The sequence below is a fragment of the Acidovorax sp. MR-S7 genome (genome assembly GCF_000400995.2).
Classification (GTDB): domain Bacteria; phylum Pseudomonadota; class Gammaproteobacteria; order Burkholderiales; family Burkholderiaceae_C; genus MR-S7.
Map to the genome: position 1 here is coordinate 1 of NZ_DF238937.1, position 56833 is coordinate 56833.

The following is a 56833-nucleotide window of genomic DNA, read 5'->3' on the forward strand; positions in this document are numbered from 1 at the left end:
CGCCCAGGCTCATTTGCTTCATGTCGGCAATGTCTCACATCACGCGGGTGGCGGCAGGGTTGTGCAGACCTTCCTTAGGTCGTGAGTAAGGCAATTGCTTCGGATAAGGGAGAAAGAATTGGGAGATGGCTGCGCTTTTTCATCGGTGGAGTGCTGAACACCGGATTGAGTTATGCAGTTTATTTGTTGCTTCGTACGATTTTTGCGTATCAGACCGCGTATGCGATAGCTTATATCGTAGGCATTGTATTTGGTTATCTTTTCAATGCCAGGCTTGTTTTTAATGTTGAGTGGTCCTGGAAGGGGTTTTGGGCCTATCCGCTTGTCTACTTTTTGCAGTATATTGGTTCAGCCGTGTTGTTGGGATTATTTATCGAGCGCCTCGCTGTCAGCGAAGTGATCGCGCCGATGGTGGTGAGTGCGGTGATGGTACCGGTGACTTATGCAATGAGTCGCTGGGTTTTGTCTTGGACCCGTCATCGTGGCTGATGTCAGTGTTCATTGGATGAACTTGCGCCACTATCCGCTGATGTAATGACCCAGCAGAACCTGCACAGGTCATGCCGTACAGCGCGGTATTGATCGCCGCTGCGGTCAAGCGCCAACTAGCTTGCGGCTAAGAGCTGAATTGTTTAAAGCGGACTCTTTGGTGTATTGGGGCGGTTATGGTTGGGCTTGTTTTTTGTTTTTTTGATCCTGCCTGTTGAGGATTTCTCATTTCGCCATGCACAGCAGCGTCGTGGCTGCCATGTATTTCAGTACGCTGAACCAAGAGTTGAAGATGCGTGACTTTCCCTCGGCGCGCGGGTTCATCGACACAGGCACTTCTTGAATGGTCAGTCCAGCCCGGCGTATCAACAACAGGGCGCCCAGATCCTGGTAATCGAGCAGTGTGGCTTCGCGGGAAGCCAGCACGGTCATGGCGTCTCGGTTATAGAGTCGGAAGCCGGAGGTCAGATCGCGCAGGTCGAATCCTGCCAGTTGGCGAAACCATTGCCAGGCAATTTGGCGCAATCGGCTGGCGCGTTCGGGGTAGGCGCCAACAATCAAGTCGGCTTCATGGCGCGACTGGAGCAGTGTGGGAATTTCACTTACCTCATGCTGGCCGTCGGCGTCCATGGTGATGACGGCCTGGTAGCCATGGCGCAGGGCATGGCGGATGCCTGCTTGCATTCCACCCCATGCACCCATGGGGAGCACTGGGTTGAGCACCTGCGCTCCGGCAGCGCGCGCAATGGCACCGGTTTCATCTGTGCTCTGGTCGTTGATGACCAACACGTTGTCCCAGCCAGCGGTTTTCAGGTGTTGGAGCACCGCGCCGATGGCGGCGGCTTCATTGCGCGCGGGGATGACGATCAGCACGTCGCGTCTGTGTGCTGATCGGTGACCTGTTTCCGGTGCTGCCAGGGCATATTGCGCGAAAACGCCGTTTTCGCAAGCGGTGATGGAAAAATGCTGTCTAAAAGCCTGCTGCCCAGCTTGACCCCATTGGGTGCGCAATGCGGGATTGTTTCCCGCATGCTCGATGGCAGCCTGCCAGCCGGGTATGTCTTCCACTGGCACCTGCAGGCCGGCGCCTGCCGTGGCAACTACCCAGGGCATGCCCGAGCCCGGCAGTGCCGACACGATGCACGGCCGTGCGTGTTGCATGGCTTCCAGTAGAACCAGGCCGAAGGATTCGGTGCGCTCGCGCGAAGCCATGCAGAACACGTCGCAGGTGCGGAGCAAGGCGTCTTTCTGGGAGTCATCGACCAGCAGGCGCACATTCGGGGGCTGGCCGGTGGGGGTGTGGGCTTCGATCAGCGCCTGAAGTTCGCTGCGCAGTTCTCCGTCTCCCACGATCAGCAACTCCACGTTCTTCAGCCCGGAGACGGCTTGGATCAGTGTCTCGAAGCCTTTGAAATATGCCAGCCTGCCGATGGATAGCAGGCGCAGCGTGCCGTTGCGCCAGGGAAGAGAGGCGGTTGGGCTGTTCTGGGCGGGGAGGGATAGTCCAAGGGGGACGACGGCGCATTTCTCTCGCCACGGTGCCAGGGGTTCGCTGGCTTCCAGATAGGGCGGGGAGGTGACGATGACGCGTTGCGCCCGCTTGAGCACGGCCTGCTCGAATGGCCGGTAGAGCCGATAGGCCAGTGCCAGGGTCGGGCGGATGGTCGATAGCACCACGTCGGCGTGCCAATGCACCACCCACGGCACCGCGCGCGCCTCGGCCAGGGTCAGTGCCCAGAGCGCGGAGTTGTTAGGCATGTGCAGGTGCAGCACGTCGGGCCTGTAGTGAGCGATGGCGCGCGCCAGCGCGGAGCGGAAGCCCACGGCGATGGGGGCGTAGACGAGTTGCGTCTGCACCGGCACGCGCACCAGCCAGGGCGGGTCATCCGCTTGCGGTGTGCCGTGCACCAGGGCCGAGGCGTCGATGCCCGCCTGGCGCTGGGCGCCGATCAGGTCGGCCAGGAACACTTCCATGCCGCCCCGGTAGGGCGGGTAGAACTTGCCGATGTGTAGAACGCGAAGAGCCACGGCTGCCTGCTACTGCTTCTGGGCCGCGAAGGTTTCACGCATGCGGGTGTATTGCGGGTTCTGGGGATGGATCTTGATCGCCTGGTCCAGGTCGCGCAGGCTGGCGGCTTGCTGGCCCAACTGGCGGTAGGCGAGGGCCCGGCCGTAAAGGGCCTGGGCGTCGGCGGGGTTGTGGGCGATGAGCTGGTCGAAGAGCTTGATGGCGGCTTGCGCATCGTTCTTGCCCACGTAGGCCATCCCCAGGCCGAGGACGAAGCGGGGCTCGCGAGGGTTGAGCCGCCACAGCGCCCGGAAGTCGCGGATGGCTTCGTCATACATTTGTGCGGCCATGGCGATTTCCGCCTGCCGCACGCGCATGAGGAGCAGTTGGTCTTTCGTGGCGTCTGTGCTCTTTTCGGCCAGGCTCAGCGCTGTGCTGTAGCTTTGGTGGGCCGTGGCGAGTTGGCCCAGGGCAGCGAGGGATTCGCCCCGGTGGTAGTGCAGGGCGTGGCTGGTGTAGCCCAGCGCTTGTGCTTGCGAGAACGCCTGGAGCGCCGCGGCGTCCTGGCGTTTCATTTGGAGGATGACACCGGAGTTGAACAGCGCGGTGCCGCCCAGTTCGCCCCGGTCTCCGAAGGTTTTCGCGATGGACAGGTTGCGCTGCGCCTGGTCCAGCATCTGCTGCTGCAGGTAGTAGTTGCCCAGGTTCACATAGGGGCGGCTGCGGCCCACGGCATTGGCCGGGGCTGCTGCGTCGGTTTTTTCTGCGGCGTCTGTCCAGGCGGTGAGTTCGTTGTGCAGCGATAGGTTGCGCTCGAATGCCAGCGTGCCGAGCACCAGGGCAGCCATGGCGCCCAGGGCGTAGATGGTGCGCGGCCGCAGGCCGGTGAGCAGGATGGCCAGCAGGCCGGGCAGCGTGGTGGCCCAGAGGTAGCTGCGGTACAGCACGAAGGGGTCTTGCACCCAGACGGTGGCGAATTCGGTGAAGAACCACAGCAGCGGAAAGAGCACGAGCAGCCCCGCGAGGCTCAGGGGCCCCGTGCGCCGCAGCAACAGCCATGCGGCACCCGCGAACAGGGCGAGATAGCCGATGGCTCCCGCGATGTGCCATGGGGAGGCGAGGCTCAGGGGAAACGCCGGCCGCAGGTCGATGGACAGCCACCCCAGGTACGGAACGATCCACCGCAGGCCATAGGCAAGGAAGAGCGCAGCCTGGTTCAGGACGCTCAAGGGATACATGTGCTGGCTGATGCCCGGCTGCAGCGCTTCCAGTTGCTGGGCATAGGCCAGGGACTGCGCATCGAAGAGGCGGCCCACCAGCCCGCTGTAGAAGTGCAGGAGCACAGCGGCGGCAGCGGCCAGGAGCAGCAGGGCGCCCCCCACCACCGCTGCCACATTCTTCCAGCCCGGGCGCCGGACGTAGATGTAGAGCGGAACGGCGATGGCGGCCGTCATGACGGCGTGCTCCTTGGACAGCACCGCCAGCGCGTAGCAAAGCACGGCCGCCAGGTACCAGAGCCAGCGCTGGGTGGCCAGCGCCCGCACCCACGCCAAACAGGCGAGCAGCGCGAACAGGGTTGCCATGAGGATGGACCGCTGGATGAGGTAGCCCACGGCATACACGGCGACCGGGTGGAGCGCGAACAGTGCGGTGCCCACCCGCACGGCGGCGATGCGGGACGCGGCAAAGTGTTCCTGCGCCTCGATGCTCTCCGGGAAGCGGGTGTGCACCAGCAGGGTCTTGAGCAGCGCATACATGGCTGCCACGGCGCCCAGGTGCAGCGCCACATTGACCAGGCGCTGCTTCCAGTAGCCCGGCCCGGCCAATTGCTCGACCCAGACGAAGCTGCCGTAGGACACCATGCGCTGCTTGAACTCCAGCAGGTTGCCGTAGGTGTTGAAAATGACCCGGTTCTTGAGCAATGACGTGTCGTCGAACAGAAGATCGTTCTGCAGGCCGGGCAGGTAGACGCCCAGCACGGCCAGGATGAGCATCAGGGCAAACACGTAAGAAAAGTACCTGGCCCGTTTTTCTTTATTTGGCATGGAGGTCATTGCGATGCGTTGGCTCCCTCGGTGTGAGGCGGGACCGGTCAAGAGGGATGTGACAGTGTAAACACCCCCTTTTTTGGAATGGTCCGAGGCGCTCAGGCGGGCGCCGTGAGGCCCAGGAAATGATCGAGCAGATGAAAGTGATCTTCGAAGAACGACGTTTCCATGCCCGCCAGGTGGTCCACCGGCACCCATTGCGCCTGCGCGGCGTCGTCGTCCGCACGCACGGCAGGCAAGCGCGCGTCGCCCAGGTCGAAATAGTGCGCGTGGGTGATCGTACGCCCACGCTGGCTGCGGTCTGGGTGGTCGAAGACGGTCACGGCGCGCAGCGCAGCGCGCAGAGTGGCTTCAGGCACGGCGCAGTGGGTTTCCTCGGCCAGTTCGCGCAGACAGGACTGCCAGAGGGTTTCGCGCGGTTCGATGAAGCCGCCGGGCACGGCCAGCAGGCCCTTGCCGGGGGCGTGGGCGCGGCGGATGAGCAGCACGTGATCCCGGCAGCGCAGCACCGCGTCCACGGTGACGAAGATGGGCGGGTAGGGCGCGTCGGCCCATGCCTGGCGGTAGTCGCGCAGCATGCGCCATTCCTGTTGCAGCGCGGCGTAGTGGGGCGTGCGCGCGAACTGCTCGAGCAGGCGGTGCGTGGCAGGGGGAATGTCCGCGGCCAGCGGCGCGAGCGCCGCGGCCACGGTGTCCGGCGTGGCGCCGAAGTAGGCATCGCGCAGGGTGGTGGCGTCCATGCCGCCCTGGCGCTCCATGCGGATGAGTTCCCAGTCGGGAAAGGCGTCCAGGTAGCTGCTGGTGGCGTCCTTGAAGTGGCCCACGAGGGCGATGCGCTCCTGCGGCCCGGCCAGCCGTGCGACGGCCTCGCGCACGGCGTGCGCCCAGATGGGCTCGTCGTAGTAGTCGCGCACGGGCAGCACGTTGAGGCGCGCGGCGTCTTCCAAGGGCAGGCTGCCGCGCAGCATGGCCTCGCGCTCTTGCCAGGTGAAGGGGTTCTTGGGCGTGCGCGCTTGGTAGGCTGAGCCGACGATGACGATGGCCCGTTGCGCGCGCGCCAGCGCCTCGCGCAGCAGGGCCACATGGCCGGCGTGGACGGGCTCGAACCGGCCGATGAGGATGGCGGTGTCGTACATGATTCAAAAAAGAGAGCTGCTTACGCTTGCTGGATAAGCGCTAGAGGCTGATTTGGCTTGAGTTGGCCAATTGTGCGCCCTGCGCGCGCATGGCGTCGAGAAAGGCTGTGTGCTGCGTCTCGAAGCCTGCCACGGGGCTCATGCAATCGGTCAGCAGCACGAGGCGGCTGGCATTCCAGCCGGGCGCGATGCGCGGCAGGTGCTGCACGATGTGTTCTGTGGTGGCGCGCACGCAGTGGCTGCTGGCCTCGCCGGCGATGAGCAGCAGGCCGGCGCGGCCCAGGTCTTCCAGCAGGCGGGTATTCAGGGCCGTGGCGGGGTCGGCCGGGTTGGGCACCTCGGCCTGCACGGCGCTGTAGTGCTCCGTCCACGGGTTCATGCCCTTGAACACGTGATGCACGGCGCGCAGTTGCCGTGCCTGCCATGCGCCGCAGGCCGCGAGCACGTCGGCGTGCACGCCGTGGCCCCAGCTGCCGATTTCGCAGTGCACGGGCCACACCATGAGCGTGTAGCGGCCCTGCGTTTCCAGCGCGTCCAGGTAGGCCAGCACGCGCGGCAGCGCCTGGGCGTCGCGCGGAGCGAAGGCGCCGGCGCGGACCTCGGCTGCGGTGATGGGCGTGAACGGCGGCACATCGCTGCCGTCGCCGCGCTGCCAGAACGGCGGATGGGCGATGTCGTAGCGCTGGTGCGAGTCCAGCGTGACGGTGATCTTCCCGATGCGCCCGCCCTGCATGCGGAGGAGCGCGGCCAGGCGCTGCATGTCCGCATGCGCGCCCGGCACGGGCAGCGTGGGCGCTGCGGCGCCCTCAGCGGGCAGGTCGCAGAAGTCGTTCTGGGGATCGATGGCGAGCAGGTGGACGGACATGGCGCGGAAGCGGTCGTGCAGAGCCCGCAGTGTAGGCAACTGCGCGGCCGCGCCCGGCCGCCGCCGTCATTTGAGCGCCTTGCGCGCAGCGCCGATGCCCAGCAGCGCCAGCACTAGGAACACGACGGCCAGCACCAGGAACAGCACGAACAGGACCTTGGCGATGGCGGCCGAGCCCGCGGCCACGCCGGTGAAGCCCAGCGCCCCGGCGATGAGCGAAATGATGGCGAAGATGATGGCGTACTTCAGCATGGCAGTTCCCTTTCGTTACGGGAGCAACGATAGGGAGCCGGGCACCATCCGGCCGTCGGTGTGGCGGCCAGGGCGATGTAGGAGCGGGGCGTGTGCTTACCGCCCGGCCGCTGCACGCAGCGCTTGGGCTTTGTGGCTTCGGCCCGGCCCTGCGGGCCTTCACTTCGCTGCGCGAAATGAGCCTGCGCCGCAAGGCTGCCGAATCCGCTGGCGCGGATTGCCGGGCTTTACAGCCCGGCCGCTGCACGCAGCGCGGCAGCCTTGTCCGTCCTCTCCCAGGTGAACTCGGGCTCCTCGCGGCCGAAGTGGCCGTAGGCGGCGGTCTTCTGGTAGATCGGGCGCAGCAGGTCGAGCATCTGGATGATGCCCTTGGGCCGCAGGTCGAAGTGCTCCAGCACCAATTGCGCGATCTGCTCGTCGGGGATCACGCCCGTGCCCTCGGTGTAGACCGTGACGTTCATCGGCCGCGCCACGCCGATGGCGTAGGCCACCTGGATCTGGCACTGGCGTGCCAGGCCTGCGGCCACGATGTTCTTGGCCACGTAGCGCGCAGCGTAGGCGGCGCTGCGGTCCACCTTCGTCGGATCCTTGCCGCTGAACGCGCCGCCGCCGTGCGGGCAGGCGCCGCCGTAGGTGTCCACGATGATCTTGCGGCCCGTCAGGCCGCAGTCGCCCTGCGGGCCGCCGATGACGAAGCGGCCCGTGGGGTTGATGAGGTACTTGGTGTCCTGCAGCCACTCCTTGGGCAGCACGGGCTTGATGATCTCCTCGATGATGGCCTCGGTGAAGCTGGCCTTCATCTTGGTGGGTGTCTCGCTCTGGTCGGGGTGGTGCTGGGTGGAGAGCACCACGGTGTCGATGCTGTGCGGCTTGCCGTCCACGTAGCGCATCGTCACCTGGCTCTTGGCGTCGGGCCGCAGGAAGGGCAGGCGGCCGTCCTTGCGCAGCTGTGCCTGGCGCTCGACTAGGCGGTGCGCGTAGTAGATGGGCGCGGGCATCAGCTCGGGCGTCTCGTCGCAGGCGTAGCCGAACATCAGGCCCTGGTCGCCCGCGCCGGTGTTCAGGTGGTCGTCGCTCGCGTGGTCCACGCCCTGGGCGATGTCGTTGCTCTGCTTGTCGTAGGCCACCAGCACCGCGCAGCCCTTGTAATCGATGCCGTAGTCGGTGTTGTCGTAGCCGATGCGCTTGATGGTGTCGCGCGCCACCTGGATGTAGTCCACGTGGGCGTTGGTGGTGATCTCGCCGGCCAGCACGACCAGGCCGGTGTTGGTCAGCGTCTCGGCAGCCACGCGCGAGCGGGGGTCCTGCTCGAAGATCGCGTCGAGGATCGCATCCGAGATCTGGTCGGCCACCTTGTCGGGGTGGCCCTCGGAAACCGATTCGGAGGTGAAGAGGAAATCGTTCGCCATTTGAATAAACTCCTGTGTTCAGCACTTTTGGGCGTTGCCCGCAGTCCTTGAGGAGCCTGTGGCGAACGCTTTAGCAGTTGTGTTTAACGTCGCCCTGCAAGTTGCTCAGTTAACTCGGCGACGTCCGCCATTTTAATGCCATCTGTCTTCCGCTTCCTTTCCGCACTGCCGCTCCGGCTGCTGCACGCCATCGGCGCGCTGCTGGGGTGGGTGGCGTTCGGCGCCTCGGCCACGTACCGGCGGCGCTTTCTGGAGAACGCCGCGCGCGCAGGCTACCGGCTGCGCGAAGTGCGCTCGGCCGTGGGCCACGCGGGCCGCATGGTGGCCGAAGCGCCGCGCCTGTGGCTCGCGCCGGCGCTGCCGCCGTGCGAGGTGCGCGGTGCCGAATGCGTGGAGCGCGCGTGGGAGGCGGGGCGGGGCATCGTCTTCCTCACGCCGCACATCGGCTGCTTCGAGATGTCGGTGCAAGAGGGGGCGCGGCGCTGGGCGCCCGAGCACGGCCCCTTCACCATCCTCTACCGCCCCGCGCGCCAGCCCTGGCTGGCCCGCGTGATGCAGACGGCGCGCAACCGCCCCGGCATCCACGCGGTGCCGACCACGCTGCAGGGCGTGCGCCAGATGCTCAAGGCGCTGCGCGCGGGCCGCGCCGTGGGCCTGCTGCCCGACCAGGTGCCGCCGCAGGGGCAGGGCCTGTGGTCGCCGTTCTTCGGCCGCGACGCCTACACCATGACGCTGGCCGCGCGCCTTGTGCAGCAGACGGGCGCCGCCGTGATCCTTGCGCGCTGCGAGCGCCTGCCCAGCGGGCGTGGCTACGTGCTGCATCTGGAGGATCTGCCCGAGCCCCTGGCCCCTACACTCGACGCCGCCGTGCGGCAGATCAACCAAGCCATGGAACACCTCATCCGCCAAAGCCCCGGGCAGTACCTCTGGGGCTACGCCCGTTACAAGCAGCCGCGCGCCGAGGCGCACACGGTGGAGACGGGCGCGTGACGTCGCGGCTGGCATCACGTGTGGGCATCGCGCTGCTGAATCTGCTGGGCCGCCTGCCGCTGCCCGCGCTGCGCGCACTGGGCGCCTTCATCGGCCGGGTGCTGTTCGTGCTGGCCGCGCCGCGGCGCAAGGTGGCGCTGCGCAACCTGGCGCTGTGCTTTCCCGACGTGCCCGAAGCGCAGCGCCGCGCCTGGGCGCGCGAGTCGTTCGAGGTGTTCTGCCAGACCTTCCTCGACCGGGGCTGGCTCTGGTCCGCGCCTGAATCGGTGGTGCGCAGCCGCGTGCAGCTCACTGGCGCGGTGCACGAGCTAGAGGGCGACACGCCCACCATCGTCTTCGCGCCGCACTTCTACAGCATGGACGCGGGCGGGCTGGCGCTGCCTTTGAGCACCACGCGCGAATTCACCTCGATCTTCGCCACCAACCCCGACCCGGTGCTGGACGCCTGGTTCATGGGCGGGCGCCAGCGCTTCGGCAACGTGCGCATGCTCAACCGCGCCGACGGGGTCAAGCCCATCGTCTCGTGCCTGCGCAAGGGCGGGCTGCTGTACCTGCTGCCCGACATGGACTATGGGCCCACCGACTCGGTCTTCGTGCCCTTCTTCGCCGTGCCCGATGCGGCCACCATTCCCTCGCTCTCGCGCTTCGCGCGCCTGGGCCGCGCCAAGGTCGTCGCGCTCTACAGCCGCATGACACCCGAGGGCTACGTGGCCGAACTCACGCCCGCGTGGGAACACTTCCCCACCGACGACCACGTGGCCGACACCGCGCGCATGAACCGCGAGCTGGAGGCGGCCATCCGCACCATGCCCGCGCAGTACTACTGGGTGCACCGGCGCTTCAAGACGCGGCCCGAGGGGCAGCCGCCGCTTTATTGAAGAAAAACGGTGCCAGCGCTTGTCCAGCAAGCGCAACCAGCTATCAGAAATGAATCATTCCGCGAGGAAGGCGGCCAGCTCGCACTGCACCAGCGCTGGCTGCTCGTGCACGATCCAGTGCGTGGCACCTTCCACGCGGCGCACCTGCAGGCGCGGCACCCATTGCTCCAGACCGTCGAGCAAACCGGGCAGCAGGGCGGGGTCGTCCATGCCCCAGAGCACGCGCGTGGGCGCCTGCACGGCCAGCATCTCCGGCGGCAGCTGCAGGGCGTGGATGCCCTCGTCGCCCGCAGCCGGCGGCCTGAGCGGGCTGGCGCGGTAGTAGTGGCAGGGGCCGGCCAGGCCCGCGCTCCAGAGCGCCTGGTATCGCGCGCGCAACTCGGGCGTGAGCCAGCCGGGCGCATTGCCGTCGGCGCGGCGGAAGAAGTTGAACAGGCGGCGAAAGCCGTCCTCGGCCAGCAGCGCCTCGGCATCGGGACGGCGCAGGAAGTGCATGTAGGCGCTGGCGCGCTGCTGGGCGGCGCTGGTTTGCAGCTCGCGCAGGAACGTGCCCGCGTGCGGCGCGTTGAGCACCATCAGCCGCTCCAGCAGCGCCGGGTGCTGGTTGGCGAGGCTCCACGCCAGCGCGCCGCCCCAGTCGTGCGCCACCACGGCCGAGGCGCGCCCGCCCTCGGCGGCGATCAGCGCGGCCAGGTCTTGCACCAGCAGCCGGGGGCGGTAGTCGGCTTGTGCAGCGGGTGCGCTCGACGGCGCGTAGCCGCGCAGGAACGGCGCTACGCAGCGGTAGCCGCCATGGGCCGGATCGGCGAAGCGGGCCAGCAGCGCGTCCCAGACGAAAGCGCCCTCGGGAAATCCGTGCAGGAACAGCAGCAGCGGGCGGCCCGGCGCACCTGCCACGCGGCAGTGCAGGGTGATGCCGTGCGGCAGGGCATGCGCGGTTTCTTGTACGGGGGCGTGCGTCATGTGCTATTTCTTTCGTAGCTGCTTGCGCTTGACGGGTAAGCGCTGGAGGCTTATTTCATTCAAATTGTCGAAAAATGCCTGTGCCGCAGGCGACAGCGGCCGGCCGCGCCGGCGCACCACGCCCACGCTGCGCGCGATGCGCGGGGCCACCAGCGGCACGCCGACGAGGGAGGTGCCTGCGGCCAGCGCCAATTGCGGCACCGCGCCCACGCCCACGCCCGCCTCGGCCAGGCTCAGCACGGCGGGCACGTGCTGCGCTTCGCAGTGCCAGCGCGGGCGGGCGCCGCTGCCGGCCAGGCCCTGCTCGATCAGCAGCCGGTTGCCGCTGCCCGGCGCCAGCGCGATGCAATCGTGCGCGGCCAGTTCGGCCCAGCTGACTTCCGGGCGTTGCGCCAGCGGGTGGTCGCGGCGGCAGGCGAGCACGAAGGGCTCGTCCACCAGCGGGTCGAAGTCCAGGTCGGGCTCCTGCGTGCCCAGGTAGCTGATGCCGAAGTCGGCCTCCGCGCGCGCTACCGACATCAGGATTTCCGGCGCCGGCTGGTCCAGCACGCGCAGGCGGATGCGCGGAAAGCGCTGCTGGAAACCGCGCGCGGCCCGTGCCACGAAGTTGTCCACGGCCGAGGGGATGCAGGCCACGGTGACCAGGCCGTGGATGCGCTCGGCCAGGTCGGCCATGCCCAGCAACGCGCCCCCCAGCTCGGCCAGCACGTGCCGCGCGCGCGGCAGGAAGGCGCGGCCCATGGCGTTCAGCTCCACCTTGCGCGTGCTGCGCTCCAGCAGGCGAAAGCCCAGCGCCTGCTCCAGCTTGTCCACGCGACGCGACAGGGCGGGTTGCGACAGGTGCAGCGCCTCGGCGGCGGCGCGGAAGCTGGCGAGGTCGGCCACGGCGACGAAGGCGCGCAGGTCGGAAAGGTCGAAATTCATGCGCAAAGCAAATCAATCCAACAGATCTTTGCAATTTACAGCCAAGCGCGTTGCCGCGACGATGCGCGGCATTCGATTGCTACGGAGATTGCGCATGTTCATCCCCCGCTGGAAGGCCACCCTGGCCGGCCTCGCCCTCGTTCCGCTGGCCGCCGTGGCCCAGGCCCCCTGGCCCGCGCGCGCCATCACGCTCATCGTGCCCTTCGCCGCGGGCGGCGGCACCGACAGCATCGCGCGCGACATCGCCAAGAACATGGCCGAGCGGCTGGGCCAGCCCGTGGTGGTGGACAACCGTGGCGGCGCGGGCGGCGCCATCGGCGCCCAGGCCGTGGCCAAGGCCGCGCCGGACGGCTATACGCTGCTGTTCGCCACATCGACCTTCGCCACCAACGCGGCCGTGGAGCCCAAGCTGCCCTACGACCCGGTGAAGGACTTCGCGCCCGTGGCCATGATCGGTCGCGGCCCGCTGCTGGTCGTCACCAGCAAGCAGCTCGGCGTGGGCAGCGTGGCCCAGCTCGTGGCGGCGGCCAAGGCTAGGCCCGAGGGGCTGAACTTCTGCTCCGCCGGCAACGGCAGCATCAACCACCTGGCGGGCGAGATGTTCCGCCAGAAGACGGGCCTTGCGATGACGCACGTGCCCTTCAAGGGCAGCGCCCCGGCCACGGTGGAGCTGCTGTCCGGGCGCGTGGACCTGTTCTTCGCCACCGTGCCCACGATCCAGAGCCACCTGAAGGACAACCAGCTCGGCCTGCTGGCCGTGACCAGCGCCAAGCGCTCGCGCCTGTTCCCCGACCTGCCCACGCTGGCCGAGGCCGGCGTGCCGGGCTACGACGTGACCACTTGGTGGGGCGTGCTGGCGCCCGCCAAGACGCCCGCGCCCATCGTCGAGGCACTGAACCGCGCCGTGAACGAATCGGCCGCCGCCGAACCGGTCAAGGGCCGGCTGCAGCACGAGGGCGCCGACCCGGTGCGCCTGACGCCCGCCGCGTTCGGCGAGGAGTTGCGCAAGGAGCTGGCGCTGTGGCGCAACGTAGCCGCCGCGCCGGGCATGCAACTGAAATGAAACGACAACCCCCTGAGACGCTTCGCGTCTTCCCCCTTCTCTCTACGCGCTGCGCGCTAAGGGAAGGGGGACGCAGCCAGCGCGGCGGGGCGGCCCTTGCGCGGCTGCCTGCGCATGGGGTGCGCCAGTTTCATGCCGTGTGGGTGGCGCGCAGCGCCGTGGAAAACTGAAGGAGACACGCTATGCAACACACCTTGTCCCGCCGCAGCTTCGTGGGCGCTTCCACCGCGCTGGCCCTGGCCGGCTGGGCCCGTGCCCAGGACGGCTACCCGAACAAGCCCCTCACCGTCATCGTGCCCTACGCGCCGGGCGGGCAGGGCGACGTGTTCGCGCGCCTCGTCGGCGAGCCGCTGGCGCGCGCGCTCGGCCAGCCCGTGGTGGTGGACAACCGCCCCGGTGCCAGCGGCGCGCTGGGCACCCGGCTGGCTGCGCGCGCGCCGGCCGACGGCTACACGCTGCTCATGGGGCAGACGGGTGAGATCGCCATCAACGGCGCCGCCATGAAGAACCCGGGCTACGACGCGCTCAAGGATCTGCGCGCCGTGGCCCTGGTGGGCGATGCGCCGCTGGTGCTGGCCGTGCCCGCCGCCTCGCCGTTCAGAACCCTGGCCGATCTGGTGCAGGCTGCGCGCGAGCGGCCGGGCAGCGTGGCCTACGCCTCGTCGGGCACGGCCACGCCGGGCCACCTGGCCGCCGCCGAACTGGCCGCGCGCACCGGCACGCAGATGACGCACGTCCCCTACAAGGGCGCGGGCCAGGCCATCACCGACCTGATCGGCGCGCAGGTGCAGTTCTTCTTCGCCAGCGCTTCGTCCATCGTCGGGCACGTGAAGGGCGGCAAGGTGCGGGCACTGGCCGTCTCCAAGCCCGCACGCATTGCCGCGCTGCCTGGCGTGCCCGCGGTGTCGGACACGCTGCCGGGCTTCGCCTTCAGCCTCTGGGGCGGCTACTTCGCCCCGCGCGGCACGCCCGATGCGGTGGTCGAACGGCTGGCGGGCGAGATCGGCCGCATCACCGGCCAAGGGCCGCTGCGCGATCGCCTGGAGGCGGAGGGCAGCGCGGTGGAGCCCGGCACGCCCAAGAGCTTCGACGCCTTCGTGCGTGCCGAGGTCGACAAATATGCGCGGCTGGTCAAGGCCGCGGGCGCCACACTCGAAGGCTGAGCCTTTCAACGAACGGAAAACTTCTCATGAAAATCGTCGTACTCCCCGGGGATGGCATCGGCCCCGAAACCATGGCCGCCACGGTAGAAGTGCTGCAGGCCGCATCCCAGCGCTTCGGCCTGGATCTGCAGCTCGATCACGACGTAGCCGGGCACGAAAGCCTGCGCCGCCACGGCACCACCGTCACCCCCGCGCTGCTGGCCAAGGTGAAGGCGGCCGACGGGCTGATGCTCGGCCCCATGTCCACCTACGACTACACGGACGAGATCAATCCGTCCAGGTTCTTCCGCAAGGAGCTGGACCTGTACGCCAACATCCGCCCCGCGCGCACCTGGCCCGGCGTGCCGCACAAGGTGGACGCGTTCGACCTCGTGGTGGTGCGCGAGAACACCGAGGGCTTCTATGCCGACCGCAACATCGCCTCCGGCGGCAGCGAGATGCTCATCACGCCCGACGTGGCGGTGTCGCTGCGGCGCATCACGCGCGGCTGCTGCGAGCGCATCGCGCGCTCGGCTTTCGAACTGGCGATGACGCGCAAGCGCCACGTGAGCATCGTGCACAAGGCCAACGTGCTCAAGCTGGGCGACGGCATGTTCATCGAGGAATGCCAGCGCGTGGCGCGCGACTTCCCCGAAGTGCAGGTGGACGAGTTCATCGTCGACGCCATGATGGCCCACGTGGTGCGCGCGCCGCAGCGCTTCGACGTGATCGTCACCACCAACATGTTCGGCGACATCCTCTCGGACCTGACGGCCGAGCTCTCGGGCAGCCTGGGCCTGGGCGGCTCGGTCAACGCCGGACGCGACCACGCCATGGGCCAGGCCGCGCACGGCTCGGCGCCCGACATCGCGGGGCAGGACATCGCCAATCCGTTCTCGCTGATCCTCTCGGCCGGGCAACTGCTGGGCTGGCACGGCCAGCGCCACGGCCTGCCGGCCTTCCTGGCGGCGGCTGAGGCCATCGAGCGCACCGCCGCCGCCGCCGTGGAGGCGGGCGAGGCCACGCGCGACGCGGGCGGCCGCCTGGGTACGGCCGCCACCGGGCGCGCCTTCGCGCAGCGCCTGCAGGGGGCGTGATGGTCGCCGGCGCGTGCGACTGCCACACGCACGTTTTCGGCCCGCGCGCCGACTACCCCATGGTGGACGCGCGCCACTACACGCCCGGGCCCGCGCCGCTGGCTGCGCTGCGCGCGCACCTCGCGGGCCTGGGGCTGGAGCGCGTAGTGCTGGTGCAGCCCAGCGTCTACGGCACCGACAACCGCTGCTTGCTCGACGCGCTGGCGGCGCTGGATGGCGCGGGGCGCAGCATCGCCGTGCTGGAGGATGGCGTAGACGCCGCTGCGCTGCGCGAGCTGCATGCGCGCGGGATGCGCGGCGTGCGGATCAATCTGGAAAGCGCGGGGCTGCGCGACATCGCGGGCACACGCGCCCTGCTGCAGGCCTGGAGCGCGCGCGTGGCCGACCTTGGCTGGCATGTGCAGCTCTATGCCGCCCAGCCCGTGGTGCTGGCGCTGGCCGAGGATCTTGCACGGCTGCCGTCGCCCGTGGTGCTCGACCACTTCGCGCTGGCCGATGCGCTGCCCGGTGCGGATGCGTTGACGGATCTGCTGCGCACGGGGCGCGTCCACGTGAAGCTCTCGGCGCCGTATCGCCTGGCATCGCCCTCCCTGGCCGATGCCTGGGCACGCCATTTAACCGACGCGGCGCCCGGCGCGCTGCTGTGGGCGAGCGACTGGCCGCACACGGCGCGCGACCCGGGCCGCGCGGCGCACGAGGTCAGTGCCTACCGTGTGGTGCCGGCGGATGCGCTGCGCGAGCAGATCGCGCGCTGGCTGCCCGGCGTGGAACTGCGCCGCCGCGTGCTGGCGGACAACCCCGCGCGGCTATACGGGTTCTGAACCGGGTTCGGCATCCGGCGCGGCGGCGGGTTCCATCGCAGGGTGGGACCACTGCCACAGCAGCTGCACCACCTCGTCCACGCCCTGTCTCTTGAGCGCGGAGAACATCCGCACCTCGCCGCCGCCGGCCTGCAGCCGCGTGATCGACAGCGCCTTGGCCTGCTCGGCGCGCGTGAGCTTGTCGGCCTTGGTGAGCAGTACCAGGAACTTCAGCCCCGCCTCCACGCGCGGGCGCACGGCGTCGAGCAGCGCCTCGTCCAGCTCCGTCAGCCCCAGGCGCGGGTCGCACAGCAGCACGATGGCCGTGAGGCTCTCGCGGCTGATGAGGTAGTTGAGCATCACGCGCTGCCAGCGCTGCTTGTCGTCGCGCGACACGGCGGCGTAGCCGTAGCCGGGCAGGTCAGCCAGCACCGCGTCCATCACGCCCTGGCGGCCCAGCGCGAACAGGTTGATGTGCTGGGTGCGGCCGGGCTTCTTGGAGGCAAAGGCGAGCTGGCGCTGCTGCGTGAGCGTGTTGATGCAGGTGGACTTGCCCGCGTTGGAGCGGCCGACGAAGGCGATCTCCGGCACGGTGATCTCGGGCAGGTGGTGCAGTTGGGCGGCGGTGGTCAGAAAGCGCGCGGTGTGCATCCATCCCAGTGCGGCCTTGGCATCGGGCAATTCGGGCAGGCCGGGCGCCGGTGCGTGCGGTGTGGTTGACATAGATCGGGTTTTCAGGGGATGGAGCGAAACAGGGTGCATTGTAGAATCGCGGGGTTTTGCCGCTCGTTACACAAGAACCCCCGATATGAAGTTGCTCGCCTCCTTGCTGATGTCTGCCGCGCTGGCAGCTCCCGCTTTTCCGGCCCTTGCAGCGGGCGAAACGCCGAAGGCCGCCAAGCCCGACCTCGCCAAGGGCGAGGCCAGCTACGCTGCCGTGTGCGTGGCCTGCCACGCGGCCGACGGCAACTCAACCATCGCCGCCAATCCCAAGCTGGCGCAGCAGCACCCCGAATATCTGGTCAAGCAGCTGCAGGAGTTCAAGTCCGGCAAGCGCGCCGACCCTGTGATGCAGGGCATGGCCGCGATCCTGTCGGAAGACGACATGCGCAACGTGTCCTGGTGGCTGGCCTCCCAGAAGGCCAAGGACGGCTTCTCCAAGGACAAGGACCTCGTCGCCCTGGGCGAGCGCATCTACCGCGGCGGTATCCAGGACCGCAACATCGCCGCCTGCGCGGGCTGCCACAGCCCCAACGGCGCCGGTATCCCGGCGCAGTACCCGCGCCTGTCCGGCCAGCATGCCGACTACACGGTCAAGCAGCTGGCGGACTTCCGCGACGGCAAGCGCGGCAACAACGCGCAGATGCGCGACGTGGCGGCCAAGCTCAACGACCGCGAGGTCCGGGCCGTGGCCGACTACATCGCCGGCCTGCGTTGATTCACGTCAAATTCCCCGGGGTGCGCAGGTGCGCCTCCGGAACCTACCGCCGATAATCACACCCAAGACGGGCGGGCGCATCTGAACGGATGGCCCGCCCTTTTCTCTTTCGGGCTCTGCCGTCTTCCATGTCTGATCTTCCTTCCAGCAGCGGCGCCCGGCGCCCGTACGCCACGCGGTCGCTGACCGAGCTGCTGGCGTCCATGCGCTTCGCGATCGCGCTGCTCACGGTGATCTGCATCGCCTCGGTGATCGGCACGGTGCTCAAGCAGCACGAGCCCGCCGCCAACTACGTGAACCAGTTCGGGCCGTTCTGGGCCGAGCTGTTCCTGGCGCTCAAGCTCAACGCGGTCTACAGCGCGTGGTGGTTCCTGCTGATCCTGGCGTTCCTGGTGGTGAGCACCTCGCTGTGCATCGCGCGGCACGCGCCCAAGTACCTGGCGGACATCCGCAACTACAAGGAAAACATCCGCGAAAAGAGCCTGCAGGCCTTCCACCACAAGGCGCAGGCCGACCTGGCGGGCGAGGCGCCCGAGGCTGCCGCGCGCCGCATCGGGCAGATGCTGGCCTCCGTGGGCTGGAAGGTGCGCCTGCAGCAGCGCGAGACGGCCACCGGCGCGGGCTGGATGGTGGCGGCCAAGGCGGGCGCGGCCAACAAGATCGGCTACATCGCCGCGCACAGCGCCATCGTGCTCATCTGTCTGGGCGGGCTGCTCGACGGCGACCTGATCGTGCGCGCGCAGATGTGGTTCGGCGGCAAGACGCCCTACGCGGGCGGCGGGCTGATCTCCGAGGTCAAGCCCGAGCACCGCCTGTCCGAGCGCAACCCAACCTTCCGCGGCAACCTGGTGGTGGCTGAGGGCACGCAGTCGGCTACGGCCATCCTGAGCCAGTCCGACGGCGTGCTGCTGCAGGAGCTGCCGTTCGCGGTGGAGCTCAAGAAATTCATCGTGGAGCACTACTCCACCGGCATGCCCAAGCTGTTCGCCAGCGAGATCGTGATCCACGACAAGGCCACGGGCGAGGTCACGCCCGCGCGCGTGGAGGTGAACCACCCGGCCAGCTACAAAGGCATCGAGATCTACCAGTCCAGCTTCGACGACGGCGGCTCGCACGTGCGCCTGCGCGCGCGGCCCATGGTGCCGGGCGCGCGGGAGTTTGAGGTGGAGGGCACGATCGGCGGCGCCACGCAGCTCACGCACACGGGCACGGGCGAGGCGCTCACGCTCGAATACGCGGCGCTGCGCGTGCTCAACGTGGAGAACTTCGGCGACACGGGCGGCACCTCGGGCGCTGACGTGCGCAAGGTGGACTTGCGCCAGTCCATCGAATCGCGCCTGGGTGCGGGCAACAAGACGGTCACCCGGCGCGAGCTGCGCAACGTGGGCCCCAGCGTGACCTACAAGCTGCGCGACGCGGCCGGCCAGGCGCGCGAGTTCCACAACTTCATGCTGCCCGTGGACACGGGCGACGGCCAGCCCATGTACATGCTGGGCGTGCGCGAGACGCCGGCCGAGCCCTTCCGCTACCTGCGTGTGCCGGTGGACCACGAGGGCGGGCTGGACGGCTTCCTGCGCATGCGCCTGGCGCTTGCCGACCCCGCGCAGCGCGAGCAGGCCGTGCGCCGCTATGCGGCCGTGGCGGTGGACGGCGCGCGGCCGGAGCTGGCCGCGCAGCTCGCGCAGTCGGCGCTGCGCGCGCTCACGCTGTATGCGGGCGAGCGCGACGCACAGGGGCGCATGCATGGCGGCCTGCAGGCGATCTCGGACTTCATGGAAACCAACGTGCCCGAGGCCGAGCGCGAGCGCGCGGGCGAGGTGTTGGTGCGCATCCTCAACGGCGCGCTGTTCGAGCTGGCACAGATGACGCGCGAGCAGGCCGGCCTGCCGCCGCTGCCTTCCGACGCGCAGACGCAGGCCTTCATGACGCAGGCCGTGCTGTCGCTGTCGGATGCGCAGCTCTACCCCGCGCCCATGGTCTTCGAGCTGCGCGACTTCGAGCAGGTGCAGGCCAGCGTGTTCCAGGTGGCGCGCGCGCCGGGCAAGAACGTCGTCTACCTCGGCTGCACGCTGCTGATCCTGGGCATCTTCGCCATGCTCTACGTGCGCGAGCGCCGCGTCTGGGTCTGGCTGGCCCCGCAGGATGCGGGCACCCATGCCACGATGGCACTTTCCACCAACCGCAAGACGCTGGACGGCGGGCGCGAGTTCGCGCGCCTGAGCGGCCAGCTCCTCGGCTCCCACCCCCACGGAGGTTCCGCATGAACACCGCCACGCAGACGTTCACGCTCAACGAAGGTTTCCTCGCGCGCCGCAACTGGCTGGACTGGCTGTTCGCCCTGGCCGTACTGGCCGGCGGGCTGTTCGCGCTGCAGCGCTACGGCGCGTGGATGGACGGCTACGAGAAAGGCATCCTGCTCGGCACCATCCCCTGCGCGATCTGGCTGGGCTGGTTCTGGCGGCCGCTGCGCGCGCTGATGTTCGCCGTGGCGGCGTGCTCGCTGCTGGCCATCGCGCTTTACCAGGGCGAGGGCGGCGGCGATCTGGCGCGGGCCGACACGGTGTTCCTGCTGAAATACTTCCTGTCCAGCCAGTCGGCCATCCTGTGGATGAGCATGCTGTTCTTCATGAGCACGGCGTTCTACTGGGTGGGCATGTTCTCGCGCGGCGAGGGCACGGCCATGATGCGCATCGGCTCGCGCGTGGCCTGGGTGGCGGTGGCGCTGGCGCTCATCGGTACCATGGTGCGCTGGTACGAGAGCTACCAGATCGCGCCCGACATCGGCCACATCCCCGTGAGCAACCTCTACGAGGTGTTCGTGATGTTCTGCTGGATGACGGCGGCGTTCTACCTCTACTACGAGGAGCAGTACGCCACACGCGCGCTCGGCGGCTTCGTGATGCTGGTGGTGAGCGCGGCCGTGGGCTTCCTGCTCTGGTACACGGTGGTGCGCGAGGCGCACGAGATCCAGCCGCTGGTGCCCGCGCTCAAGAGCTGGTGGATGAAGCTGCACGTGCCGGCCAACTTCATCGGCTACGGCACCTTCGCGCTGTCGGCCATGGTGGCCTTCGCCTACCTGATCAAGCAGCAGGCCGGCGAGACGCGCTGGTACAAGCTCGCGCCGCTGTGGCTGCTGGGCGTGGTGCTGTGCTTCGAGCCCATCGTCTTCCGCCAGGGCGCCACAGGGAACGGCGGCAGCTACTGGATGGTGTATTTCGGCATCTCTGCGCTCATCGTGGGCGGCATCCTGCTCGCGCGCCGGCGCATCGCCGAGCGCCTGCCGCCGCTGGAGGTGCTGGACGACGTGATGTACAAGGCCATCGCCGTCGGTTTCGCGTTCTTCACCATCGCCACCGTGCTCGGCGCGCTGTGGGCGGCCGAGGCCTGGGGCGGCTACTGGAGCTGGGACCCCAAGGAAACCTGGGCGCTGATCGTCTGGCTCAACTACGCGGCCTGGCTGCACATGCGCCTCATGAAGGGGCTGCGCGGCACCGTCTCCGCCTGGTGGGCGCTGGTGGGGCTGGCGGTGACCACGTTCGCCTTCCTGGGCGTGAACATGTTCCTCTCGGGACTGCACAGCTACGGCACGCTGTAAAAAAAGGAGCTGCCTGCGCTTGATTGGCAAGGATTTGGCGGTGAATACTGCTCAAAGCCGGCTGTTGGCAAGCGCGACCAGCTATCGTTTTTGAAGGCCCATGAGGCCCTGCGCCGTGCAGGGCCGGGCGTCCTGAGGCAGACTCGCCAGACGTCCAGCCATTGGAGGCCCGCCATGCCCGTCCGCATTCGACCCACCGGATTCGACCACCCGCGCGCCAGCGAGATCACGCCGCGCGCCGTGTACGCGCAGCGCCGCGACCTGCTGCGCCTGCTGGCCGGCGGCGCGGCCGGGGCGGCGCTGGCCGCGTGGGCGGGGCGCGAGGCGCTCGCGGCGCAGGCGCTGGCGGGCACGCGCTCGGCCGTACCCGGCGCGGTGACCATGGAAAAGCCCACCGCCTACAAGGACGCGACCACCTACAACAACTTCTACGAATTCGGCACCGACAAGGCCGACCCCGCGCGCAACGCCCACACCCTCAAGACCCGCCCGTGGACGGTGGAGGTGGAAGGCCTGGTCAACAAGCCGCGCCGCTTCGACATCGACGAGCTGCTCAAGCTCTCGCCGATGGAGGAGCGCATCTACCGCCTGCGCTGCGTGGAAGGCTGGTCCATGGTGATCCCGTGGGTGGGCTATTCGCTGGCCGAGCTCATCAAGCGCGTGGAGCCGCAGGGCAGCGCCAAGTACGTGGAGTTCGTCACCCTGGCCGACAAGGCCACCATGCCCTACGTGGGCTCGCGCGTGCTCGACTGGCCCTACACCGAGGGCCTGCGCATGGACGAAGCCCTGCACCCGCTCACGCTGCTCACCTTCGGCATGTACGGCGAGGTGCTGCCCCACCAGAACGGCGCGCCGGTGCGCATCGTCGTGCCGTGGAAATACGGCTTCAAGAGCGCCAAGAGCATCGTGAAGATCCGCTTCGTCGAGAAGGAGCCGGGAACCGCCTGGAACAAGGCCGCGCGGCAGGAATACGGCTTCTATTCCAACGTGAACCCCGACGTGGACCATCCACGCTGGAGCCAGGCCACCGAGCGCCGCATCGGCGAGGACGGCCTGTTCGCCAAGAAGCGCAAGACGCTGCTGTTCAACGGCTACGAGGCCCAGGTGGGCCAGCTCTACGCGGGCATGGACCTGAAGAAGTTCTATTGATGGCTGCCGCGCCCCGCGGCCGCTGGCTGCAGCACCGCGCGGCCAAGCCGCTGCTCTTCACGCTGTGCCTGCTGCCTCTGGCATGGCTGGTGTATGGCGCGGCGACGGATGGCCTGGGCGCCAATCCGGCGGAGGCGCTGATCCGCGCCACGGGCGACTGGACGCTGCGCCTGCTGTGCCTGGCCCTGGCGGTGACGCCGGTGCGCATCGCGCTGGGAGTGCCGGCGCTGGCGCGCATGCGGCGCATGCTGGGGCTGTTCACGTTCTTCTATGCCGCGTTGCACCTGCTGTGCTACGCGTGGTTCGACATGGGGTTCGATGCGGCCGAGATCGCGCGCGACATCGCCAAGCGGCCCTTCATCCTGGTGGGCATGGCGGCCTTCGCGCTGCTGCTGCTGCTCGCCGCCACCTCCTTCAACCGCGCCATCCGCTGGCTGGGGGGGCGGCGCTGGCAGCGCCTGCACCGCGCCGTGTACCTGGTGGCGGTGCTGGCGGTGCTGCACTTCTTCTGGATGCGCGCGGGCAAGAACGACTTCGCCGAGGTGGCGGTCTATGCCGCCGTGCTGGCGGCGCTGCTGCTGGCGCGCGTGGTCCGCTGGCGGCGGACGTGATGCTATGGGTTGAATAGCTGCTCGCGCTTGCAGGATAAGCGCTGCAGCCGGATTTGGCTTGAAGTCAGCCGACCGCCTGCAGGGGCGGGCGCACCTGGCGCGTCACCGGGTCGATGTGCGCCGTGGGCACCTGGTAGGCGCGGTCGTCGAACAGGTCGATGCCGCACATCAGCGAGTCCAGCCAGTCGTAGAAATCGTTGATCGCCTGCTGGCCCATGATGGGCGCGCCGTGCTGCGGCACGAGCATGGCCACGTCGAGCGGGCGCACCATGCGCGTCCACAGGCGCAGGATCTTGTTGGAGACCATGTAGCGGCGGTGGAAGCCTTCCATGCGCGGGATGTGCGGCGCCAGCTCGGTCACCGGCACGCGCGCCTCGGCGCCCGAGGTCATGGACACGCCCAGGTCGCCCGTGAACAGGATGCGGCTGACCGGGTCGTAGAAGTGGAAATTGCCCTCCGAGTGCATGAAGTGCGCGGGCAGCAGCACCAGTTCGTGCCGCCCCAGCGGCAGGTGGCCGCCGCCGTCGGGCACGCCGATGACGCGGCCCTCGGTCTTGCCCAGCTTGGTGAAGTGCGGCGCGAAGCGCTCCCAGATGCGCGAGATGACCAGCGTGGCCTTGGTACTGGTCATCCAGCGGTCCAGCGAGGCGATGATGTCCGGGTCGGCGTGCGAGGCGATCAGGTAGGAGAGCTTGTGCGGCGGGAAATGCTTGGTCATTCCCATGAACAGCTCGTTGAAGGCCAGGTTGCCGCCCGGGTCGATGATGGCGCCGGTGTCCCCGTCCACGATCAGGAACTGGTTGGCCTGCACGGCCTGGCCATCCTCTTCGATGAGGTCCGAGAACATCAGACAGGCGTGGTGCTTGTCTCGGTAGAGTTCGAGAGGTTCCAGGGACATGCAGCGGACTTTCGCAATGAAAGTCGGAATGCTAGTCCCCCCTCTGTGGCTGTTTCTTGATGGCTATCAAGGATTGGCGGGTGGCAGTAGCTTTTCGGCGTGGAAGATGTCGCTCACGCTCTCGCGGCGGCGGATGAGGTGGGCGCGCTCGCCGTCCACCAGCACCTCGGCCGGACGCGGCCGCGTGTTGTAGGTGCTGCCCATGGCGCTGCAGTAGGCGCCGGCGGAGAGCACGGCCAGCAGGTCGCCGGCGCGCACGGCCAGTTCGCGGTCGCGGCCGATCCAGTCGCCGCTCTCGCAGACGGGGCCGACCACGTCGTAGACCTGCGCGGGCTGCCGGGCTGCGGCCTGTGCAGTGGCTTGCAGCGGCACGATGGCGTGGTAGGCCTGGTACATCGCGGGCCGGGGCAGGTCGTTCATCGCCGCATCGACGATGCAGAAGTTCTTCTGCTCGCCGGGCTTGAGGTAGAGCACCTCGGTCAGGCACACGCCCGCGTTGCCCACCAGGGAGCGGCCCGGCTCGATCATGAGCCGCTTGTCGCCGTAGCCGCGCGCATCCACCTTGGCCAGCAGCTTGGCCCACAGCGCGTCGGCGGCGGGCGGCGTGTCGCCGTGGTAGTCGATGCCCAGGCCGCCGCCGAAGTCCAGGTGGTGGATGGGGATGCCCGCCGCCTCGACGGCCTGCACCAGGTCCAGCATGCGGTCCATGGCGTCGAGGTAGGGCGTTTCCTCGGTGATCTGCGAGCCGATGTGGCAGTCGATGCCGATCACGCGCAGGCCCGGCAGCGCGGCGGCGCGCTGGTAGGTGGCCACCACGCGCTCGTGGGCGATGCCGAACTTGTTGCCCTTGAGGCCGGTGGAGATGTAGGGGTGGGTCTTGGCGTCCACGTTCGGGTTCACGCGGATGCTGACGGGCGCGCGCAGGCCCATGGACTGGGCGACTTCGCTGAGCACCTCCAGTTCGGCCTCGCTCTCCACGTTGAAGCAGCCGATGCCGGCCTCCAGCGCCTGGCGCATCTCGGCGCGGGTTTTGCCCACGCCGGAGAAGATGACCTGGGCCGGGTCGCCCCCGGCTGCGAGCACGCGCTGCAGCTCGCCGCCGGAGACGATGTCGAAGCCGCAGCCCTGGCGGGCGAACAGCTGCAGCACGGCCAGCGACGAGTTGGCCTTCATCGCGTAGCAGATCTGCACCTTGCGCCCGGCGAAGCCGCGCTGGTAGGCGGCCAGCGCCTGCAGCATGGCGGCCTGGGAATAGACGTACAGCGGCGTGCCGTGTTCGTGCGCCAGGGTGTCCAGGCGCACGCCTTCGAGGTGCAGGGCGTCGCCCTCGTAGTGGACGTGGGGCTGGCCGGGCAGGGAGGAGGAACTCATGGAGTGGGAGACGATGCGGGGGAGGAGGCCGGCGCCGCGGGTGGGCGCGGGGTGGCAGGGTTCAGGGTTTCGGGCAGGGTGGCGCGCTGCGCAGCCGCGGGGTCCGTCGGCAGGTAGAGCGGGCCGCGCTGCCCGCACCCGGCCAGGGCCGCCGCGCTCACGCTAAGGGCAATCGTCCTGACTAGAATTTGGCGGGCTTTCAACATCCGCAAATTGTAATGACCGACCTCGAATTCATGGACCGTGCCGAGCAGCTGCTGCTGGCGGTGGAGCAGGGCTGCGACCGCATCAACGAGGCAACCGAGGCCGACCTGGACAGCCAGCGCTCCGGCGGCATGGTCACGATCACGTTTCCCAACCGCAGCCAGATCGTCATCAACCTGCAAAAGCCGCTGCACGAAGTCTGGATGGCGGCGCAGTCCGGTGGCTATCACTTCCGCTTCGACGGCCGGCAGTGGATGGACACCAAGGGCGCAGGCGAATTCTTCGCCGGGCTGAGCCGCGATGCCAGCCTGCAGGCGGGGCAGCCGCTGGTGTTTTCGCGCTAAGGGCGCTCTTGAAAAGAGAGCTGCCTGCGCTTGGTGCGAAAGGAATTCAGGGGGTATTTGCCCTGAAAACCTTGCACACCAAGCGCAGGCAGCTTTTATTTTGATAGCGGTCAGTTGCGGAACAGGTCCAGGATCCGGTTGCGTTCCTCGGTGGGCGGCGGCGTGCCGGGCGCCTGGCTGCCAGGCGCACCACCTTCCACGCCCACGCTGGCCACGCCGCCGCTGCGCGCGTATTCCTCGTAGAACCATTCGCCGCTCACGTTCACCAGGCCGGGCGGGACCGTGGGTTCGGCCACCGGTACGCCCTTGAGCGCGCGGTCCATGAAGCTGATCCAGACGGGCAGGCTCAGGCCGCCGCCCGTCTCGCGGCTGCCCAGGTTGCGCGGCGTGTCGTAGCCAATCCAGGTCACGGCTGCCAGCGTGGGCTGGAAGCCGGCGAACCAGGCGTCCACGGCGTCGTTCGTGGTGCCGGTCTTGCCGTAGAGGTCGGGGCGCTTGAGCGTGGCCTGGGCGCGCGCCGCCGTGCCCGAGCGCGTCACCTCCTGCAGCAGGCTGTCCATGACGAAGGCGTTGCGCGTATCGATGACGCGGGGGGTATCGCCGATGGCGGGCGGCTGGACGTCCGACAGGATGCGCCCCTTGTGGTCGGTGATGCGGGTGATGAGGTAGGGGTTGACGCGGTAGCCGCCGTTGGCGAACACGGAATAGGCCGCCACCATCTGCATGGGCGTGACCGAGCCGGCACCCAGCGCCATGGTGAGGTAGGGCGGGTGCTTGTCGGCGTCGAAGCCGAAGCGGGCCACCCAGTCCTGCGCAGTCTTGGGGCCCACCGACTGCAGCACGCGGATGGAGACGACGTTCTTGGAGCGCGCCAGGCCGGTGCGCAGCGTCATGGGGCCGTCGTACTTGCCGTCGTAGTTCTTCGGCTCCCAGGGCTGGCCGCCCGTCACGCCGGCGCTGAAGAACAGCGGCGCATCGTTGACGATGGTGGCGGGCGTGAAGCCCTTTTCCAGCGCGGCGGAATAGATGAACGGCTTGAAGCTCGATCCCGGCTGGCGCCACGCCTGGGTGACGTGGTTGAACTTGTTCTTGTCGAAGTCGAAGCCGCCCACCAGTGCGCGGATGGCGCCGGTACGCGGGTCCACGGCGACGAAGGCGCCCTCCACCTCGGGCAGCTGGGTGATTTCCCAGGTCTTCTTGGGCGTTTGCACCACCCGGATCACCGCGCCGCGGCGCAGCTTGATGTTGGGCGGGGCCTTGTCGCTGAGGCCGGACTGCGCGGGCTTGAGCCCGTCGCCGGTGATCTCGATCAGCTCGCCGTCGGCGCGGGCCGCCACGATCTTCTTGCTACCCGCTTCGAGCACCACCGCGGCGAGCACGTCGCCGTTGTCGGGATGGCCGGCCAGCACGTCGTCGATCACGTCCTCGGCCTGAGCGGGGTCGGTGGGCAGGGCGGCGAAACGCTCGGGGCCGCGGTAGTGCTGGCGGCGCTCGTAGTCCATGATGCCCTTGCGCAGCGCGGTATAAGCGGCCTCTTGCTCACCGGCGTTGAGGGTGGTGTACACGTTCAGGCCGCGTGTGTAGGCCTCGTTGCCGTACTGGGCGAACACCAGCTGGCGGGCCATTTCCGCGACGTACTCGGCGTGGATGCGCGTGCTGTTGGTGGAAGAGCGCAGCTTCAGGTCTTCCTGCTTGGCGTCCGCGGCTTCTTCTGCCGTGATGAAGCCGTTCTCCTGCATGCGCTCGATGATGTAGAGCTGGCGCATGCGGGCGCGCTTGGGGTTGCTGATGGGGTTGTAGGCCGAAGGCGCCTTGGGCAGGCCGGCCAGCATGGCGGCTTCGGCGATCGAGATATTTTTCAGCGGCTTGCCAAAATAGGTTTCTGATGCGGCGGCAAACCCATAGGCGCGATTGCCCAGATAAATCTGGTTCATGTAAATCTCGAGAATCTGGTTTTTGGTCAGCAGATGCTCGAGTTTGAAGGTTAGTAATATTTCGTAAATCTTCCGTGTAAATGTCTTCTCGGAAGAAAGATACACATTGCGCGCCACCTGCATGGTGATGGTGGATGCCCCCTGGCTCTTGACTCGGCCCAAATTGGCGAGCGCGGCGCGCAGCACGCCCTTGTAGTCGACGCCGCCGTGCTGGAAGAAGCGCGCGTCCTCGATCGCCAGGACGGCGTTGGTCATCACCGGCGGAATGTCCTGGATCGGTGTGAGATTGCGCCGTTCCTCGCCGAACTCTCCGAGCAGCGCGCCTTCCGTCGAGTAGACCCGCATCGGCAGCTTGGGCCGGTAGTCGGCCAGCTCGGAGATGTCGGGCAGGTTGGGATAGGCCACGGCCAGCCCGAGCGCAATGAACATCGCCCCCGCCAGCACGCCCGCCGCGGCAAGCCCGACCAGCCAGGCAAGCCCGCGCACCACCCAGCGCAGCCAGCGTGGCGAGGAGGAGGCCGGGGAGGGTTGTTTGTCTTGTGGGGGAGGCATACGGCTCCAATGGAAAGCGAACCCGCCATTATAAAAATCGTCCGCGCCGTCCATCGCTCCGCCACGTTGCCGGCGTCCCCGTCGTTTCACGGTTCCCCCGGGGAAATCGGCTCTCCTGTCCTGGAAAATCGTCTGCTTTTGACAACGCGGCGCATGTAGCCAAAGGGTAAAACTCTTTGCTGGTAAAGGACCTTACTGATAGCATTCATGTGAAGTGTTAAGTTTTGTTGCGCCATATAGATAAGTCACGGGGGGCCATCTTGATCTCAATGGGGTCGTTGTTCAGTCGCCAGTCAGCCCCATTGCTGGGGATCGACATCAGCTCATCCAGCGTCAAGCTTGTCGAGTTGGGGCGCGACAAAGCGGGCACGCTGGTGCTGGAACGGTGCGCGATCGAGCCGCTGGAACGGGGCTGGATCACGGATGGCAACATCGAGAAGTTCGACGAAGTGGCTGAGGCGCTGCGCCGGGTCGTGAAGAAGAGTGGCACGAAGACCAAGAACGTGGCCCTGGCGCTGCCGTCGTCTGCCGTCATCACGAAGCGGATCACTCTGCCCGGAGGCATGACCGAGCAGGAGCTTGAGGTGCAGGTCGAGTCCGAGGCCAACCAGTACATCCCATTCTCTCTGGACGAAGTGAGCCTGGATTTTTGCGTGATCGGCCCCAGCAAGAACGCCCCGGGCGATGTGGAGGTGCTCATTGCCGCCTCGCGTAAGGAAAAGGTCCAGGACCGCCAGGGTTTGGCAGAGGCGGCCGGGCTCAAGCCCATCGTCGTAGATGTCGAGTCGCATGCGGCCCGCCTGGCGGCCGGCCGTCTCATAGAAGCCTTGCCCAACAGCGGCGTGGATGCCGTGGTGGCGCTGTTCGAGGTCGGGGCGCTGACCACCAGCATGCAGGTCCTGCGCAACGACGATGTCCTCTATGACCGTGACCAGGCCTTTGGCGGCGCGCAGCTGACGCAGCTCATCGTCCGCCAGTACGGCTTTTCCCAGGAAGAGGCGGAAAGCAAGAAGCGCAATGGCGATCTCCCGGAAGACTACCAATCGGCCGTGCTGCGTCCCTTCGTGGACAGCATGGCGCAAGAAGTAGCCCGCGCCCTGCAGTTCTTCTTCTCCAGCACGCCCTACAACCGGGTGGACCACATCATGCTGGCGGGTGGCTCGGCTCCCCTGCCTGGGCTGACAGAGGCGGTGACCCAGCACACGGGCTCCGCCTGCAGCGCCATCAATCCTTTCGAAGGAATGGAAATCGGCGGCGCGGTACGGCTCAAGAAGATGGTGCGCGAGGCGCCGTCCTACCTGACGTCGTGCGGGCTGGCGATGCGGAGGTTCCTGCAGTGATTCTCATCAACCTGCTCCCGCACCGGGAAGCCGCGCGCAAGCGCCGGCGGGAAACATTTCAGGCAGTCATGGTGGCTTCGGCCCTCGTGGGCTTGGCCATTGCCGGGGCCATCTACTGGTGGTACCAGATGATGATCGACAACCAGCAGGCGCGGAATAACTTCCTGCGCGGTGAAATCCAAGTCCTGGAGGGCCAGATCAAGGAAATCGCGACCATCGAGGAAGAAATCGCGGCACTGCGCGCGCGCCAGAAGGCGGTGGAGGACCTGCAGTCCGACAGAAATCTGCCCGTCCACATGCTCAACGAGTTGGTCATGCAACTGCCGGACGGCGTATACATCACCAGCCTCAAGCAGGCCGATCAGGTCGTCACCATGCAGGGCATGGCGCAGTCGAACGAGCGCGTTTCCGAGATGCTGAGAAATCTCGCCAGCAACACGCCCTGGTTTTCCAAGCCGGAACTGGTCGAGATCGTTGCGGCCAATGTTGCGCTGACGCCCAAGGATCAGCGCCGGGTGGCGTCGTTCAACCTGCGTTTCCGGCTGGTACGCAGTGCCGAGGCCCAAAAGGCGATGGATGCCGCCAGCGCGGCTGCGGGGAAGTAAGCCATGGCCAGAACTAAAGACAAGGCGCCGAAAGTCGATTTCGCGAAGCTGCAGAGCGATCTGCAGCACCAATTCCAGAATCTGGACCCCAAGGACCCATCCCTGTGGCCGATTTTGCCCCGTACCCTGTTGTGCGTGCTGATCGCTGCGGGCGTAGCTACCTTTCTGTGGTTCTTCAAGCTGTCCGAATTCGAGGATGAGCTGGTGGCGGAGCAGAACACGGAGCAAACGCTACGCAATGATTATCAGCAGAAGCTGATCAAAGCCGTCAGCCTGGACGCGCTCAAAAAGCAGCGTGAGCAAATCCAGCAATATGTGATTCAGCTGGAGAAGCAGTTGCCCAGCAAAGCAGAAATGTCTGCTTTGCTCTCCGATATCAATCAGGCTGGCTTGGGCCGCAGCCTGCAATTCGAATTATTCCGGCCGGGACAAGTGGTTGTTAAAGACTACTATGCGGAACTGCCAATTTCTATTCGTGTGGTAGGTAAATTCCACGATATAGGCGCTTTTGCTTCGGACGTCGCCAATCTGTCCCGCATCGTGACGTTGAATAACGTAGCAATTGCGCCTCCGCAAAAAGACGCCGTGGGCAACTTGACCATGGAGGCGACCGCGCGCACCTTCCGCTACCTGGACCAGGAGGAAATCCAGGCGCAAAAAACCGCCGCCGCAGGGAAGGGCAAGAAATGATGCGTCTACATAGATGGCTCCTTGCCGCGGGCGTGATAGTCCTGGGAGGGTGTGGGCCCAGCGGTGAGGATGAATTGCGCCAATGGATGTCGGACTTGCGCGCCACTACCAAGCCGCGGGTGACGCCGCTGACCGAGCCCAAACAGTTCTTTCCTCAGGACTACACGGCAGAGAATGGGGTAGATCCTTTCAATCCGATGAAGCTGACACAGGCGCTGCGGCGTGAATCGTCTCAGGGGGTGGCCAACGCTTCCTTGATTGCGCCGGAAATGGCGCGGCGCAAGGAGCCTCTAGAAGCCTATCCGCTCGATGCCGTAAAAATGGTCGGCAGCCTGAACAAGACCGGCACACCCACTGCCCTGTTGAGTGTGGACAAGCTTTTGTACCAGGTGCGTGTTGGCAACTACCTTGGACAGAACTACGGGAAAATCGTAGGTATTACAGAAACAAATATGCGGCTGCGGGAGATTGTCCAGGACCCCTCAGGCGACTGGGTGGAGCGCATGACGACACTTGATCTGCAAGAGGGAACAGAGGTGAAGAAATGATTCAAAGGAATACTCGCTTACGTCAGCGTCTGTGGGCTGCAGGCGCTGTACTTCTTGCTTTGCTGAGTACTTCGGCTGCGCATGCCAACGGAGCGATCGAATCTATTTCCGGATTCTTGCAGGGCGGCGCGGAAGTGTTGCGCATTGAACTTTCGGAAGCACCCAAAGACGTTCCAACAGGATTCTCCATTCAGAGCCCTGCTCGCATTGCTCTCGATTTTCCTGGGGTGGTCAACGCCACAGGTCGCTCTTTGATCGATATCAACCAGGGCAACATCAAGTCGGCCAATATCGTTCAGGCGGGAGAGCGCTCGCGGGTGGTGCTCAACCTCAAGCAGCCCGCTCCTTACCGGGCCGAAATACAGGGCAAGACCCTGGTGGTTCTATTGGAGCCTGTCACAGGGGGCGCTATGGTGCCCAGCGCGGCTCCGACGGTCTTCGCTGAAAGCCAGACATCTGACGTTCTGCCCCTGAGAGACCTGGATTTCCGCCGTGGAGCCGATGGTTCCGGTCGCGTTGTCGTCGGTCTGGGCAGCAACCAGGTAGGCGTGGACTTGCAACAGCAAGGCAAGGGATTGGTGGTGGAATTTCTACGCTCATCTCTGCCTGAAGGATTGCGCCGTCGTCTGGATGTCTCCGACTTTGGTACTCCCATACAGATGATCACCGCAACCCAACATGGTGAGCGTGTGCGCATGTCGATCGAACCGGTGGGCGAGTGGGAGCATAGTGCCTACCAGAGCGACAATCAATTCGTGGTTGAAGTGCGCCCGAAAAAGGTTGATCTCAGCAAACTCACCCAGGGGCCGAATTATTCGGGCGAGAAGCTGTCGCTGAACTTCCAGAACATCGAAGTGCGCTCTCTGCTGCAGGTCATCGCTGATTTTACGAATTTCAATATCGTCACATCGGATACGGTGACCGGTGCCTTGACGCTGCGGCTCAAGGATGTGCCGTGGGACCAAGCCCTGCAGATCATCATGGATGCCAAGGGATTGGGCATGCGAAAGTCTGGGACAGTCCTGTGGATCGCACCCAAAGATGAAATCGACGAACGCACCAAGAAAGATTACGAGGCGGCCTTGGCTATCCAGAAGCTGGAGCCTCTGCGTACACAAGCCTACCAATTGAACTATGCCAAGGCTGCAGACATGGTGGTGCAACTCTCTACTACTACTGGCGGGGGTTCATCTGGTGGCAGTGGGCATTCCACGCGCTTTCTCTCTGAACGTGGCAGCGCTATCTCCGAACCACGGACCAACCAACTTTTCGTGACAGACACTCCTGCTAAATTGGAAGAAGTGCGCCAACTGCTGCTGACGTTGGATGTACCGGTGCGGCAAGTCATGATCGAGGCGCGTATCGTCGAGGCACGCGACACGTTTGGCCGTGCATTGGGTGTTCGCTTGGGCGGCGGAGACTTGCGTGCTCAGCGTGGTGGCGACGGTGGCTATAGCATCGGTGGTGGAAACCGCATGGCATGGGGCACCAACTATGGCAACGCTACCAATTCGGGTCTGGTCGGCGGCAGCTTGACTGATGGCAGCTTTGTGAACCTGCCTGCGCAACTGTCGAACGTGGCGGGATCTGGCTCATTCGCCCTGTCCATTTTCAACTCGGCTGCGAACCGTTTCCTTTCGCTGGAGTTGTCCGCGATGGAGGCCGATGGCCAAGGCAAGATCGTTTCCAGTCCGCGCCTCATCACCGCCGACCAGACCAAGGCGCTGATCGAGCAGGGCACGGAATATCCCTATTCGGTCACGGCGCCGAATGGCGCCACGACGATCGCGTTCAAAAAAGCAGTGCTTAAGCTCGAAGTCACGCCTCAGATCACACCAGAAGGCAATATCATCCTTGACCTTGATGTCAACAAGGACAGCCGTGGCGAGATTACTGAACAGGGCGTAGCCATTGATACGAAGCATATCAAGACTCAAGTGCTTGTAGAAAATGGTGGGACTGTGGTAATTGGCGGCATCTTTGAGATAGAAGAAACCAATCAAGAAAACAAAATACCGATGCTGGGTGATGTGCCGGTACTCGGAAACTTGTTCAAGAGCCGTACCAAGGAATCTATGAAGCGAGAGATGCTTGTTTTCATTACGCCCAAGGTCATTACCGATCGCGGGCCTGTGCGTTGAATGTTTGAAGGTGAAAAAATCATGAAGATATCCAGAGCGATGATGGCATCGGCGGCAATGGCTGCAGTTCTTTCCGCGTGCGGCGGTGGCGGTGGCAGTGGAGGTGAATCTCATTCGCCATACAGCATCACGTTGCGTGCTGAAAAAACACAGCTACCCCTTAATGTCAGCAATTATCCGGTGGGACAAGGCGTATATGCACCTTTCTCTACCACGCTGTATGTAGAGGGTAAGGAGGGGGGGCGGCCTATTCCGGGTGGTGAAGACATCTTCGCCTGCAACATGGCTGGTGGACTGGATTCCGGGTCTTTGTATTACCTAGACGGAGATCCGGAGCATGAGACGGAAGTTGATGATGGCAACGGTGGCAAGATCAAGGTGCCTAAGGCTTACCGCAACTTCAAGCTGGACTCCAACTCGGGAGGGAATTCTTTCCACTTCCATGCTAAGAATCAGGCGGGCACTGCGCGCATCACCTGCACTGTGACCGATCCGCGGGACAAGAAGGAGGTCAGCAAGAGCGTGGAGATAGTGGTGGGCGGCACCTCCGGCAAGCCCGCGAGCGTTCGCATGATTACTCCGGCGAATTACATGGGGACAAAGGGGAATGTGAACCTCATTCCAAGCACTGTTGCCATGAATGTGCAGGTTCATGACGACGCCATCCAGCCCGTGTCCAGCAGCTCTGGCGCAAACGTGCAGGTGCGAATCCTTCCAGGAACCGATGCGGCCGTCGGTGCGCGGCTGGTGGCGGGCAGCCTGAGCGGTGGGGTGCTGCAACTGCCTTCGATCGGTGGCGTGGCACAGTTCTCGCTGCTCAGCGGCAACGACACGGGGCCCATCTACCTGGAGTTCACGGCAGACCGCTATGACAACAACGTCGGCAACGGCATCCAGGATCCGATCTCCATCATTGATGTGATGCCGGTGCTGGAAGCGCTCACTGCCGCGCCGGCAGTCGCCGACGTCAATCTGGGCGACGTGACCAACACTATTCCCTACACCCACTTGCTGACGGCCACGGGCGGCCTGCCGCCGCTCACCTGGTCGGTCACAGGGCTGCCCAAGGGGTTGGCTGTCGACGCGAACACGGGTCTGCTCAGCGGCACGCCCGATGACGCCGAAGGCCCTTACCGTGCGACCGTGACGGTGAGGGACAAGAACAAGCGGCAGGCTTCTGGCACCATCACGCTCAATCTGGTTGGGGCAGTGAAGCCGGAAGACTTTGCGATTGGCAATTGCAACCTGAACGAAGTCTGCCCGTTGGGTGTCGTGGGAAGTGGGGCGAACTTCGCTTACGCCTTCACTGCTTCTGTGTCTGGTGTGACATGGTCCTTCGATGCCCTGCCAGATTGGCTCAAAGGAGGGACTGCGGGCACCACGGGCTTTATCTCGGGCACAACGGCTCAGTGCGATGCGGCTGCCGTGCCGCCAGACACGGGTGACGCAGGGACATACCGATTCTTCGTCACGGCGACGAAGGGGGTGACGAGCGTGACGCGGCAAGTGTCGGTCACTGTGACCTGCCCGTAACTCGCGGCAGCCCCCAGCCCCAGGCCCGGAGTACCATAGCGACTCCGGGCCGCCCAGGGGCCAGTCCCCTGAGCTGACAAGCCCTCCCCAGCATGCCTGGGGATTTTTTTTGCCAACCTGGAACACGGTTCGATGAAACAGTCCAACTCCACCCAGCACGTGCGTATCGATCTGGGCGACCGCCGCTACAACATCGACATCGGCTCTCTCTTGCTCGCAGGATTGGCCGAGCACGCGGCGTTGCCCCAGGGCACGGCAGCGCTGATTGTGACCAACAACACGGTGCAGCCGCTTTACGGCAACGCGTTGGCTGTTGCGCTGGCAAAGCGCTACCCCGCCATCCACACCGTGGTGCTGCCCGACGGCGAGGAGTACAAGACCTGGGAAACCCTGCAGTGCATCTTCGATGAATTACTTGGCCAGGCCTGCGACCGCAAGGTGGTGCTGTTCGCCCTGGGCGGCGGCGTGATCGGCGACATGACGGGCTTCGCCGCCGCGTGCTACATGCGCGGCGTGCCGTTCGTGCAGGTGCCAACCACGCTGCTCGCACAGGTGGACTCCAGCGTGGGCGGCAAGACCGCTATCAACCATCCGTTGGGCAAGAACATGATCGGCGCCTTCTACCAGCCGCGGCTGGTGGTGTGCGATCTGGAAACGCTGGGCACGTTGCCCGCACGCGAACTGGCGGCAGGGCTGGCGGAGGTCATCAAATATGGGCCGATCGCCGACATGGAGCTGTTCGCCTGGCTGGAGCAGAACATGGACGGCCTGCTCGCGCGCGAGCGTGGTGCGCTGGCGCATGCGGTGCGACGCAGTTGCGAAATCAAGGCGGCTGTGGTGGGGGCGGATGAGCGCGAGACGGGGCTGCGCGCCATCTTGAACTTCGGCCACACGTTCGGGCATGCGATCGAGGCGGGCATGGGCTATGGCGTATGGCTGCATGGCGAGGGCGTGGCGGCAGGCATGGTGATGGCGGCGGAGCTGTCGCTGCGGTTGGGCATGGTGGATGCGGCCTTCGTGGCACGGCTGCGTGCATTGATCGAGCGTGCAGGCCTGCCCGTGTGTGGGCCGGTGATCGACGCGCAGGACAACGCGGGCCGCTACCTGGAGCTGATGCGGGTGGACAAGAAGGCCGAGGCGGGCGAAATTCGCTTCGTGCTGATCGACGGCCCCGGCAAGGCGGTGATGCGGCCTGCGCCCGATGCGCTGGTGCGCGAGGTGATCGACGCCTGCTGCGCGGCATGATATAAATTCGATAGCTGCTCGCGCTTATCCAGAAAGCGCTAGAGGCCAATTGCATGCCTGAATCCCTGTTGGCTCCCTATGCCTGCCATTCGGCGTATTCGCGGGGGCGCAGGCACCCCGAGCCCACCGCGCCTACGCGCACGGAATTCCAGCGCGACCGCGACCGCATCGTGCATTCCACTGCGTTCCGGCGGCTTGTCTACAAGACGCAGGTGTTCCTCAACCACGAGGGCGACCTGTTCCGCACGCGGCTCACGCATTCGCTGGAGGTGGCGCAGCTCGGCCGCTCCATCGCGCGCTCGCTGCGGTTGAACGAGGACCTGGTGGAGGCCATCAGCCTCGCGCACGACCTGGGCCACACGCCGTTCGGCCATGCGGGGCAGGACGAGCTGAACGCTTGCATGGCCGATTTCGGCGGCTTCGAGCACAACCTGCAGAGCCTGCGCGTGGTCGATACGCTGGAGGAGCGCTATCCCGCCTACGACGGCATCAACCTGGCCTTCGAGACGCGCGAGGGCATCCTCAAGCACTGCTCGCGGCGCAACGCCGAGTTGATCGAGGCGCGCGAGCCGGGTGGCGTGGGCCGGCGCTTCCTGGCCGGCGAGCGGCCTGGGCTGGAGGCGCAGCTGTGCAACCTGGCCGACGAGATCGCCTACAACGCGCACGACATCGACGACGGTGTGCGCTCCGGCCTCATCACGCTGGAGCAACTGCGCGAGGTGCCGCTGTTCGACCGCTACCGCGCCGCCACCCAGGCTCAGTATCCTCACCTGGTGGAGCGGCGGCTGCTCAGCGAGGCGATCCGCCGCATGCTGAGCGACCAGGTCTACGACGTGATCGATACCACGCGCGCGGCCATCGACGCGCACGCGCCCGCCGATGTGAGCGCCGTGCGTCGCCTGCCCGCACTCGTGGGTTTCTCACCGGCCATGCGTGAGCAGTCGCAGGCGCTCAAGCGCTTCCTGTTCCAGCAGCTGTACCGCCACCCGCAGGTCATGCAGACCACCGAAGGGGCGCGGCAGGTAGTGCGCGAGCTGTTCGCCATCTACCAGTCTACGCCTGGGGAAATGCCGCCGGCACAGGCGGCGCAGGCCCGGGAGGGCGACGCGCAGCACCGTGCACGCACGGTGGCCGACTTCATCGCCGGCATGACCGACCGCTTCGCGCTGCGCGAGCACGAACGGCTCACCGGCCAGCACCTGCTGGGCTGACGCCTACACTCCCGCCCATGACAACCCACGAATACGACGATGCCACCGTGGTGCAGGACACGGTGCGCTGGCTGGAACGTGCCGTGATCGGCCTGAACCTCTGCCCCTTCGCCAAGGGCGTGCACACCAAGGGCCAGATCCACTACGCCGTGAGCCATGCGACGGATGCGCGTGGCCTGCTGGAAGATTTGCAGCGCGAGCTGGAGGCGCTCGCCGAGGCCTCGCCGGAAAAGCGCGACACCACGCTGCTCATGGCGCCCCAGGCGCTGCCCGATTTCCTGGACTTCAACGACTTCCTGGAGCTGGCCGACGAACTGGTCGAGGCGATGGACCTGGCGGGCATCCTGCAGGTCGCGCCGTTCCACCCGCGCTTTCAGTTCGATGGCACGGAAGTGGGCGACGTGGGCAACTGCACCAACCGCGCGCCGTACCCCACGCTGCACCTGCTGCGCGAAGAGAGCATCGACAGCGCGGTGGAAGCCTTCCCCGAGGCCGAGGAGATCTTCGAGCGCAACATCGAGGTGCTCGAGCGCCTGGGCGCACAGGGCTGGGACGATCTGGACGTGGGGCCGCGCTGCCCCGTGGCGCACAAGGCATGAGCCGCGCAGCAAACAAGGCCGATGCAGCGCACGCGGCGGTGCTGGCCGAACTGCGGCCCGGCCAATCCATCGAACTGCTCAAGGAACTGCACATCCTCACGCGCGAGGGCCGGCTCAACCAGGATTCGCGGCGCAAGCTCAAGCAGGTCTACCACCTCTACCAGTTCATCGAGCCGCTGCTGGCCGAGATGGCTCAGGACGGGCACGCGCCGCTGCTCGCCGACCACGGTGCGGGCAAGTCGTATCTGGGCTTCATCCTCTACGACCTGTTCTTCAAGCAGCTCGGGCGCGGCGAGATCTACGGCATCGAGTGGCGGGCCGAGCTGGTGCAGCGCTCGCGCGAACTGGCGGCGCGGCTGGGTTTCGACCGCATGCGCTTCCTCGACATGTCGGTGGCCGATGCGGCTGGAGCGGCGGAGCTGCCCGAGCGCTTCGACCTCGTGACCGCGCTGCATGCCTGTGACACGGCCACCGACGACGCCATCGCCTTCGGCCTGCAGAAGCAGGCGCGCGCCATGGTGCTCGTGCCTTGCTGCCAAGCGGAGGTGGCCGCGTGCCTGCGGCAGAACAAGGCGATGAGCCTTTCACGCACGCCCCTGGCCGAACTGTGGCGCCATCCCATCCACACGCGCGAGATGGGCAGCCAGATCACCAACGTGCTGCGCTGCCTGTACCTGGAGGCGTCGGGCTACCAAGTCACGGTGACGGAGCTGGTGGGTTGGGAGCACAGCATGAAGAACGAGCTGATCCTGGCGCGCTATACGGGCCAGAAGAAGCGCAGCGCGCACGAGCGGCTGGCGGCGATCCTGGAGGAATTCGGGCTGGCCGAGGCGCTGGGCGAGCGGTTCGGATCGCTTCAAAAAGAATAGCTGGTCGCGCTTGTGAGCCATGGGTTCCAGTATCAAATTGACCTGAAACCATGGAAAGACAAGCGCAACCAGCTCCTTAAAGCATAGCGCGGCTTACTTCATCGTGATGGTGGTGTTCACTCCGTCGCTGCTGCTGCCGTGATCCTCGTACCAGCGCGCCGTCACCGTCTTGGTCTGCGTCCAGAACTGCACGGCCTGCTTGCCGTTGGGCCCCAGATCGCCGAGCTTGGAGGCGCGCGAGCCGGTGAAGCTGAAGTAGGCCACGGGCACGGGAATCGGCACGTTGATGCCCACCTGGCCCACGTTGATGTCGTGCTGGTACTTGCGCGCGGCCCAGCCGCTGCTGGTGAAGATGGAGGTGCCGTTGCCGTTGGGGTTGCGGTTGATGAAGGCGATGGCCTCATCCAGCGTGTCCACGCAGACCACGTTGAGCACGGGGCCGAAAATTTCCTGGTTGTAGATATCCATCTGGTCGGTCACGTCGGCGAAGACCGTGGGGCCGACGAAGTTGCCTTTCTCGTAGCCGGCCACGGTGCAGTCGCGGCCGTCGAGCAGCAGCTTGGCGCCTTGCGCCACGCCGGAGTCGATCAGGCCCAGCACGCGCTGCTTGGCGCGCGGGTTCACCAGGGGGCCGAGGTCGGCGGCGCGGTCGGTGCCGGGGCCGACCTTCATGGCCTTGGACTTGGCGACCAGTTCGGGCAGCCAGTCGCGCGCGGCGCCCACGAACACGGCGACCGAATTGGCCATGCAGCGTTGGCCCGCGGCGCCGAAGGCCGAGCCCAGCAGGTTGTTGAGCGCGTGCTCCTTGGGCGCGTCGGGCATGACCACGCAGTGGTTCTTGGCACCCATCATCGACTGCACGCGCTTGCCCGCCTCGCTCGCGCGGCGGTAGATGTGCGTGCCCACGTGGGTGGAGCCGATGAACGAGAGCGCCTTGATGTCGGGATGGTCGCAGAGCATGTCGGCCACCTCGGGCCCGCCGTGGATCACGTTGAGCACGCCGGGCGGCACGCCTGCTTCATGGGCCAGCTCGACGAGGCGCATGGTGGAGCTGGGGTCCTGCTCCGAAGGCTTGAGCACGAAGGTGTTGCCGCAGGCGATCGCCATCGGGAACATGAAGCAGGGCAGCATCACGGGGAAGTTGAACGCCGTGATGCCCGCGCCCACGCCCAGCGGCTGCAGCAGGTTGTACACGTCCACGCCCGTCGCGGCGTTCTCGGCGATCTCGCCGAGCTGCAGCGTGGTGATGGAGCAGGCGTGCTCCACCACTTCCAGGCCGCGGCCCACTTCGCCTTCGGCGTCGGGCAGGGTCTTGCCGTGCTCGCGGGTGATGAGCTGGGCGATCTCGGCGGTGTTCTCGCGGATCAGGTGCTGCAGCTTCAGCATGATGCGCATGCGCACGGCCAGCGACGTGCTGCGCCAGGTCTGGAACGCCTCCTGCGCGTTGGAGACGGCCAGCTCGACCTCCTCGCGCGTGGCGAAGGGCACGCGCGCCACGACTTCCTGCGTGGCGGGGTTGGTCACGTCGCGCCACTCGGTGGATTTGGACGGATAGGGCTTGCCACCGATGAAGTGGTGGATGGTGGTGGGTGTGGTCATGGAAATGGCTCCGGGTTTCACTTCTTCACCAGCGGACAGGCCGACTGGGCGAGGGGTTTGAATGCGACGTCGGCGGGGATGGTGCTCACGGTTTTGTAGTAGTCCCACGCGCCCTTGGATTCATTGGGCGCCTTCACCTGGAACAGGTACATGTCGTGGATCACGCGGCCGTCGGGGCGGATGCTGGCGTTGCGCATCACGGGGTCGTCGATGGGCAGCTTGCGCATCATCGTAGCCACCACCTTCGAGTCGTCGGACTTGGCCGCGGCGACGGACTTCAGGTAGTGCAGCACGCTGGAATAGACGCCCGCCTGCACCATCGTGGGCTTGTAGCCCTTGTGCAGTTTCTCGAAGCGGGCGGCGAAGGCGCGGGCCTTGTCGTCCATGTCCCAGTAGAAGCCTTCGGAGAACATCAGGCCCTGCGCCTGGCGCAGGCCCAGCGAGTGCACGTCGGTCAGGAACATGAGCAGCGAGGCGACCTTCTGGCCCTTCTCGCCGGTGATGCCGAATTCGCGCGCGGCCTTGATGGCGTTGACCGTGTCCTGCGCGCCGTTGGCTAGGCCGATCACCTGCGCCTTGGAGTTCTGCGCCTGCAGGATGAAGGACGAGAAGTCGCTCGCGTTGAGTGGGTGGCGCACGCTGCCCAGCACCGTGCCGCCATGGGCCTTGACCATTTCGGACGCATCCTTCTCCAGCGAATGGCCGAAGGCGTAGTCCACGGTGACGAAGTACCAGCTCTTGTCGCCGTTCTTCGTGAGCGCGGCAGCCGCGCCGGAGGCCGAGGAATACGTGTCGAACATCCAGTGGAAGCCGTTTTCCGCGCAGTCCTCGTCGGTCAGGCGCGTGGTGGCGGGGCCGCTGTACATGGCGATGCCGCCTTTTTCGCGCACCAGCTTCTGCACGGCCAGTGCGGCGGCGGAATTGGTGATGTCGGCGATCGCGTCCACGCCGTCGCGGTCCAGCCACTCGCGCGCCTTGGTGGCGGCGATGTCGGCCTTGTTCTGGTGGTCGGCGCTCACCACCTCGATCTTCATGCCCTTGCACTCGGCCTTGAGGCAGTCGTCCACCGCCATCTTCGCGGCCACCACGGAGCCTGCGCCGCCCATGCCGGAGTAGGGGCCGGCCATGTCGGTCAGCACGCCGACCTTGACCGTGTTGCCGGAAATCTGGGCCTGCGCCGCAGCGGCGAGCGTCAGGGCGGCCAGGGCGAGGGAATGTCGCGTGAATCGCATGAATGTCTCCTTGTGTTGTTGCTGGGGCGCGGTCTGGGCGCCGCACCACGAAGCACTCTAATCCAGCACTAATGCAAATGGATCAGGCATTTGGGCACAAACCCATTGCAAAATTGCACCACCATGCCAGCCGAACAGATCAACTGGGACAACCTGCGCCTGTTTCTCTCCGTGGCGCGCGCCCAGTCGGCGCAGGAAGCGGCGCGGCGCCTGGGGCTGGACCACTCCACGGTCACGCGCCGCCTGCACCGGCTGGAGAAGGAGCTGGGCGCGCAACTCTTCGAGCGCACGCCCGCGGGCCACGTGCTCACCACCGCCGGCCACCGGCTGCTGGAGCACGTCGAGCGCATGGAAAGCAGCATGGTGCTGGTGGGCGAGGACATCGGCGGCGACAGCCACACGCTCACCGGCCACGTGCGCCTGGGTGCGACGGAGGGCTTCGGCAGCTTCTTCCTCGCGCCGCACCTGAGCCACTTCTGCGAGCGGCACCCGGCCATCCAGGTGGAACTGCTCATCGTGCCGCGCTTCATCAACCTCTCGCAGCGCGAGGCCGACCTGGCCGTGAACGTCGAGCGTCCCCAGGGCAACGGCCAGGTGTGCAGCCGGCTCACCGACTACCGGCTGCGGCTCTATGCCAGCCGGCGCTACCTCGATAGTCACCCGCCCATCCTCCAGACGCGCGACCTGGGCGCGCACCGGTTCTTCGGCTACGTGGAAGAACTCGTGTTCAGCCCCGCATTGCGCTACCTGGCCGCCATTGCACCCGACGCGCCCACGCCGCTGCGCAGCACCAGCGTGGTGGCGCAGTACCACGCCGTGCGCGAGGGGCGCGGGCTGGCCGTGCTGCCGTGCTTCATGGCCGCGCAGAGCGAGGAGCTGATGCCCGTGCTCGCGCACGAGATCGACTTGCTGCGCACCTTCTGGATCGCCGCTCCGGGCGACCGGCGCGAACTCGCGCGCGTGCGCGCCCTGTGGGACTATCTGCGCGAGGTGGTCGCGTGCAACCGGCCGCTGCTGCTGGGCGAGCCGGGCGCCTGGCGCTCCGTCCAATAGACAATCCCCTGCCATGGCCCGCCTGCCCCGCCTTGCCCTTGCCGGCTACCCGCACCACGTCGTCCAGCGCGGCAACAACCGCCAGCCCATCTTCCTGGATGCGGCCGACCGTGAAACCATGGCGGCGCTGCTGGCCGAGCACGCCCGCCGCCAGAAGGTGGCAGTGCACGCCTACGTGTTCATGGACAGCCAGTTCCACCTGCTCGCCACGCCCCAGGAAGAGGGCGGCCTGTCCCTGCTGATGCAGGCCGTGGGCCGTGCCTACGTGCGCTATTTCAACCAGCGCCACGGCCGCACGGGCACGCTGTGGGACGGGCGCTACCGTAGCGCCGTGCTGCAGGCCGAACGCTGGCTGCTGCCCTGCATGGCGTCTTTCGACCTGGCCCCCGTGCGCGAGGGCTTGTGCAGCGAGCCGGCGGACTTCCGCTGGTCGAGCCACGGCCACTATGCGGGCCTGCGCAGTGACCGGCTCATCACGCCGCACCGGCTCTACTGGGAGCTGGGCAACACGCCGTTCGCGCGCGACGCGGCCTATGCCGCGCTGGTCCGCGAAGGGGTTTCCGGGGCCGATGAAGCGGCACTTGCTGCGTCCAGCCAGGGTGGATGGGCCTTGGGCGATGCGGATTTTGTGCGCGCGTTGCAACAGGCCACGCCACGACGGCTGACCCGGGCGCGGCCCGGGCGCCCCGCTTTGGTGAATTCCCAAGAGATTTAAAACGCCTGTGATTGCTGAATGGCTAAGGGTTTTGTGCTCTTTTCTTTGATGTGTCCCCAAAAAAATAGCACCAAAATTGTGCGGTTTTTTATTGGTGTCTGACCCCAATTAAATTGCTTGCATCTCCTTGTTGCGCTGCACTACTCTTGCGCTCCCTGCGAAATATTTGAGGAAGTGCGCCATGACCAAGGCAGCCGAGATCCAGCACCTGCAACAACACGGCCTGTATGCGTCCAGCAATGAACACGACGCCTGCGGCCTGGGCTTCGTGGCCCACATCAAGGGTGTGAAGCGGCACGACATCGTGACCGGCGCGCTCAAGATCCTGGAGAACCTCGACCACCGCGGCGCCGTGGGGGCCGACAAGCTCATGGGCGACGGCGCCGGCATCCTGATCCAGATTCCCGACCAGCTCTACCGCGAGGAGATGGCCAAGCAGGGCGTGGAGCTGCCCCCGGCCGGCGAGTACGGCGTGGGCATGATCTTCCTGCCCAAGGAGCACGCTTCGCGCCTGGCCTGCGAGCAGGAGATGGAGCGCGCCATCAAGGCCGAGGGCCAGGTGCTGCTGGGCTGGCGCGACGTACCGGTGAACCGCGACATGCCCATGTCGCCCACCGTGCAGGAGAAGGAGCCCGTGCTGCGCCAGGTCTTCATCGGCCGCGGCGCCGACGTGATCGTGCAGGACGCGCTGGAACGCAAGCTCTACGTGATCCGCAAGACGGCCAGCGCCAACATCCAGGCGCTCAAGCTCAAGCACAGCAAGGAATACTACGTGCCGAGCATGAGCAGCCGCACGGTGGTCTACAAGGGCCTGCTGCTGGCCGACCAGGTGGGTGTGTATTACAAGGACTTGTCCGACGAGCGCTGCGTCTCGGCCATCGGCCTGGTGCACCAGCGCTTCTCCACCAACACCTTCCCCGAGTGGCCGCTGGCCCACCCCTACCGCTACGTGGCGCACAACGGCGAGATCAACACCGTGCGCGGCAACTACAACTGGATGTTGGCGCGCGAGGGCGTGATGGCCTCGCCCGTGCTGGGCGAGGACCTCAAGAAGCTCTACCCCATCAGCTTCGCGGGCCAGTCCGACACCGCCACGTTCGACAACTGCCTGGAACTGCTGACCATGGCCGGCTACCCCATCAGCCAGGCCGTGATGATGATGATCCCCGAGCCCTGGGAGCAGCACGAGTCGATGGACGAGCGCCGCCGCGCGTTCTACGAATACCACGCCGCGATGATCGAGCCGTGGGACGGCCCTGCCTCCATCGTGTTCACCGACGGCCGCCAGATCGGCGCCACGCTCGACCGCAACGGCCTGCGCCCCTCGCGCTACGTGGTCACGGAAGACGATCTGGTCATCCTGGCATCCGAAGCCGGCGTGCTGCCCGTGCCCGACGGCAAGATCCGCCGCAAGTGGCGCCTGCAGCCCGGCAAGATGCTGCTGATCGACCTGGAGCAGGGCCGCCTGATCGAAGACGACGAGCTGAAGGCCAACATCGTCAACACCAAGCCCTACAAGCAGTGGATCGAGAACCTGCGCATCAAGCTCGACGACGTGAAGTCCGCCGATGCGCCCCAGCCCGCATCCAGCCTGCCGCTGCTGGATCGCCAGCAGGCCTTCGGCTTCACGCAGGAGGACATCAAGTTCCTGCTCGCGCCGATGGCGAAGAACGGCGAGGAGGGCATCGGCTCGATGGGCAACGACAGCCCGCTGGCGGTGCTGTCGAGCAAGAACAAGCCGCTCTACAACTACTTCCGCCAGATGTTCGCCCAGGTGACGAACCCGCCCATCGACCCGATCCGCGAGGCCATCGTCATGTCGCTGGTCAGCTTCGTAGGCCCCAAGCCCAACCTGCTGGACATCAACCAGGTCAACCCTCCCATGCGGCTGGAGCTGCAGCAGCCGGTGCTCGACTTCCACGGAATGGCCAAGCTGCGCGAGATCGAGAAGTACACGCACGGCAAGTTTAAGAGCGCGACCATCGACATCACCTACCCGCTGGACTGGGGCAAGCAGGGCGTGGAGGCCAAGCTGGCGTCGCTGTGCGCGCAGGCCGTCGACCAGATCAAGGGCGGCGCCAACATCCTCATCATCAGCGACCGCAACCTGTCGGCCACACAGGTCGCCATCCCCGCGCTGCTGGCGCTCTCGGCCATCCACCAGCACCTGGTGCGCGAAGGGCTGCGCACTACGGCGGGCCTGGTGGTGGAGACCGGCACCGCGCGCGAGGTGCACCACTTCGCCGTGCTCGCGGGCTACGGCGCCGAGGCCGTGCACCCCTACCTGGCGCTGGAGACGCTGGCCGAGATGCACAAGGACCTGAGCGGCGACCTCAGCGCCGACAAGGCCATCTACAACTACATCAAGGCGGTGGGCAAGGGCCTCTCCAAGATCATGTCCAAGATGGGCGTGTCCACCTACATGAGCTACTGCGGCGCGCAGCTCTTCGAGTGCGTGGGCCTGAACAGCGAGACGGTGGGCAAGTACTTCACCGGCACCGCCAGCCGCGTGGAGGGCATCGGCGTGTTCGAGATCGCCGAGGAAGCCATCCGCACCCACGTGGCCGCATTCGGCGACGACCCCGTGCTCGCCACCATGCTCGACGCGGGCGGCGAATACGCCTGGCGCGCGCGCGGCGAGGAACACATGTGGTCGCCCGACGCCATCGCCAAGCTGCAGCACAGCACGCGCTCTAACAGCTGGGGCACCTACAAGGAATACGCCCAGATCATCAACGACCAGAGCCGCCGCCACATGACGTTGCGCGGCCTGTTCGAATTCAAGTTCGACCCGGCCAAGGCCATCCCCGTGGAGGAGGTCGAGCCCGCGAGCGAAATCGTCAAGCGCTTCGCCACCGGCGCCATGTCGCTCGGGTCGATTTCCACCGAGGCGCACGCCACGCTGGCCGTGGCCATGAACCGCATCGGCGGCAAGAGCAACACGGGCGAGGGCGGCGAAGACCCCAAGCGCTACCGCAACGAGCTCAAGGGCATCCCGATCCAGCAGGGCGAGACGCTGGCCTCGGTCATCGGCAAGGCGCAGGTCGAATCCGACATCGAACTGCGCGACGGCGACAGCCTGCGGTCCAAGATCAAGCAGGTGGCCTCGGGCCGCTTCGGGGTGACGGCGGAATACCTCGTCTCGTCCGACCAGATCCAGATCAAGATGGCTCAAGGAGCCAAGCCCGGCGAGGGCGGGCAGTTGCCGGGCGGCAAGGTGTCGGAATACATCGGCATGCAGCGCTACTCGGTTCCGGGCGTGGGGCTGATTTCCCCGCCGCCGCACCACGACATCTATTCGATCGAAGACCTGGCGCAGCTCATCCACGACCTGAAGAACGTCGCGCCGCATGCCGACATCTCGGTCAAGCTCGTCTCCGAAGTGGGCGTGGGCACGATTGCGGCCGGCGTGGCCAAGTGCAAGAGCGACCACGTGGTGATCGCCGGGCACGACGGCGGCACGGGCGCATCGCCCTGGTCCTCCATCAAGCACGCGGGCTCGCCGTGGGAAATCGGCCTCGCCGAAACCCAGCAGACCCTGGTGCTCAACCGCCTGCGCGGCCGCATCCGCGTGCAGGCCGATGGGCAGATGAAGACCGGCCGCGACGTGGTCATCGGCGCGCTGCTGGGCGCCGATGAATTCGGCTTCGCCACCGCGCCGCTGGTGGTCGAGGGCTGCATCATGATGCGCAAGTGCCACCTCAACACCTGCCCCGTGGGCGTGGCCACGCAAGACCCCGTGCTGCGCGCCAAGTTCACCGGCAAGCCCGAGCACGTCGTCAACTACTTCTTCTTCATCGCCGAGGAAGTGCGCCAGATCATGGCCCAGCTCGGCGTGCGCAGCTTCAACGAGCTGATCGGCCGCACCGACCTGCTCGACACGCGCAAGGGCCTCGCGCACTGGAAGGCGCAGGGGCTCGATTTCAGCCGCCTGTTCGCCCAGCCGCAGGTGCCCGCCGACGTGCCGCGCTTCCACGTGGAGACGCAAGACCATAAGCTCGACAAGGCGCTGGACGTGAAGCTCATCGAGCGCTGCCAGCCCGCCATCCAGCACGGCGAGACCGTGCGCCTGATGGAAGTGGCGCGCAACGTGAACCGCTCCGTGGGCGCGATGCTCTCGGGCGCGGTGACCAAGGCGCACCCCGAGGGCCTGCCCGACGACACCATCCGCATCCACTTCGAGGGCACGGGCGGGCAGTCGTTCGGCGCGTTCCTGTGCAAGGGCATCACCCTCACCGTGAGCGGCGAGGCCAACGACTACACCGGCAAGGGCCTCTCGGGCGGCCGCGTGGTGGTGCGGCCCAGCCACGAGTTCCGCGGCGAATCGGTGGCCAACACCATCGTGGGCAACACGGTGATGTTCGGCGCCACGCGCGGCGAGGCGTTCTTCGCCGGCGTGGCGGGTGAGCGCTTCGCGGTGCGCCTGTCGGGTGCCACGGCGGTGGTCGAGGGCGTGGGCGACCACGGCTGCGAATACATGACCGGCGGCACCGTGGTGGTGCTCGGCAAGACCGGCCGCAACTTCGCGGCGGGCATGAGCGGCGGCGTGGCCTACGTGTATGACGAAGACGGGCGCTTCGACTCGCGCTGCAACCTCTCGATGGTGACGCTGGAGCGCATCCTGCCCGCCGACGAGCAGATCGCCTCGATGAGCCGCGGCACCTGGCATTGCGACCAGACCGACGAGGTGCAGCTCAAGAAGCTGCTGGAGGACCACGCCCGCTGGACCGGCAGCCAGCGCGCGCGAGAGATCCTCGACAACTGGGCGGCATCGCGCGCCAAGTTCGTCAAGGTCTTCCCGACCGAATACAAGCGCGCGCTCTCCGAGATGTATGAGCGCAAAGTGCTCGAGGAGCCGACCACGCCTGCGGTAGCAGCTACCAAAGAAGCAGCAGTCCCGGCCAAGTAAGACAAGAACAAAAGGACCACGATCATGGGCAAGACCACGGGTTTCATGGAATACGAGCGCATCGAGGAGGGCTACAAGCCCGTTGGCGAGCGCCTCAAGCACTACAAGGAATTTGTCATCGGCCTCGATGACGCGCAGGCCAGGATCCAGGGCGCGCGCTGCATGGACTGCGGCACGCCGTTCTGCAACAACGGCTGCCCGGTGAACAACATCATCCCGGACTTCAACGACCTCGTTTACCACCAGGACTGGAAGAGCGCCATCGCGGTGCTGCACAGCACCAACAACTTCCCCGAGTTCACCGGCCGCATCTGCCCCGCGCCATGCGAGGCCGCGTGCACGCTCAACATCAACGACGATGCCGTGGGCATCAAGAGCATCGAGCACGCCATCATCGACCGCGCGTGGGAAGAGGGCTGGGTCACGCCCCTGCCTGCGAAGCACAAGACCGGCAAGAAGGTTGCCGTGGTCGGCGCCGGGCCCGCAGGCCTGGCGGCGGCGCAGCAACTGGCCCGCGCGGGCCACGACGTGACGCTGTTCGAGAAGAACGACCGCGTGGGCGGCCTGCTGCGCTACGGCATCCCCGACTTCAAGATGGAGAAGTCGCACATCGACCGCCGCGTGAAGCAGCTGGAAGCCGAAGGCGTCACCATCCGCACCGGCGTGCTGGTGGCGGGCAAGGACGGCCTGGGCAAGGGCAGCAAGGTCACCAACTGGGCCAAGGAAACGGTGGCGCCCGAGCAGCTCCAGAAGGACTTCGATGCCGTGCTGCTCACCGGCGGTGCCGAGCAGAGCCGTGATTTGCCCGTGCCCGGCCGCGACCTCGACGGCATCCACTTCGCCATGGAATTCCTGCCGCAGCAGAACAAGATCAACGCGGGCGACAAGCTCAAGGGCCAGTTGCGCGCCGACGGCAAGCACGTCATCGTCATCGGCGGGGGCGACACCGGCAGCGACTGCGTGGGCACCAGCAACCGCCACGGCGCCGTGAGCGTCACCCAGTTCGAGCTGATGCCCATGCCGCCCGAGCAGGAGAACAAGCCGCTCGTCTGGCCCTACTGGCCCACCAAGCTGCGCACGAGTTCCAGCCACGAGGAAGGCTGCGAGCGCGAATTCGCCATCGCCACCAAGGAATTCATCGGCGACGGCAAGAAGGTCACGGGCCTGAAGACCGTGCACGTCGAGTTCAAGGACGGCAAGTTCGTCGAAGTGCCCGGCAGCGAGAAGGAATACCAGGCCGACCTCGTGCTGCTCGCCATGGGCTTCGTGAGCCCCGTGGCCGCCGTGCTCGACGCCTTTGGCATCGACAAGGACGCGCGCGGCAACGCCAAGGCCACGACCGACTTCGACGGCGGCTACGCCACCAGCGTGCCCAAGGTGTTCGCCGCGGGTGACATGCGCCGGGGCCAGTCGCTGGTGGTCTGGGCCATCCGCGAGGGGCGGCAGGCGGCGCGGGCGGTGGACGAATTCCTCATGGGCTACTCCGACCTGCCGCGCTGATCCATCCGCCCGTCAAAACCAACGGCGCCGCACGGCGCCGTTTGCTTTTATTTTGATAGCTGCTCGCGCTTGCCTGTCAAGCGCTGGAGGCCGAAAACACCTCAACCCCTGCGCCGCAGCCCCAGCAGCGCCGCCAGGGCCGACAGCAGCGCCACGCCCCACGCCGACAGCGCGGGAACGGCCTGCACCGCGCCGCCGGGGCCTGGCGCGGGCGGCAGGGCGGCAAGGGGCAGCATGGCGTGGGGGTCTTCGATGGTGCTGGCGTCGTTCGGGGCGCTGTCGCCGATGCCGTCGTTCGACACGGTGTAGTACACCGTGTCGCCGTGGACCGTGCCCCAGCGGAACCACTCTGGCTGGCCGCCCGCCATGCGCGGGCCGTACTTCCATGGGTACAGGCCGGCCAGGCTGCCCGGCGGGTAGTCGATGCGCACGGTGATGTGGCTGCCTGCATTGCAGTCCTCGGCCTTGAAGCGCAGCACGCCCAGCGGCGCGCTGGCGGGCGCGCCGGGCGGCGTGGCGGTGAATTCCAGGCCGCGCACGGTGCTGCAGGTGCTGGCCGGAGATTTGCCGATGCTGACGCGGGCCTGGGCGGCGCCGGTGCCGTCCAGGTCCACGTCGGCCTCGGTCAGCGGCGTGGGCGTCGGGTAGCCGGCCGACCAGGCGGCCGGGCTCACGTCGGCGCCGTTGCGTGCCAGCACGCGAAATCCATAGTGGGAGCCGCCCGCCAGCCCGTCGATGGTGCAGTGCCGCTCGCCCGCCGGTGCATGGCACAGCAGGCCAGGGGTGCTGCCACCGGTGTAGGCGGCGGCGGTGAAGCCGGTGGCCTTGTCGCCGTCGTGCTCCCACGCGACGATGGCGCGGTCGTTGAGGATCGTGGCCTGCACCTGCGTGGGCGCGGCGGGCGGGTCGAAGGTGATCCGGCGCACGCGGTGGCCGGTGTTCTCGGCCACGTAGAGCGTGTGGTCGCCCACGGCCAGCAGGCCGTTGGGGTCGGACACGATGGCCGCCGTGGCGGGGCCGCCGTCGCCCACGGGCGTGCCTGGAGTGCTGAGCGCATCGCCCGTGCCCGCGATGGTCTCGATCAGCCCCAGGCCGTCGATGCGCCGCACGCGGTGGTTGCCCAGGTCGGCGATGTAGAGGTTGCCCACGCTGTCGGCGACGACGTCGGCGGGCTCGTTCAGCTGGGCCTCGGCGGCCGGGCCGCCGTCGCCGCCGAAGCCCTGCGTGCCATCGCCCGCGATGAGAGAGGGGCTGGTGAGCCCTCCGGGGCCGGGGATTTGCGACTTCCATGCCTTGTGGCCCCCTCGCTCGGCGATGTACAGGTAGTCGGGAAGGCCTGCCATGAAGGAGATACCTGACAACTCATCCATGTTCAGGTATTCGGGGCGTGTTTCGTTGGTCAAATTGATGATGCCCATGCGGCCGCCGGACACGCTGTAGAGATGGGTGTTGCCAGGCGACAGCGCCAGCCCCGAGGCATCGCGCGAGGTGGCGGCCAACAGATATACCGGAGCGGCAGGGTCGGACAGGTTGAAGCGCAGCACCCTCCTCTCGTAGCCGGTGGCCACGTAGACCTTGTCGCCACCCACGGCGAGGCCCTCCACCAGGTTGAGCCCGCTGACCACGGTGGTGATGCTGCCGTCGGCATCGAGCCGGCGCACGCGGCCGTTGGTGGAATCGGCGATGTACACGCGCCCCTGCTCGTCCGCCGCCAGCCGGGTGATGTAGCCCAGGGCCGACGCGGTGGCCGGGCCGTCGGTGCCGGCGCCCTCCATTCCCGTGCCCGCCACGGTGGCGATGGTGCCTGCCTGCGCCCAGGGCGCCAGCGCGCAGGCCAGCAGGGCTGCGCGGAAAGTGTCGGTGTGCTTCATCTTGCTCCTGGGGTGATAGCGGCTCGCGCTTTTCCGGCGAGCGTTGCAGGCCGATTCTTTCTTGAACCCCGGCACGCGCGCATCCCGTAAATGCGTGATGGCGGTGCGCACTCCGTGCGCCACAATCGCGCGATGTCCGCCCTGCCGCTGCCCGTCCTGATGGTCGATGACGACCCGCCCATGCTGGCTCGGCTGGCCGAAGTGCTGGGCTCCATCGGCATCGCGCCGGACCGGCTGCGGCAGGCCGATTCGGTGGCGCGGGGGCGGGAGCTGGCGCAGGGCGAGGCGCCGCTGGCAATGGCCCTCGTCGATCTGGGGCTGCCCGACGGCAGCGGCCTCGACCTGATCGCCTGGCTGCGCGAGCGTGCCGAGGCGCTGCCCATCCTGGTGATCTCGGCCTGGAGCACCGAGGAGATGCTGATGGGCGCGCTGCGCGCGGGCGCCAACGGCTACGTGCTCAAGGAGCGCGAGGACGTGGAGATCGCCCTGTCGGTCAAGAACGTGCTCAAGGGCGGCGCGCCCATCGACCCCTTCATCGCCCGGCGCATCCTGGACCTGGCGGGCCGCCCGCACGCACGGGCGCCCGGCCCCGATCCCGCGCTGCCCAACGCGCTGAACGACGCCCTGACCGACCGCGAGCGGCAGATCCTCGACCACGTGGCCGCGGGCATGAGCAACCGCGAGATGGCCGAATGCCTGAACCTTTCCCGATGGACCATCGATTCGCACATCCGGCACATCTACGACAAGCGGGCCGTCAGCTCGCGCACGCAGGCGGTGCGCCGCGCGCGCGAGCATGGCTTGCTGCGCTGATCCTGCTGCTGGCCTGCCTGGCCCCGCGCGCGCAAGCGGACACGCCAACGGCCTGGCTGGGCACGGTGGAGGCCGCGCCCTCGGGCTGGCTGGACGAGCGGCCGCCCGCATCCGGCTGGCAGCCCGTGCAGGTGCCCAGCGACTGGAGCGCGCACTGGCCCGGCCACAACGGCGTGGTGTGGTACCGGCTGCGCTGGGACATCGCCGGCGCGCCGCAGACGCTGGGGCTGTACGTGCACTACGTCATGTCGGCCGGCGTCATCTCGGTCAACGGGGTGGAGCTGGAGCGCGACGAAAGCCTGGTGGAACCGCTCTCGCGCACCTGGAACCGGCCGCGCTTCCTGCTGCTGCCCGCGCCGCTACTGCACACCGGCCGCAACGAGCTGCTGATCCGCGTCAGCGGCTACGCCGCCTACCAGCCCGCGCTGGGACCGGTGGAGATCGGCGAACCCGGGCCGCTGCGCGCCGCCCAGCGTGCGAGCCAGCTGGCACGGGAGGACATGAACTGGCTGCACCTGGGCATCGGCGCCACGCTGGGCTGCTTCTTCCTCGCGCTGTGGCTGATGCGCCGGCAAGAGTCCGCCTATGGCTGGTATGCCGCGCGGCAGGCCGCGTGGGTGGGCTTCACGGTGAACTTCGTCAACACCAGCACCTGGCCCTTCCCGCACACCGATGCCTACGCCGCCGCCACCACGGCGGCCTACGTGCTCTACCACGGTTGCGGCGCCATGTTCGTGCTGCGCTTCATGGGCCGGCGCTGGCCGCGCCGCGAGGCCGTGCTGTGGCTGCTGCTCTCCGGCGCCTGCGCGGCGGTGCTGCTCGCACCCCATGAGTACATGAAGGCCGTGCGCCACACGCTCGCCTGGGCATCGTCGGCGCTGGTCGTCGCCACGGCGGTCGTGTTCCTGTTCCTGGCCTGGCGCGGCAGCCTGGCGCAGCGCCTGCTGTCGGCCGCCATGGCCGCCAATGCGCTGGCGACGGTGCATGACCTGCTGGTGTTCTCGGACCTCATCGACAGCAACTTCTACCTCGCGTCCTATACCGCCTGGCCCACCACCATCGGCATGGCGCTCACGCTGGCCTGGACGTTCGTCGCCAACACCCGGCGCATCGAGCGCTTCAACGACGAGATGCACCACAGCGTCGCCGCTGCCCGCGCCGAGCTGAAGGCCTCGCTTGCCCGCCAGCACGCGCTGGAACTGCTGCACGCGCGGCTGGGTGAGCGTGTCAACCTCGCGCACGACCTGCACGACGGCCTGGGCGGCATGCTGATCGGCAACATCAACACCCTCGAACGCACCCGCGCCCCGCTGCCGCCGCAGCAGGTGCTGGACATGCTGCGCACCATGCGCGACGACCTGCGGCTCATCATCGACACCGCTTCGGCGCAGCACCACGGCGAGCTGTCGCTGGCCGACCTGCTCGCGCCGCTGCGCTACCGCATGAGCCAGTTGTTCGAGTTGCACGGCATCGAGGCGCACTGGCGGGTTTCCGGCCTGGACGAGGTGCAGCTGGACGCAACCCAGAGCCTGGACGTGCTGCGTGTTCTGCAGGAGGCGCTGACCAACGTTTTCAAGCACAGCCGCGCCACGCGCGTGGATGTGGCCCTGGTCCGCGAAGAGGGCGGGCACCTGCGGCTGGAAGTCCACGACAACGGCGTGGGCCTGGAGTCCAGCGCAGCGGGCGCGCCGCCTCCGCCCGGCGGCACCGGCCTGCGCAGCATGCAGGTCCGCGCCCAGCGCCTGGGCGCACGGCTGGCCGTGGATTCGCGGGGCAGCTCGACCACGGTGGCGCTGCACATGCCCTTGCGGGGGTTGCGTGGCACTTCATAATTGATAGCTGCTTGCGCTTGCTGGGACGGCGCTGGAGGCCGATTTGGCTTGAAACCAGAGAATGCGTCCGCATCGGTGGGAAAATCCAGGGTTTTTCCTAACCTTTCGAGAACCGCATCGCCATGAAGAAGATCGCCGCCGTTGCCCTGCTGTCCCTGGGCGCCCTGCTGGCTGCCTGCTCCAAGCAGGAGAGCGCCCCCGCCGCCGCCGAGCCCGCACCCGCACCGGTCGCGGCTGTGACCAAGATCGTGGTCGGCCTGGACGACAACTTCCCGCCCATGGGCTTCCGCGACGAGAAGAACGAGCTGGTGGGCTTCGACATCGACATGGCCAAGGAAGCCGCCAAGCGCCTGGGCCTGGAGGTCGAATTCAAGCCCATCGACTGGAGCGCCAAGGAAGCCGAGCTGTCGGGCAAGCGCGTGGACGCGCTGTGGAACGGCCTGACCATCACCGAGGAGCGCAAGCAGAACATCGCCTTCACCGCGCCCTACATGGAGAACCACCAGATCATCGTGGTGCCCGCCAATTCCCCGATCAAGACCAAGGCCGACCTGGCCGGCAAGGTCGTCGGCGCGCAGGAAGGCTCCAGCGCCGTGGACGCGATCAAGAAGGAAGAAGCCGTCTTCAAGTCGTTCAAGGAACTCAAGACCTTCGGCGACAACGTGACCGCGCTGATGGACTTGACCACCGGCCGCCTGGAGGCCGTGGTGGTCGACGAGGTGGTGGGCCGCTACTACGTGGCCAAGAAGCCTGGAGACTATGCCGTGCTCGATGACAACTTCGGCACCGAGGAATACGGCGTGGGCCTGCGCAAGGACGACACCGATCTGCACGGCAAGATCGACAAGGCGCTGGCCGACATGAAGCAGGATGGCGCTGCCGCCAAGATCGCCGAGCAGTGGTTCGGCAAGAACATCATCAAATAAATAGCGCACAACCCCCTGTGTCGCTTCGCTCCTTCCCCCTTCTCTCGAATTGCTGCGCAATTCGGGAAGGGGGACGCCGCCAGCGCGGCGGGGCGGCCCTTGCGCGGCGTCCGCTGGCCTGGGGCGCGCCAGTGGCAACGGCCGTGAGCCGTGCCAAACACTGAATGGTCGCAGCCACACGATGGACTACGTACTCTCCCTCCTGGGGCCGCTGGCGCAGGGCGCCACGGTCACGCTGAAGCTGTTCTTCATCACGCTGTTGCTGGCCGTGCCCCTGGGCCTTGTGCTGGCGCTGGCGCGGCTGTCGCGCTGGCGGCCGCTGTCGGTGGCGGTGAACGGCTACATCTGGCTCATGCGCGGCACGCCGCTCATGCTGCAGATGCTGTTCATCTACTTCGCGCTGCCCTTCGTGCCCGTGGTGGGCGTGCGCCTGCCGGACTTTCCGGCGGCGGTGGCGGCGTTCGCGCTGAACTACGCGGCCTACTTCGCCGAGATCTTCCGCGCGGGCATCCAGTCCGTCGATCGCGGCCAGTACGAGGCCGCCAAGGTGCTGGGCATGAGCTACGGCCAGACCATGCGCCGCATCGTGCTGCCGCAGATGGTGCGAAGCATCCTGCCGCCGATGAGCAACGAGACGATCACGCTGGTCAAGGACACGTCGCTGATCTACGTGCTGGCGCTCAACGACCTGCTGCGCGCCGCACGCGGCATCGTGCAGCGCGACTTCACCACCACGCCCTTCATCGTGGCCGCGGCCTTCTATCTGCTGATGACGCTGCTGCTCACCTGGGGCTTCCAGCGGCTGGAGAAACGCTATGCCAAATACGATGAGTGAGGCGCCCATGATCGACGCGCGCGACGTGCGCAAGCGCTTCGGCCACAACGAAGTGCTGCGCGGCGTGTCGCTGCGGGTAGCGAGGGGCGAGGTCGTGGCGGTCATCGGCCCCTCGGGCTCGGGCAAGAGCACCTTCCTGCGCTGCCTGAACCACCTGGAGACCATCGACAGCGGCCACGTCGCCATCGAGGGCCAGACGCTCGCCACCACCGACGCGCAGGGCCGCTGCGCCTACGTGCCAGATGCCGAGCTGCGCCGCATCTGCGCCAAGACCGGCATGGTGTTCCAGCACTTCAACCTGTTCCCGCACCTCACGGTGCTGCAGAACCTCATCGAGGCGCCGATGGTGGTGCAAGGCGTGCCGCGCGCCGAGGCCGTCGCCCGCGCGGAAACGCTGCTGGACAAGGTGGGCCTGGCCGCCAAACGCAACAACTACCCCTCGCGCCTCTCGGGCGGGCAGAAGCAGCGCGTGGCCATCGCGCGGGCGCTGTGCATGCAGCCCGACATCATGCTGTTCGACGAGCCCACCTCCGCGCTCGACCCCGAGCTGACCGGCGAGGTGCTGCGTACCATGCGCGAGCTGGCCGAGGAGCGCATGACCATGCTG

General features: G+C 66.8%; 48 protein-coding genes (1 of these 48 cut by a window edge). 32 read left to right on the forward strand and 16 right to left on the reverse strand.

Annotated elements, in window-relative coordinates:
- Positions 1 to 81: 81 nt before the first annotated feature.
- Positions 82 to 489 carry a GtrA family protein gene (locus AVS7_RS23855; protein ID WP_024001575.1) on the forward strand — a complete coding sequence of 136 codons (408 nt, stop codon included), beginning with the start codon at positions 82 to 84 and terminating at the stop codon, positions 487 to 489.
- A gap of 225 nt (positions 490 to 714) precedes the next feature.
- On the opposite strand, the gene AVS7_RS13715 is transcribed toward AVS7_RS23855, so the two are convergent.
- The 6 genes from AVS7_RS13715 to metK form a co-directional block, all read right to left on the reverse strand.
- On the reverse strand, positions 715 to 2463 hold the full coding sequence (locus AVS7_RS13715; RefSeq protein ID WP_020228982.1) for a glycosyltransferase: 1749 nt from the start codon (positions 2461 to 2463) through the stop codon (positions 715 to 717).
- 63 nt (positions 2464 to 2526) lie between these two features.
- The gene (locus AVS7_RS13720) at positions 2527 to 4542 is read right to left on the reverse strand and encodes a tetratricopeptide repeat protein (RefSeq protein WP_049696926.1); all 2016 of its coding nucleotides are present in this window, start codon (positions 4540 to 4542) and stop codon (positions 2527 to 2529) included.
- A 101-nt stretch (positions 4543 to 4643) separates the two neighbouring features.
- On the reverse strand, positions 4644 to 5681 hold the full coding sequence (locus AVS7_RS13725) for a bifunctional nicotinamide-nucleotide adenylyltransferase/Nudix hydroxylase (RefSeq protein ID WP_020228984.1): 1038 nt from the start codon (positions 5679 to 5681) through the stop codon (positions 4644 to 4646).
- A gap of 40 nt (positions 5682 to 5721) precedes the next feature.
- Positions 5722 to 6546: a cysteine hydrolase gene (locus AVS7_RS13730; RefSeq protein ID WP_020228985.1), complete on the reverse strand. Its 825-nt coding sequence runs from the start codon at positions 6544 to 6546 to the stop codon at positions 5722 to 5724.
- Positions 6547 to 6612: 66 nt separating this feature from the next.
- Positions 6613 to 6798 carry a DUF1328 domain-containing protein gene (locus AVS7_RS13735; protein WP_020228986.1) on the reverse strand — a complete coding sequence of 62 codons (186 nt, stop codon included), beginning with the start codon at positions 6796 to 6798 and terminating at the stop codon, positions 6613 to 6615.
- Positions 6799 to 7025: 227 nt separating this feature from the next.
- Entirely contained in the window at positions 7026 to 8207 is a 1182-nt protein-coding gene (gene metK / locus AVS7_RS13740; RefSeq protein WP_020228987.1) for a methionine adenosyltransferase, read from the reverse strand.
- Between the two features lie 135 nt (positions 8208 to 8342).
- Here metK and AVS7_RS13745 point away from each other — a divergent pair, with 135 nt between their 5' ends.
- Both AVS7_RS13745 and AVS7_RS13750 read left to right on the forward strand, forming a co-directional pair.
- Positions 8343 to 9197: a lysophospholipid acyltransferase family protein gene (locus AVS7_RS13745; RefSeq protein WP_020228988.1), complete on the forward strand. Its 855-nt coding sequence runs from the start codon at positions 8343 to 8345 to the stop codon at positions 9195 to 9197.
- Between the two features lie 8 nt (positions 9198 to 9205).
- Positions 9206 to 10075 carry a lysophospholipid acyltransferase family protein gene (locus AVS7_RS13750; RefSeq protein WP_034690980.1) on the forward strand — a complete coding sequence of 290 codons (870 nt, stop codon included), beginning with the start codon at positions 9206 to 9208 and terminating at the stop codon, positions 10073 to 10075.
- Positions 10076 to 10129: 54 nt separating this feature from the next.
- Here the strand turns inward: AVS7_RS13750 and AVS7_RS13755 are convergent, their stop codons facing one another.
- Together AVS7_RS13755 and AVS7_RS13760 are read right to left on the reverse strand one after the other, a co-directional pair.
- Positions 10130 to 11038, reverse strand: a complete 909-nt coding sequence (locus AVS7_RS13755) for an alpha/beta fold hydrolase (RefSeq protein ID WP_020228990.1) — start codon at positions 11036 to 11038, stop codon at positions 10130 to 10132.
- Positions 11039 to 11041: 3 nt separating this feature from the next.
- Positions 11042 to 11962: a LysR family transcriptional regulator gene (locus tag AVS7_RS13760; protein ID WP_020228991.1), complete on the reverse strand. Its 921-nt coding sequence runs from the start codon at positions 11960 to 11962 to the stop codon at positions 11042 to 11044.
- A gap of 94 nt (positions 11963 to 12056) precedes the next feature.
- On the opposite strand from AVS7_RS13760, the gene AVS7_RS13765 reads away from it, so the two are divergent.
- The 4 genes from AVS7_RS13765 to AVS7_RS13780 all read left to right on the forward strand — a co-directional run bounded on the left by AVS7_RS13765 (position 12057) and on the right by AVS7_RS13780 (position 16085).
- Positions 12057 to 13025: a tripartite tricarboxylate transporter substrate binding protein gene (locus tag AVS7_RS13765; protein WP_020228992.1), complete on the forward strand. Its 969-nt coding sequence runs from the start codon at positions 12057 to 12059 to the stop codon at positions 13023 to 13025.
- Between the two features lie 182 nt (positions 13026 to 13207).
- Positions 13208 to 14188, forward strand: a complete 981-nt coding sequence (locus tag AVS7_RS13770) for a tripartite tricarboxylate transporter substrate binding protein (RefSeq protein WP_020228993.1) — start codon at positions 13208 to 13210, stop codon at positions 14186 to 14188.
- Positions 14189 to 14214: 26 nt separating this feature from the next.
- The gene (locus AVS7_RS13775) at positions 14215 to 15264 is read left to right on the forward strand and encodes an isocitrate/isopropylmalate dehydrogenase family protein (protein ID WP_020228994.1); all 1050 of its coding nucleotides are present in this window, start codon (positions 14215 to 14217) and stop codon (positions 15262 to 15264) included.
- Positions 15264 to 16085: an amidohydrolase gene (locus tag AVS7_RS13780; RefSeq protein WP_020228995.1), complete on the forward strand. Its 822-nt coding sequence runs from the start codon at positions 15264 to 15266 to the stop codon at positions 16083 to 16085. Before AVS7_RS13775 ends, AVS7_RS13780 begins: the two co-directional genes overlap by 1 nt.
- Here the strand turns inward: AVS7_RS13780 and yihA are convergent.
- Entirely contained in the window at positions 16071 to 16787 is a 717-nt protein-coding gene (gene yihA / locus AVS7_RS13785; RefSeq protein WP_020228996.1) for a ribosome biogenesis GTP-binding protein YihA/YsxC, read from the reverse strand. The genes AVS7_RS13780 and yihA overlap by 15 nt on opposite strands.
- A gap of 85 nt (positions 16788 to 16872) precedes the next feature.
- Between yihA and AVS7_RS13790 the strand changes: the two genes are divergently transcribed.
- The 5 genes from AVS7_RS13790 (at position 16873) to AVS7_RS13810 (ending at position 22857) form a co-directional block, all read left to right on the forward strand.
- Entirely contained in the window at positions 16873 to 17502 is a 630-nt protein-coding gene (locus AVS7_RS13790) for a cytochrome c (RefSeq protein ID WP_020228997.1), read from the forward strand.
- A gap of 128 nt (positions 17503 to 17630) precedes the next feature.
- Entirely contained in the window at positions 17631 to 19766 is a 2136-nt protein-coding gene (locus AVS7_RS13795; RefSeq protein ID WP_020228998.1) for a cytochrome c biogenesis protein ResB, read from the forward strand.
- Positions 19763 to 21097 (forward strand): c-type cytochrome biogenesis protein CcsB, encoded by a 1335-nt coding sequence (ccsB, locus tag AVS7_RS13800; RefSeq protein WP_020228999.1) that lies wholly within the window; start codon positions 19763 to 19765, stop codon positions 21095 to 21097. The genes AVS7_RS13795 and ccsB overlap by 4 nt, the downstream gene beginning before the upstream one ends.
- 174 nt (positions 21098 to 21271) lie before the next feature.
- The gene (gene msrP, locus AVS7_RS13805; RefSeq protein WP_020229000.1) at positions 21272 to 22246 is read left to right on the forward strand and encodes a protein-methionine-sulfoxide reductase catalytic subunit MsrP; all 975 of its coding nucleotides are present in this window, start codon (positions 21272 to 21274) and stop codon (positions 22244 to 22246) included.
- Positions 22246 to 22857 carry a sulfite oxidase heme-binding subunit YedZ gene (locus AVS7_RS13810; RefSeq protein WP_020229001.1) on the forward strand — a complete coding sequence of 204 codons (612 nt, stop codon included), beginning with the start codon at positions 22246 to 22248 and terminating at the stop codon, positions 22855 to 22857. The genes msrP and AVS7_RS13810 overlap by 1 nt, the downstream gene beginning before the upstream one ends.
- Positions 22858 to 22921: 64 nt before the next feature.
- Here the strand turns inward: AVS7_RS13810 and AVS7_RS13815 are convergent, their stop codons facing one another.
- The 3 genes from AVS7_RS13815 to AVS7_RS23860 all read right to left on the reverse strand — a co-directional run bounded on the left by AVS7_RS13815 (position 22922) and on the right by AVS7_RS23860 (position 25332).
- Positions 22922 to 23755 (reverse strand): MBL fold metallo-hydrolase, encoded by an 834-nt coding sequence (locus tag AVS7_RS13815; protein ID WP_024001581.1) that lies wholly within the window; start codon positions 23753 to 23755, stop codon positions 22922 to 22924.
- Between the two features lie 66 nt (positions 23756 to 23821).
- Complete coding sequence (lysA, locus tag AVS7_RS13820) at positions 23822 to 25126, reverse strand: diaminopimelate decarboxylase (RefSeq protein WP_020229003.1); 1305 nt, start codon at positions 25124 to 25126, stop codon at positions 23822 to 23824.
- Entirely contained in the window at positions 25123 to 25332 is a 210-nt protein-coding gene (locus AVS7_RS23860; RefSeq protein WP_082176517.1) for a lipoprotein, read from the reverse strand. The genes lysA and AVS7_RS23860 overlap by 4 nt, the downstream gene beginning before the upstream one ends.
- A gap of 12 nt (positions 25333 to 25344) precedes the next feature.
- Here AVS7_RS23860 and cyaY point away from each other — a divergent pair, with 12 nt between their 5' ends.
- A complete protein-coding gene (gene cyaY, locus AVS7_RS13825) occupies positions 25345 to 25674 on the forward strand; it encodes an iron donor protein CyaY (RefSeq protein ID WP_020229004.1) in 330 nt (109 codons plus the stop codon).
- 110 nt (positions 25675 to 25784) lie between these two features.
- Here cyaY and AVS7_RS13830 read toward each other — a convergent pair whose 3' ends face one another.
- Positions 25785 to 28160, reverse strand: coding sequence for a penicillin-binding protein 1A (locus tag AVS7_RS13830; protein WP_200405929.1), 2376 nt, complete (start codon positions 28158 to 28160; stop codon positions 25785 to 25787).
- Positions 28161 to 28420: 260 nt separating this feature from the next.
- Between AVS7_RS13830 and AVS7_RS13835 the strand changes: the two genes are divergently transcribed.
- The 10 genes from AVS7_RS13835 to AVS7_RS13880 all read left to right on the forward strand — a co-directional run bounded on the left by AVS7_RS13835 (position 28421) and on the right by AVS7_RS13880 (position 38941).
- Entirely contained in the window at positions 28421 to 29500 is a 1080-nt protein-coding gene (locus tag AVS7_RS13835; protein ID WP_034690967.1) for a pilus assembly protein PilM, read from the forward strand.
- Positions 29497 to 30105, forward strand: a complete 609-nt coding sequence (locus AVS7_RS13840; protein ID WP_024001583.1) for a PilN domain-containing protein — start codon at positions 29497 to 29499, stop codon at positions 30103 to 30105. Before AVS7_RS13835 ends, AVS7_RS13840 begins: the two co-directional genes overlap by 4 nt.
- 3 nt (positions 30106 to 30108) lie before the next feature.
- Positions 30109 to 30795: a type 4a pilus biogenesis protein PilO gene (locus AVS7_RS13845; protein WP_020229008.1), complete on the forward strand. Its 687-nt coding sequence runs from the start codon at positions 30109 to 30111 to the stop codon at positions 30793 to 30795.
- On the forward strand, positions 30795 to 31343 hold the full coding sequence (locus AVS7_RS13850) for a pilus assembly protein PilP (protein WP_369799107.1): 549 nt from the start codon (positions 30795 to 30797) through the stop codon (positions 31341 to 31343). Before AVS7_RS13845 ends, AVS7_RS13850 begins: the two co-directional genes overlap by 1 nt.
- On the forward strand, positions 31340 to 33484 hold the full coding sequence (gene pilQ / locus AVS7_RS13855; protein ID WP_024001585.1) for a type IV pilus secretin PilQ: 2145 nt from the start codon (positions 31340 to 31342) through the stop codon (positions 33482 to 33484). The genes AVS7_RS13850 and pilQ overlap by 4 nt, the downstream gene beginning before the upstream one ends.
- Complete coding sequence (locus tag AVS7_RS13860) at positions 33485 to 35017, forward strand: Ig domain-containing protein (RefSeq protein WP_234450020.1); 1533 nt, start codon at positions 33485 to 33487, stop codon at positions 35015 to 35017. It begins immediately after the preceding gene.
- 132 nt (positions 35018 to 35149) lie between these two features.
- Positions 35150 to 36262, forward strand: a complete 1113-nt coding sequence (gene aroB, locus AVS7_RS13865) for a 3-dehydroquinate synthase (RefSeq protein WP_020229012.1) — start codon at positions 35150 to 35152, stop codon at positions 36260 to 36262.
- Positions 36263 to 36315: 53 nt separating this feature from the next.
- Positions 36316 to 37473 (forward strand): deoxyguanosinetriphosphate triphosphohydrolase, encoded by a 1158-nt coding sequence (locus tag AVS7_RS13870; protein ID WP_020229013.1) that lies wholly within the window; start codon positions 36316 to 36318, stop codon positions 37471 to 37473.
- 17 nt (positions 37474 to 37490) lie between these two features.
- Positions 37491 to 38072 carry a DUF1415 domain-containing protein gene (locus AVS7_RS13875; protein WP_020229014.1) on the forward strand — a complete coding sequence of 194 codons (582 nt, stop codon included), beginning with the start codon at positions 37491 to 37493 and terminating at the stop codon, positions 38070 to 38072.
- Complete coding sequence (locus AVS7_RS13880) at positions 38069 to 38941, forward strand: SAM-dependent methyltransferase (protein ID WP_020229015.1); 873 nt, start codon at positions 38069 to 38071, stop codon at positions 38939 to 38941. Before AVS7_RS13875 ends, AVS7_RS13880 begins: the two co-directional genes overlap by 4 nt.
- Before the next feature lie 93 nt (positions 38942 to 39034).
- Here AVS7_RS13880 and AVS7_RS13885 read toward each other — a convergent pair whose 3' ends face one another.
- Positions 39035 to 40540, reverse strand: a complete 1506-nt coding sequence (locus AVS7_RS13885; RefSeq protein WP_020229016.1) for a CoA-acylating methylmalonate-semialdehyde dehydrogenase — start codon at positions 40538 to 40540, stop codon at positions 39035 to 39037.
- A gap of 17 nt (positions 40541 to 40557) precedes the next feature.
- A complete protein-coding gene (locus tag AVS7_RS13890) occupies positions 40558 to 41772 on the reverse strand; it encodes an ABC transporter substrate-binding protein (protein WP_020229017.1) in 1215 nt (404 codons plus the stop codon).
- Positions 41773 to 41895: 123 nt separating this feature from the next.
- On the opposite strand from AVS7_RS13890, the gene AVS7_RS13895 reads away from it, so the two are divergent.
- The 4 genes from AVS7_RS13895 (at position 41896) to AVS7_RS13910 (ending at position 49949) form a co-directional block, all read left to right on the forward strand.
- Complete coding sequence (locus tag AVS7_RS13895; RefSeq protein WP_020229018.1) at positions 41896 to 42825, forward strand: LysR family transcriptional regulator; 930 nt, start codon at positions 41896 to 41898, stop codon at positions 42823 to 42825.
- A 13-nt stretch (positions 42826 to 42838) separates the two neighbouring features.
- Positions 42839 to 43540, forward strand: a complete 702-nt coding sequence (locus AVS7_RS13900; RefSeq protein ID WP_020229019.1) for a transposase — start codon at positions 42839 to 42841, stop codon at positions 43538 to 43540.
- A gap of 181 nt (positions 43541 to 43721) precedes the next feature.
- Complete coding sequence (locus AVS7_RS13905; protein WP_020229020.1) at positions 43722 to 48449, forward strand: glutamate synthase-related protein; 4728 nt, start codon at positions 43722 to 43724, stop codon at positions 48447 to 48449.
- Positions 48450 to 48473: 24 nt separating this feature from the next.
- Positions 48474 to 49949, forward strand: coding sequence for a glutamate synthase subunit beta (locus AVS7_RS13910; protein ID WP_020229021.1), 1476 nt, complete (start codon positions 48474 to 48476; stop codon positions 49947 to 49949).
- Positions 49950 to 50050: 101 nt separating this feature from the next.
- Here the strand turns inward: AVS7_RS13910 and AVS7_RS13915 are convergent, their stop codons facing one another.
- Complete coding sequence (locus AVS7_RS13915; protein ID WP_034690972.1) at positions 50051 to 51820, reverse strand: IPTL-CTERM sorting domain-containing protein; 1770 nt, start codon at positions 51818 to 51820, stop codon at positions 50051 to 50053.
- A 132-nt stretch (positions 51821 to 51952) separates the two neighbouring features.
- Between AVS7_RS13915 and AVS7_RS13920 the strand changes: the two genes are divergently transcribed.
- The 5 genes from AVS7_RS13920 to AVS7_RS13940 all read left to right on the forward strand — a co-directional run.
- Entirely contained in the window at positions 51953 to 52633 is a 681-nt protein-coding gene (locus AVS7_RS13920; protein WP_020229022.1) for a response regulator transcription factor, read from the forward strand.
- Positions 52531 to 54465 (forward strand): 7TM diverse intracellular signaling domain-containing protein, encoded by a 1935-nt coding sequence (locus AVS7_RS13925; RefSeq protein ID WP_144425108.1) that lies wholly within the window; start codon positions 52531 to 52533, stop codon positions 54463 to 54465. Before AVS7_RS13920 ends, AVS7_RS13925 begins: the two co-directional genes overlap by 103 nt.
- A 122-nt stretch (positions 54466 to 54587) precedes the next feature.
- Entirely contained in the window at positions 54588 to 55391 is an 804-nt protein-coding gene (locus tag AVS7_RS13930; RefSeq protein ID WP_020229024.1) for an amino acid ABC transporter substrate-binding protein, read from the forward strand.
- A 181-nt stretch (positions 55392 to 55572) separates the two neighbouring features.
- On the forward strand, positions 55573 to 56226 hold the full coding sequence (locus AVS7_RS13935) for an amino acid ABC transporter permease (RefSeq protein ID WP_020229025.1): 654 nt from the start codon (positions 55573 to 55575) through the stop codon (positions 56224 to 56226).
- Positions 56207 to 56833: the 5' portion of an amino acid ABC transporter ATP-binding protein gene (locus tag AVS7_RS13940; RefSeq protein ID WP_034690984.1), read on the forward strand. The gene runs 153 nt beyond the window's last position; the window shows 627 of its 780 coding nt (coding positions 1-627); the start codon lies at positions 56207 to 56209; the stop codon falls past the right edge of the window. The genes AVS7_RS13935 and AVS7_RS13940 overlap by 20 nt, the downstream gene beginning before the upstream one ends.

Excerpts from the sequence above, each read along its gene's own strand:
- AVS7_RS13730 (WP_020228985.1), bottom strand. The coding sequence starts at position 6,546 with ATGTCCGTCCACCTGCTCGCCATCGATCCCCAGAACGACTTCTGCGAC.
- AVS7_RS13725 (WP_020228984.1), bottom strand. The coding sequence starts at position 5,681 with ATGTACGACACCGCCATCCTCATCGGCCGGTTCGAGCCCGTCCACGCC.
- AVS7_RS13920 (WP_020229022.1), top strand. The coding sequence starts at position 51,953 with ATGTCCGCCCTGCCGCTGCCCGTCCTGATGGTCGATGACGACCCGCCC.
- AVS7_RS13875 (WP_020229014.1), top strand. The coding sequence starts at position 37,491 with ATGACAACCCACGAATACGACGATGCCACCGTGGTGCAGGACACGGTG.
- metK (WP_020228987.1), bottom strand. The coding sequence starts at position 8,207 with ATGGCGAACGATTTCCTCTTCACCTCCGAATCGGTTTCCGAGGGCCAC.
- AVS7_RS13790 (WP_020228997.1), top strand. The coding sequence starts at position 16,873 with ATGAAGTTGCTCGCCTCCTTGCTGATGTCTGCCGCGCTGGCAGCTCCC.
- AVS7_RS13830 (WP_200405929.1), bottom strand. The coding sequence starts at position 28,160 with ATGCCTCCCCCACAAGACAAACAACCCTCCCCGGCCTCCTCCTCGCCA.
- cyaY (WP_020229004.1), top strand. The coding sequence starts at position 25,345 with ATGACCGACCTCGAATTCATGGACCGTGCCGAGCAGCTGCTGCTGGCG.
- aroB (WP_020229012.1), top strand. The coding sequence starts at position 35,150 with ATGAAACAGTCCAACTCCACCCAGCACGTGCGTATCGATCTGGGCGAC.
- AVS7_RS13845 (WP_020229008.1), top strand. The coding sequence starts at position 30,109 with ATGGCCAGAACTAAAGACAAGGCGCCGAAAGTCGATTTCGCGAAGCTG.
- AVS7_RS13860 (WP_234450020.1), top strand. The coding sequence starts at position 33,485 with ATGTTTGAAGGTGAAAAAATCATGAAGATATCCAGAGCGATGATGGCA.
- AVS7_RS13735 (WP_020228986.1), bottom strand. The coding sequence starts at position 6,798 with ATGCTGAAGTACGCCATCATCTTCGCCATCATTTCGCTCATCGCCGGG.
- AVS7_RS13745 (WP_020228988.1), top strand. The coding sequence starts at position 8,343 with ATGCCATCTGTCTTCCGCTTCCTTTCCGCACTGCCGCTCCGGCTGCTG.
- yihA (WP_020228996.1), bottom strand. The coding sequence starts at position 16,787 with ATGTCAACCACACCGCACGCACCGGCGCCCGGCCTGCCCGAATTGCCC.
- ccsB (WP_020228999.1), top strand. The coding sequence starts at position 19,763 with ATGAACACCGCCACGCAGACGTTCACGCTCAACGAAGGTTTCCTCGCG.
- AVS7_RS13895 (WP_020229018.1), top strand. The coding sequence starts at position 41,896 with ATGCCAGCCGAACAGATCAACTGGGACAACCTGCGCCTGTTTCTCTCC.
- AVS7_RS13880 (WP_020229015.1), top strand. The coding sequence starts at position 38,069 with ATGAGCCGCGCAGCAAACAAGGCCGATGCAGCGCACGCGGCGGTGCTG.
- AVS7_RS13780 (WP_020228995.1), top strand. The coding sequence starts at position 15,264 with ATGGTCGCCGGCGCGTGCGACTGCCACACGCACGTTTTCGGCCCGCGC.
- AVS7_RS13885 (WP_020229016.1), bottom strand. The coding sequence starts at position 40,540 with ATGACCACACCCACCACCATCCACCACTTCATCGGTGGCAAGCCCTAT.
- AVS7_RS13890 (WP_020229017.1), bottom strand. The coding sequence starts at position 41,772 with ATGCGATTCACGCGACATTCCCTCGCCCTGGCCGCCCTGACGCTCGCC.
- AVS7_RS13760 (WP_020228991.1), bottom strand. The coding sequence starts at position 11,962 with ATGAATTTCGACCTTTCCGACCTGCGCGCCTTCGTCGCCGTGGCCGAC.
- AVS7_RS13850 (WP_369799107.1), top strand. The coding sequence starts at position 30,795 with ATGCGTCTACATAGATGGCTCCTTGCCGCGGGCGTGATAGTCCTGGGA.
- AVS7_RS13935 (WP_020229025.1), top strand. The coding sequence starts at position 55,573 with ATGGACTACGTACTCTCCCTCCTGGGGCCGCTGGCGCAGGGCGCCACG.
- AVS7_RS13810 (WP_020229001.1), top strand. The coding sequence starts at position 22,246 with ATGGCTGCCGCGCCCCGCGGCCGCTGGCTGCAGCACCGCGCGGCCAAG.
- AVS7_RS13870 (WP_020229013.1), top strand. The coding sequence starts at position 36,316 with ATGCCTGAATCCCTGTTGGCTCCCTATGCCTGCCATTCGGCGTATTCG.
- AVS7_RS13900 (WP_020229019.1), top strand. The coding sequence starts at position 42,839 with ATGGCCCGCCTGCCCCGCCTTGCCCTTGCCGGCTACCCGCACCACGTC.
- AVS7_RS13755 (WP_020228990.1), bottom strand. The coding sequence starts at position 11,038 with ATGACGCACGCCCCCGTACAAGAAACCGCGCATGCCCTGCCGCACGGC.
- AVS7_RS13815 (WP_024001581.1), bottom strand. The coding sequence starts at position 23,755 with ATGTCCCTGGAACCTCTCGAACTCTACCGAGACAAGCACCACGCCTGT.
- lysA (WP_020229003.1), bottom strand. The coding sequence starts at position 25,126 with ATGAGTTCCTCCTCCCTGCCCGGCCAGCCCCACGTCCACTACGAGGGC.
- AVS7_RS13930 (WP_020229024.1), top strand. The coding sequence starts at position 54,588 with ATGAAGAAGATCGCCGCCGTTGCCCTGCTGTCCCTGGGCGCCCTGCTG.
- AVS7_RS13765 (WP_020228992.1), top strand. The coding sequence starts at position 12,057 with ATGTTCATCCCCCGCTGGAAGGCCACCCTGGCCGGCCTCGCCCTCGTT.
- AVS7_RS13720 (WP_049696926.1), bottom strand. The coding sequence starts at position 4,542 with ATGCCAAATAAAGAAAAACGGGCCAGGTACTTTTCTTACGTGTTTGCC.
- AVS7_RS13905 (WP_020229020.1), top strand. The coding sequence starts at position 43,722 with ATGACCAAGGCAGCCGAGATCCAGCACCTGCAACAACACGGCCTGTAT.
- msrP (WP_020229000.1), top strand. The coding sequence starts at position 21,272 with ATGCCCGTCCGCATTCGACCCACCGGATTCGACCACCCGCGCGCCAGC.
- AVS7_RS13775 (WP_020228994.1), top strand. The coding sequence starts at position 14,215 with ATGAAAATCGTCGTACTCCCCGGGGATGGCATCGGCCCCGAAACCATG.
- AVS7_RS13915 (WP_034690972.1), bottom strand. The coding sequence starts at position 51,820 with ATGAAGCACACCGACACTTTCCGCGCAGCCCTGCTGGCCTGCGCGCTG.
- AVS7_RS23860 (WP_082176517.1), bottom strand. The coding sequence starts at position 25,332 with ATGTTGAAAGCCCGCCAAATTCTAGTCAGGACGATTGCCCTTAGCGTG.
- AVS7_RS13715 (WP_020228982.1), bottom strand. The coding sequence starts at position 2,463 with ATGGAAGTGTTCCTGGCCGACCTGATCGGCGCCCAGCGCCAGGCGGGC.
- AVS7_RS13925 (WP_144425108.1), top strand. The coding sequence starts at position 52,531 with ATGGACCATCGATTCGCACATCCGGCACATCTACGACAAGCGGGCCGT.
- pilQ (WP_024001585.1), top strand. The coding sequence starts at position 31,340 with ATGATTCAAAGGAATACTCGCTTACGTCAGCGTCTGTGGGCTGCAGGC.
- AVS7_RS13770 (WP_020228993.1), top strand. The coding sequence starts at position 13,208 with ATGCAACACACCTTGTCCCGCCGCAGCTTCGTGGGCGCTTCCACCGCG.
- AVS7_RS13795 (WP_020228998.1), top strand. The coding sequence starts at position 17,631 with ATGTCTGATCTTCCTTCCAGCAGCGGCGCCCGGCGCCCGTACGCCACG.
- AVS7_RS13910 (WP_020229021.1), top strand. The coding sequence starts at position 48,474 with ATGGGCAAGACCACGGGTTTCATGGAATACGAGCGCATCGAGGAGGGC.